The following is a 57671-nucleotide window of genomic DNA, read 5'->3' as shown; positions in this document are numbered from 1 at the left end:
AAGCCAACGGATAAAGCAGTGGTATCCTTCTTGCCATTTCCGTCCGGATCCTGATTAGTAAAAGCTTCCATTACCGTTTCAAGCTCATCGATCGTCTGAGGAGCCTTCAAGTTTAATTTTTTCAGCCAATCTTCACGGATATACATGACTGGATCATTATTGTAGGCATTCTCTAAAATCGGAATTCCCATTCGTTTTCCATCACGCATATACGGGTTCCAAACCGTAGGGTCCTGCGCCATCGCTTCTTTGTAGGTATCGGAAGCATATTTATCGAACAGTTCTCCTGCATCCGTAAACTGTCCACTCGAAATTAAATCAGCAATCAGCGTTGGATCGCCCCTGAATGAAATAATATCCGGCATTTCCTGCCCCGAGGTAAGCATCAGCCTAAGCTTCGTTTGGTAGGCATTGTTTTGATCGCTGACCGTCCATAAGTACTTAATATCAATACCCAAAGTGTCTTTCGCCCACTTTGTATGAACGTTATTATCAATATTTTCGCCATTTTTGAATTTTAAATTGGTTGTAATAGGGAAGACCGTCGTAATGGAAACAGGCTCCACATATTTTCCATTCTCGAACTTCGCTGAATAAAAGGAATCATTATCGGCCTTTTCTTCTGTTTGATCTTCTTTATTGCTGCCGCAGGCTGCAAGCGATGCCATCAGCATTGCTCCTGTCATAACTATAACAGCCGGCTTTTTCCATTTAGTTAGCATATCTTTATTTCCCCCAATTGAATTTATTTGGTTTGCTTTGACCCTTCCAACCAAATCATATATAGATCCTACTGTGCAGCAACACCCCTCTCATGAAGCAAATCCATTATTCCTTCACGGCACCAAGTACAATTCCTTTGACGAAAAATCTTTGAAGGAACGGATACACAAGGAGAATGGGTGCCATGCCGATAAAGATTTGAGCAGCCTTTACGGTTCTTTGTGAAATGTTTTCCAAATCCTCAGGTCGCACCGTCACTTTGCTGAAGTCTTGCTGTACGATAATGGTCTGCAGGAAAGTCGCAAGTGGATAGTTTTTATGATCCGTCATGAAAATTAGACCATCAAACCAGGAATTCCAATGACCAACCATTGAGAATAACGATAGTGTAGCAATTGCAGGCATCGATACTGGCAAATAAATACTGAATAGTGTTCTCAGATGGCCAGCTCCATCGATGAATGCAGCTTCCTCCAAATCCTTAGGCACCCCGCGAAAGAAATTAAGCAGGAGTATCATATTCCATACTGATACAGCTCCAGGAATGATAAGCACCCAAAGCGTATTCATCATGTTTAGCTTTTGAATAAGAATGTAGAAGGGAATCAAGCCACCGCTGAATAACATCGTGAAGACAAAAAACCACGTATATATACTTCTGCGTTTGAAATGTTGAGCTTCTTTAGATAGTGGATACGCCGCGAGCGTAACGAGTACCATACTGATCAGCGTGCCTAATGCAGTACGCTGAACAGCTACCCATAGAGAGCGAATAAAATTCTCATTCTCCAATGTCTTGCTATAGGCTTCAACCGTGAACTGAACGGGCAGCAATCCGACCAAATTAGCGTTCGCAGCCGCTTTCCCACTGAATGAAACAGCTAAAATGTGAATTAATGGAATAATACAAGCAATGGATAATATCGCTAGAAACGTATAGTTGATCACTGTGAATAATTTGTAGGCGTTTGATTTATGATACATTCTGTCGGTTCATCCTTTCTAGAAAATACGGTAATTGGCCAGTTTGTAAGCCAAGCGGTAAGCTGCGACGATAAGCACGAAGCCTACGACCGATTTGAAAAGCCCTATTGCTGTGGAGAATCCGAACTTGCCGTCTATGATACCGATACGATAGACAAACGTATCAATAATATCCCCTTTGTCGAAAACCAGTGCATTATACAGATTGAATATTTGGTCAAAGCCCGCATTCAATATATTGCCTAAAGAGAGTGTTCCAACCACGATTGTAATTGGGATAAGTGCTGGGATGGTAATGAACAAGGTTTGATGCCATCTGTTCGCTCCATCTACTTCCGCCGCCTCGTACAATGACGGATTAATTCCTGCAAGTGAAGCAAGGAATACGATCGTTCCAAATCCAAACTCCTTCCAGACATCGCTTACAACAACGATAAATCGGAACCAATTGCCGTCGCCGAGGAAGAATATCGGTTTTAAACCGAACACCGCGCCTAGAAACTGATTGACGAGTCCTTCACTGGACAGCATGTCCAGCAAGATGCCCCCTAAGATGACCCAAGAAAGGAAATGCGGCAAGTAAACCAGCGTCTGTACCGTCCGTTTGAAAGCCGCCTTTCTCACTTCATTGAGCAAGAGAGCGAAGGTAAACGGAGCGATGAGTCCTGAAACCATCTTCATTCCGGCTATAATAACGGTATTCCAAATGACTTGTACGTACTCTGGCGTACTGAAAAGGTAACGAAAGTGCTCCAAGCCAATCCAATTGGATTGGGAAAATCCTAGCCAAGGCTTGAAATCTTGGAAAGCAATTACGAGTCCGAACATTGGAATGTAAGCAAAGATTAAAGTAAGGATAACCGCTGGCAGCAGCATCGCATCCAGCACCAATGCCCTTTGCCATTTGGAGCGGCGATCCGTGCGTTGAGACAGCTGTGGGGCGGTCTCTGCAAGGGCATCTGCTGGCGTTATTGATTTCTTCATTTGTGTGCTTCCCTTCTGTTTGAATGACATAAATCCTATCTGTCCTATCGTCTGTTCTCATTATAAGTGGCACCTAGAGACGCTACTATGATAAATCATAAGCATCGATAACAAATTGTTAATATCCGAGCTGACGCTATTTGAATACAAATAAAACGCCAAGCCCCCTTCTATAGAAGAGAGCTTGGCGTCATTAAATCCATTCATTATTTGCTTGTATTCAGGATCATGAGCATATTATATAAAGCTTGAACTGACTCTGCTCGAGTAGTATGCTCACTAGGAACAAAACGATAATCACCCTTGCCCTTCATCATTCCATGCGAAGAAACAATAGAAACAGCGTTCTTCGCCCATGCCGAGATGTTAGCCTTGTCTACGTATGATAGCTCGACGTTAGACTCCTCTGGTTTCGTTTTTGCTTGGTATGCATAAGCATTGGCAAGCATAACCGCCATTTCTTCACGGGTAATGTTTGCAAGGGGAGCAAACCGGTCCACTGACACACCCTTAACAATCCCTGCGTGAAAGGCAGCATTAACAGCCGACGAGAACCATGTTCCTTCCGCAGCGTCTATAAAACTGGAGGACCCTTGCTCTTTAAGTCCAAGCATGCGTACCAATAGAACGGTAAACTCCGCTCGCGTAATAGGTTTGTCTGGAGCAAAAAGAGCAGCGTTTCGGCCATTCACAATCTGTTTTGCAGACAGCACCTTCAACGGCTCGTATACCCAGTGGCTTGAATTAACGTCACTGAAGTTCTTATCATATTCAAGCAGCGCGTACTTACTGAAATGCGCAAGAGCAACAGAGAAATGATTCGTTTTTTCGTCATTCTTCCCGCCTACATATTCCCATTTATTGGTCTGCTCATTCAGCATGTAAATGCCTAAGAGCGACTTCTTCATATTGGCTTCCGCTGAATAGGAGAAAGATAAGGTGACAGCTCCATCAAATGTGCCCGCCTTCATCTCAAGACCATCAACCGTTATTAAAGACAGTTCGAAGGACCAGCTTTCTCCGCCAATAAACTTAGCAGATAACCCTTGCTCTCCTTTTAGCTGCTGACTGCCTGTAGCTTCTTTAGCAGGCTCCATACGAAGCGACAGCTCAGCTCCATTCCGCAATTCAGGCTTCAACTGATCAATGAGGGGCTGGAGCACTTTTGAATCAATCGTTAGTGTAGCAGACCCTTTGGCTAGCTCCAGCTCTCTGCCTTTTAATAGACCAGCTAATTGAAGGGGCAGCCGTACTTGATGCTTACCTTCTGGTACGTTGATGCTTACCTGATTAGGCGACCCGTTCTGAAAATTCTCCTCAGTAATGGTCATCACAGGATCAGCAGTGCTGCCAGATTGCCCAGAGCTTCCAGGCTTGTCACCGCCATTATTGATGCCACTGTTATTTTCTGACTCGGCAAAAGTCAAAATGCCGAATTGGGAAGTATTTCTCCATGAATCGTTTGTTGGATCGTTCCATTTGGCGGTGCTGTGCACTCCTTCCCCCTGATCGTCATTCACCTGAATGTCCAGACCTATTACACTATCTGTATTCGGACGAAGCTCAGGCAGCGCGATCTTTACTTCCATGCGGTAGCCTTTCTCTGTTCTTACAACTGCGCTCTCAAGACGAGAAGGAGAAGCACTTCCAGCAAAGGTAGCTGCATTATCAATATTTATCCGATATTGTGCATCATCATATTGATAAGTTGATGTTCGTTGATGATTTTCATCGATAAAAATTTCGATTGAATCCTGCAGCCATGGCTGCGGATCATCTGATTTAAGCAGCGGATCGGTTACGTCGACTAACAGCAGCAGACTGTTATCCGTCCACATAGAACGAGCTTGAGCCGTTGCTTTGCTGTTATTATTAGTTAGATCCACAACGAATGGCTTTRCCTTTTCCCACTCGCTTTCCATTTGTCCATCAATACGTGCAGTGCCTTTGATCGACTGTGCGCTTTTTGGCATACTTGCAAGCTGAATGACGCCATACTTGCTTGTGTCCAGATCTTGACTTAATGTGCTGTCATTCCAATAAACCGGCAGTATCTCGCTTGTCGATGCATCCTGAATACGAATATCGAATCCGATTTCTTCCGCTCCTGGCGCTAAGCCTTTCCAAGGAATAACGGCTTCTAGCCTATAACCAGCTGCTGTTTCTTTTATTTTATAACTGCTATCGCCATTTTCAGCGCCTGACCGATTAAAAGTAAGATGACGATCATCTGACTCGTAAACCGCTGACTTTCCATTATTCTCATCAATAAACAGCTCTATCTTGTCTGCTGCGTCACGGGTAGCATCTTTAACCTCTACTTGAACATAAAGATTGGCCATATCCCATAAGGTATAGAACGTTGCAGCCTCGCTGCCGCTGCGTTTAAGCCGTGTCTGTACAGCTTTTTTCCATACGGAATCTTTAGAATTCTGATCACCCGCCGTTGGCGTTGCCATGAGTGATACCGTACGGTTTGTAATAATAGGAAGTGTAAGCGGATCTACAATTCCCCAGTAGACTAGCTTAGCCTGGAGATTCGCATCGAATAGCATAGCCTGATTATTGTAGGATTTCTCGTCTTGCAGTCCCCAAATCGTTACAGAGGAAATCTTGTCCTTATAGGTTTTGTATAAGTCAAACAATTCCTTATATCTATGTGCTTGCTTTGCAGCTATGTCATCAGGCATAGGCGTACCCATGCTCACTCCGCTATCAACATCCAGCTCGGTCACCTGAATATCTAGCCCTAGCGAAGAGAACAGCTTGATTGTCTTTTCAACTTCCTCAATTGGCGGCGTAACCAACCCATAGTGAGACTGCAAGCCTACCCCGTCGATCAGACCTTTAGCTTTGAGGCGCTTTAGCAATTGATAGATATGTTCTCTTTTTTCCGGAACCTCTGTGAAGTAATCATTATAATACAGCTTGGCATCAGGGTCCGCAGCACGAGCAAACTCGAATGCCTTCTCGATGTAATCCGGGCCTATGAGATTATACCACGGTGAAATTCTAATACCGTCCGCATCTCCCCCATTGTCAGCAATAGCTTCGTTTACAACGTCCCATGCGTATATTTTACCTTTATAACGTGTCATTACCGTCTCTATATAAGACTGAAGGCGCTGCAGAAGCAAGTCACGGCTGGCAGGCTGTCCATTGCTGTCCGTAAACATCCACTCGGCCGCATCAATATGCCATAGAAGAGCATGTCCGCGCAGCCCCATTCCATTGTCCTGAGCATATTTCACGTAATAATCGGCTGCATCGAATGTATACTGATTCTCAGCTGGGGAAATAAACTTTGGTTTCATTTCATACGTTGCCGTTATGCTGTTAAAATGCTTTTTGAGAAGCTCCCCATAGGCTCCTTCCATTTGCCAGGTATAGACGGCAGCACCAATTGGAAAATCATCCTTAAAATAATCCTTTAAGGACACGATATCGTTTTGAATCGATAGCGCCGAAACAGGGACTACTGTTACTTCATCTACATAAAAAGATAGCGTATCTGGAGTAGTCTCCGTAATGTAAGGCGTTTCGATGAATAGTTTTAGCTCCGAAGGAGAATCGCTGTAATTAAGCTGTCCCTTAAGCTCATACCATTGCTGCCACTCCGATTTCTTAATCGTAATGGTATCTAGTGCATTCCAGCTCTCCGATCCGGACTTCTTATAGGCCGTCATTTGCAATTTAATGTCAGAGGCTGGCTCTTCCTTTAATCGAACATAGGCTTTTAATTCATATTCCTTGTTCTTTTGAAGATGATTTTTAAGTTCAAGTGCTGGCCCATGAAATGTACGGCTCCGCCCTTCTACCAACATACTGCTGCTGCCGCTATAGGCTTCAGCTGCGGAAACGGTCAGCGCCTCATGTCCGATTCGCGGCAACCAGCCCTGAAGCGTTCCATCTTCAAAATCGATAAACAGTCGATCATCGCCCACCGAGCCCTCTGATTCAGGCACAAGCTCTATGGAAACATCATCAAAATAAAAGGAGGTACCCGCTCCAGCTTCTGCATAGAGATTATACTCGCCATTTTCGCTTCCTGTCGTAAAATCATTTTTCAATAAGGTCCATTGCGATGCGGCATTCTTATCCGCCGTGCCGATTTGCACCCAGTTTTCTTTCTCGTCAGTTTTGCTCTGCATTGTAAACTTAATATCAGATGTTGTTGTACCAGGGGCTAGCTTGACCCAAGCACTAATGGAGTAGGTACGGTTAGGAGCCAACAATTTCGTTAGAGCATAATTGGGTCCCTCCCAAAACTCGGTTCTTTCAGAAACATACAGGCTGTGAGAGCCGCTATGATACTCATCTCCTGAGACCGTTAGCGACTCGTTTCCTTTAGGCGCCCAGCCCTGCGTTGTTCCATTCTCAAAATCTGAAGCGAGAATGGTTGTGCTGCTCTCGTTAGCAAACAACTGCTGAGAGGGAGGAAGAATGATAGTGATAAGCATGGCAAAAGCGATAAATAATGCGAACGGTTTAGTAAATTTCATATAAATCCTCCTTAATATGATGATCATAGCGCTGCAACTAGCTCTTTGTTCCTTTCTTTTGTTGTGCGATTATATAAACCAAAGGTTGCTACTACAACCGGATAGTTGAAGTATAGCTCTAAGGTAAGCGTTTCCATATAACAAATACATCACTCACATAACAAATTATTAGCTTTGTCCCTAATCGAGTAACCTTTTTTCAATATCAAAGTAAATAGAACAAAAAAAATGCGATAAGGAAATGCTGCTGAGCATCTCCTTACCGCATTTTTAATTTATTCATTAATTGCTATTTTCTCCAGCCCTCTCATAYAAGGCTGAAGTGCAGCTGGAATACGAATCGAGCCGTCTTCCTCCTGATGATTCTCGATGAGTGGAATGAGAATACGCGGGCTAGCCACTGCTGTGTTGTTGAGCGTATGGCAAAATTTTAACGAGCCGTCCTCTGCACGGTACCGTATATTCGAGCGGCGTGCTTGAAAATCATGCAGGTTCGACGACGAATGCGTCTCCCCGTAGGCCTGCCTGCTTGGCATCCATGTCTCAATATCGTATTGCTTATACGTTTTTTGCGACATATCGCCAGTACATACTGCCATGACTCTATAGGGCAGCTCAAGGCATTGAAGCAGTTCCTCGGCATTAGCCGTTATTTCCTGCAGCAGCGACTCCGACAACGCCGGATCAGCCTCGCACAAAATAACCTGCTCGACCTTGGCAAACTGATGTACACGGTATAGACCATGAACATCTCTGCCAGCCGAGCCGACCTCACTGCGGAAGCATACCGATGCAGCAGCCAGCTTGATTGGCTCTCCTACCTCTATAATTTCGTCCGCGTAATAGGTAACCATAGGTACCTCCGAGGTGCCTACCAGCCATTTATCCTCGCCTGCAATCCGGTAGGTCTGATCCTCACCAAGCGGGAAAAAGCCAGTATGCCTCATCGCTTCGGTGCGGACCATTAATGGTACTTCCAGCAGTGTGAAGCCTTTTCTCAGCAGCAAATCGACAGCCAGCTGCTGGACGGCACGATGGAGCAAAACGCCTGCCCCCTTCAAGTAATAATTGCGGCTGCCTGCTGCCTTCACACCTCGCTGCACATCAATCATTTGGTGCAGATCACCCAGCGCCATATGATCCTTTGGTTCAAAAGGAAAACTCGGGGCTTCGCCAACACGCTTTTGCTCTATATTGTCTGCGTCCGATCGTCCATCTGGCGTGTCTGGCGATACGATATTAGGTACCAACGCCATGAGCTCAGCTGCATGCTGCTCTACTATCGCAAGCTCTGCTTCCACTGTGCCCAGCTTCTCATTTGTTTCCTTGACCTTATGCTTCGTTTCTTCCACTTCAGCTTGAGCATTTCGCCTCACTAATGTGCCGATAAGATTCGAGAGCTTGTTGCGAATTTCCCGTAAAGCTTCCGATTCCTGCATGAGCTGACGTTTCTTCTCGTCCAAGAGCATCAGCTCTGCAATAGAAATCTGAATCCCCTTCTGATTCGCAACCATCTGTACCTGCTCTTGATTTTGCCTAACCCATTTCATGTCCAACATGCTAACCGCGCTCCTTTTCATTAGAAAAACACAAAAAACGCCCTCCATCCCAATGGGACGAGGAGCGTTTTTTACTCGCGGTGCCACCCAAATTGATTAAACAGACGCACTGTCTAATCCTCTTTGTTCCGCGATAACGGGCGGGCCCGGTAAACTTAGGGGGAAGGTGCTTCCCTCCCCTTGACGAGAACGCCTCCGAGTTGGATTCTCTTCACTGGCGTGATCCGATAATTAATTTTGTAGTAATATAACACATTATATACGGCCAACACAAGTGTCATTGTGGAAATAAAATTTCAATTTGTCTTTTTAGTGTGCCTCATATGCAACTTTGTCCACTTATTAACAGTCAGTAGGTTATATGAAGGGGAGGTGCATTTGTTGAGATATGGTCTTCTACTTACATTCTTACTTATCATGTTTGGGCTGGCAAGCTGCGAAAGCTCCGGAGCGAACAACGGCTTAACCACTCATACTGAGCAGATGGACAAAGATCACCTGACGGAATCGTTGTCGAAATCAAGCGATAAATTAATCATTGCCAAAAGAGTTGGCATGGAAAACCAATACGAAGATCATAAGGAAATAAACGAAAAGAAGTCTATTTCTACTGTGAGGAACATTTTAAACAAAGGCGAATGGGAAGAAGTTAAATTCCTAATGACAAGACCAGCCGATTATAAAGTTCATTTCCAACCTACCGATGGGTCAGAAGCAAAAGCGGTACTATATGAGGTTTGGTTTACGAACGACAACGCTGAGATTTATATAAGCGGCATTCATTCTTACAAAAAAACGTCGAAAGAGGATGCAGAAACGCTGGGTACTATTTTAAAATAACGGATTAATTAGAATGAAATGAGGCATAGCGTAATGAGTATAATCCGTTCCCTTCTCCTTTTAAACATATTTGCAGCTCGCAGATGCATTATTTTGGGGATTTATGATTGAGATTAGGACAACTCGTTTAAAATAACAAGGAAACATAACTGATGGGACGGATTATACAAGCCCTTCATGAAGGAGGCTTCTCATGCTGAATGAGATGACAACAATACCCCGTAAGAATAAAAGGCGAAAAGGTTTTGCGGCTTTCGCCGCTTTTGGCATAACGATGACTTTATTAGCTGGCTGCAGTCAAACAGGAACGAGTGAAATGGGTGCTCAGCCTAATCCAGATTCCGCTGCAATCGCTCCCGCTAATCAAACCGAAGAAACAAATGCTGCTTCAGAGAAGGATAACCCCTTCGCCGCTGCTGGCATTACGGATCCTAAAGCTTTTATCAAAATGTTTGAAGCGGTTAAGACAGCTGTTGCCGCGGGTGATAAAGAGGCCGTTGCAGACCTAGTGCTGCTGCCGCTTCGAGTAAACGGAAAAACATCGATGGAGATTACATCCAAAGCAGAGTTTATAGAGAAATATGATGCCATTATGACAGAACCCGTGAAGGATGCGCTTGCCGCGCAGAAGGTGGATGATTTGTTCGTTCGCGATCTAGGTGTGATGGTCGGAGACGGTGAGCTTTGGTTTGGCGCATCGGCCGAGGAGCCTCAAGCATACGGCATTATTGCCGTTAATCTAGAAGTTGGTAGCACTGAAGCGCCCCCCGTCAAGTAGACATTACAAAAAATAAAAACTGTTAAACGGCCTTAGTCCTAAACTCCATTGGACTGAGGCCGTTTAGTTTTGCCTGTAATCGTTCGTAATTATAAAAGTGAATGTAGGCTTCAATGTCCCGTTCAAGCTCATCAAAAATTCGGTATGTATGCAAATAAAATTTTTAGCACTTCAAGGTTTCCCAGAAGGATTCTATGGGACTGTTGTCAATGCGGCTCCCTACGAGGGACATGCTATGGGTTTTCTACCCGTCTTGCTGTACAGCTTGAATGGCAAGATAGATGTTTTCTTGACGTACTTGACTTAGCGTCGCCTTCTTTCGAGTTCCTCTAACTTTTTTAGAAATGCAATTTCTGCGCGCAGACGTTCATTTTCAGCCTGCATCTTCTTCATGGCAAGCTTTTGGCGGTCTGTGTCAGTTAACTCTTCTTCGGTCTTTTTACGCCCACGTCCATCCTGCAGCGCATCTTGCCCGCCGTCTTGGTATTTCTTCAGCTATTTATTATTTCACCTGTCTACTATTTGGGGGGCATATCGGCTAATGAGTAGGATTAATTAGCTTTAATTGTTCTTTACCAATGAATTATTACTTGTTTGTGGTATTATTTGTTAGTCAATACATATCTGAAAGAGTTTATACAAATAAATGATTAAGCACAAATATCCTATTGGGGAGACCTATGACTGATATAGCTAATGAATACAGAAACAAAGGATATGGAAAAATCATGATAGCAGAAGCTGAGCGGCTAGGGAAAGAACCTGGCTGTATATTTGCTCATACTTCCACATYCACGTATCAATCGCCTGAATTTTATAAGCGTATGGACTATGAGATTTTTGCCGTTAATGATGAATACCCAGAAGATATAAAACAGTTTTTCTTTAAGAAGAAATTATAGAATAAATATTTTTCGATTACACTAACGAGGTGAATATTTTATCTGTGAATTCTTATGCGGTTTGGAACTTGAGATGGGATTTAGAATCACAATGAATTCAATTAAATTAACAGGAAAAGGTTATGGAACTGAAGCTTTAAAAATTGTATTACGATTTGTTTTTGAAGAACTAAATTTAAATCGATTAGAGTTAGAAGTATTTAGTCATAATCTTCGTGGAATAAGAGCGTATGAAAAGGCAGGTTTTGTAAAAGAAGGAGTTTTACGTGAATCTTTATATTATGGCGGAACTTATTCTGATGAAATTATCATGGCAATAATTAAAAAAGATTACAAGAAAATGTAGTGTTTACTCCGGACCTGAACGGATACCAAAGTGAAATAGATTGCTTTAAGTAAGCCATTTATTTGAGGTTTGATCACTTTTAAATGAAATTTAAAAGTGTACTTTGATTTCACCGGTAGGCTGAATCAACTTTATCTGATGAAAATAATACTGTAATCCAATAAGAAAACTATTGAACTAACAGGACACTATAGCTTAACAATCACATAAATGAGGCTGCCGGTATGAAACGGCAGCCTCATTGAGCTATTGAGCAGGATTCATTTGCTTTATTTGTTCTTTACCAATGAATTATAACTTTTTGTGATATTATTTGTCAGTTAATACATGTCTGAGAAAGTTTATACTAATAAATGATTAAGCACAAATATCCTATTAGGGGAGACTTATGACTGATATAACTTTAGACAATATCAAGATTACAGTAGACTCAAATGCATTCTAACCTATTTCTTCGTCAGAGCTTTTAACTCCTCGATCGCCATCGTGATGTGTTCCTCTCCCAATGTCGTTTCTGCTCCGTAAAAAAACAATACATTGGCTACTTGATGGGAACGATAAGACGCCAAATCCGCCGCTGCCCAGCTATTAGCAAAATCCTCTAAGCCTTTTTTAGCCTCTTTGCTTGATGAATAAATATAAATACTAATACTTTGACTCGTATTATAGTTGAATTGCTTCGGTTTTATATCGTTATAGGCTCTAGAAAATACAGCACCCGGGTTTATATCGGTTTTTGGGGTTAATGGGATGCCATGTCTTTCAAATACACTCGTTATTTGATCCAATGTTATCGTTTCTTCGTTTCTTTCGTTCGAACCGCCGCCATAAGCACAGCCTGTAACGGCTAAACAAATCATACAAACGATCATAATCATTTTCCTCATAACATCGCCCCTTTGACTGCTATGACGTGTAAATAAGGAAATAAGTTACAGGAACTCATCCCAGCCAAGCCCTAATTCGGTAACGGTATCAATGCCTATTTGGATATCTTTTTTCGTAAAGGCCTTCGCCCCTAATCGATAATAAAAGTTGATTGCACTATTTTTCTCCAGCACCCATACCATTAATGTTTGATAATTATGTATTCTCAAATGATCGACCACAGCGGAAAATAGTGCTTTTCCGAACCCGAGCCCCTGGTACTCCTCCAGCAAGTATATGGAGTAAAGCTCTCCGTCGTAGTCGTATTGCTCACTCCTGCACTTCCCACCGTTTGCGAATCCTACTATCGTACCTTCATCATTTTCAATAACGTAAATCACTTCATCAGGGTTCGAGCGATTAAATACCCATAACCAATTTTTAATACGACTTTCGATGCTAAGCTTGGACAAATAATCATCCGAGATTATCCCTTTGTAGGTGGATTTCCAGCTCTCTACGTGGACATGAGCGATATCAGGTACATCGTCAATCGTTGCCAGTCTAATCCGCATATGATCCTCTTTTCTAATCACGCAAATGGAATGAATACACTTTATAAATCGGTCTGCCCATGCCTAACAACATAAATCATATTACTAGCCTCCTCATTTTATATATTTTACCATTGGATATTATTGGAATGAGTGATACTATGATTTTAGTTGATATGACTTCAATATCGCAAGAAGGATGCAATAATGGTTTTGTTAAGATAAGCATGTTATGTTCAGTTCATAATTAGAATGGGAGGAACCAAAATGTTAGTTGTCACTACAGAAAATATTCCTGGCTATCATATTGATAAAGTAATAGGCCACACATTTGGTGTCGTAGTAAGAAGCCGGGGCCTTGGAGGAAATATTACAGCCTCTGTGCGAAGCATATTCGGTGGAGAAATAAAAGAATACACTGAAATGATTGAAGATGCCCGTAAGGTCGCTATAGACCGTATGATTCAAAATGCACATGCCATGGGAGCAAATGCAATCGTGATGATGCGATTTGACTCTGGTGAAATCGGACAAACGATGTCTGAAATCGTCGCTTATGGCACTGCAGTTGTGGCTGAGAAAAATTAGCGATGCCTTATTTCATGAGCATTTACTTCGCCCTTCAATTATTGGTTATTATTATCGCTATAATCAGTACGTTTATATATCGCCGTAGGCGGCTAAAGCAACGCACGCCTCAGCCTCCAGCTGGTTTCCAGAAAACGAGTGAAATATTTATCGATCCAACAACGGGCGTTCAGCAGCAAGTATGGTTTAACCCTAGTACTGGAGAAAGATTTTATGAAAGAACGGATAACAATAAAAAATAAGCTAATTCACGGTGGCTAAAGCTGCCTTGAATTAGCTTATTTTTTAAAAGTTCAATTAGAGTCCTGCTAAGCTCATCACAGCATGACTACTCATAAGCCCGTATTTCAACAACTTCTGCATAAGGGCATCCATTTGTAGCTTCAATGACAACGCGGATCTTATTGGTACGGATAGGCTCCAGCTGATGCGTCCGTTTTCGTTTTCTATTATCCGTCTCACGCAGCAGTACCTTCCACTGCTCATCGACAAAAGCCTCAATTCGATAATCCTTCACCAGCTCAGGAATAACTTCAAATGGCGTTCTATGATGATGCAGGTTGATTAGATCCTCATTCACATCATCATTGAAGGTAACATGAATATTGGATATGGAAACAGAGGATTCCCACTCAAGAGAAAGCCACTCCGGCTTATTGCTATCCATTCGATTAGACACCCATGTATGAGGACCGCCATAAGGTCTTGTGTAGCCATCAATAGCAGATACCGCTTCGTATGCTGTAGTCTCAGGGAATGCCTTGAAGCAGAAAGGTGTTCTGTGCAGCCCTTTCATTTGCCAAGCCATGGTCTGCTGCGTATCCAAGAAACTGGAGAAATCAGCGGATGAATCGATCTTATTCTCGAAGCACAACACACCGTAAAGCGGCGTTTCAGACGTATACAATTGCAGCTCCGGGTTCGACTGAATGACAACGAATAAATTGATCGCTTCATCCGCCTTATAATCAAGTCCAAAATCAACCCACTGCTTCGTTCCCTGCGTTACTATCACGGTCTGCTTGGAGATAAGTCCCATTGGAATATAGTTTTCTTTTTTTCCGGTAGAATGAATTTCAATCGTCATTTCTGTATTCGCCAAAGCATCAACAAGCAAAGACAGCTTATTCAGCTCCGAAGTGACCGGGAACGTTATTCCAACCGGATTCAGTAAGGAATAAACCTTAGAAGCATCATCTATATGCACGTTTCTCATCGTACTCGAAGCAGCTGCTTTGGCGCTTCTCCCCAAATCGCCGGCATCCTCATTGCGAATACCAATAATGGAAGCATCTTGTTTAATGAGTGTTTGCTGCAGCTCTGCAAGATGAGACTGACCTAACTCTCTTGGTGTAATTCCCTTCATAGCAGAGAGGGCAGCTCCCGTCCCAGCCGCTTCTCCCATTACCGCACAGGTAGCCATTACTCTAGTCGTGCCAAAAGCAACATGTGTCGCACTAACATTTCTGCCGGCGAACAATAAATTATTAACGTTGCTGGAATACAGTGAACGGAACGGAATGTGGTACGTACCATCTGCATGGAAGTGTTTGGAGCCGCTCTCTTCCGCATACATTCCCTTTGGTGGATGCAAATCGATGGACCAGCCGCCGAACGCTACTCGATCCTCAAATGGCTCCTGCGCCACGATATCATTCTGATTGAGGATATAATCACCAACAAATCTCCTGTATTCCCGTTTGCCAGGAAGAGATCCTACCCATTCCAGAGTCATATTATCCGCTTCAAACTTTCCTGAGTTTTTAATATAATCCCAGATTCCATAAATAACGGACCACAGCTCATCCCGTATTCTCTCGTTCTCATGAACGGTATCCAGCTCTCCGCCCCATTCAATCCACCAGTAGTGGCAGCCCGAATCTCCGCTTCGCATTACCCGGCGTACCGGTATGGAGGTTTGGGAAATATCCTTGGCAAAGCTTGGCGGGATATATTTGACTGGCTGACCTGCATCCTTTGTATAAAATAAAATCGTGCTTCCGAGCGTGATGTCATCCGCAACTTCAGGAGCCCAATCCTCCTTAAATTCATGATGCGCTTCCCGTCCAATTCGAAACTTTGCTCCTGCTAGAAAACCGACCAGACCGTCTCCGGTGCAATCTAAAAACATTTTGCTCTCGAAGCGAATTTTGCGTTCAGATCCCATCATCCAGCCTGTCACGGAATGAATCTGACGATCCACCTCTGAGCCTGTTGCCTCAACCTCATGTACATCTGTGTTGAGGAACAGCTCAATGTTTTTCTCCGCTTTAACGGCCTCTAATACGATCAGATCCCAAAGATAAGGATTGCCATCAGGATTGCGATACTGATTTTCTACAAACAATTCACCCATAATACCCGTTTCTCTGGCATAACGATTCACGCCATGCCCTGTTGCGCCGCATACCCAAACGCGCACCTCGCTGCTGGAGTTGCCGCCTAAGACAGGTCGGTTCTGTACCAAGGATACGGTCTGTCCCAGCCTTGCCGCAGCAATGGCAGCGCAAACGCCGGCGAGCCCGCCGCCAATGACGGTTACTTCTGTTTTGATGATTTCAGATCTCATATCATAACGCTCCTTTTCTTTGTGAGTAATCAGCCCTTAACGGCAGAGCCGGATATGCCCTGGATAATATATTTTTGACCGATGATAAAGATGAGGATCATAGGGACAATCGCAGCGGTTGCCGCAGCCATCATGCCGTTGTAATCGACGTTATTTTCCAAAATAAAATTTTGCAAGCCAAGCGGGATCGTATATAAATTGGGGCTGGATAAAAATACGAGCGCGTTCTCAAAGTCATTCCAATGCCACGAGAAGTCGATAATCGTAAAGGTAGCTAGTGCCGGCTTCGCTAAAGGCAGAACAAGTTTAAAGAAAATGCGAAAATGGCCGGCACCGTCTATAAAAGCAGATTCCGTAATTTCCTTCGGAATGCTCATAAAAAATTGCCTTAGCATAAACACGCCAAAAATCGAGAACAAGCCCGGCAATATAAGCGCCCAATGCGTATTGTATATATGCATCCAGTTGAACATGATGAACTTCGGAACAAAAATAACCTGTGGCGGTATCATCATCATGGACAAGTAGACGAGAAACATGGCATTCCTGCCTCTAAACTCGATTCTTGCAAAACCGTAAGCAGCGAAAGCGGATAGAAACACTGCGCCGACTGTGCTAATAATGGAGATTTTAAGTGAATTCAAATAATAGGTGATGAAGTTATAGTCACCTGTCCAAATTCGTTCATGGCTTCTCCAATCAAGCTTAGAGGGCAGCCATCTTGTAAATACTTCACTTGGACTCTGCAGGGACGTGCTGACCATCCATAGAAACGGAAGTATCATGAACACGCCGCAAATGAGCATGAGTACAGTTAACGGCATCTTGGTTTTGACAGAGCTGACTAGATTGTTCATTGAAAACTCCCCTCTCTAATAGTGGACCCAGCGCTTCTGGCTAATCCATTGAATAACGGTTATCCCCATAATAATAGCGAATAAGAACCATGATATCGCTGAAGCATAGCCCATTTCATAATAGCTGAAGGCTGTTTTGTAAATGTATAGCGACAAGATCGTCGTGCTTCCGCTCGGACCGCCCTGTGTAATCGCTTGAATGATGGAGAAGGATTTCATCGTCATGATTAAGCCCGTAATGAGCAGCATAAAGGTAGTCGGACTAACAAGCGGCCATACAATTCGCCATGTGACAGTCCGGCTCTTCGCGCCGTCTATCTTCGCTGCTTCCAGCAGCTCAGGCGATACTTCTTGAAGCGCAGCAAGATAAATAATCATGTTGTAGCCTAACAAGAACCAGATCTGTATGATGTCAATCGCATACATCGCAGTCTCGGTATCAGCGAACCAGCCTGGCGGCGATACAATGCCAATCCAGCGAAGTATTTCATTGATGGGCCCTTGAGAGGGCTGAAACAAGAGCATCCAAACGAATGCAACAGCTACCCCGCTAGAAATATAGGGAAGAAAAAACATCCCCCGCAGAAGCCCTTTCATATATACATTCTTATTCAGAACGAGAGCGACGATAAAGGATAGTCCAAGCGATACTGGAACAGAAAGAAGGAATATCGCCGTATTCTTAATCGCATTATAAAACTGATCATCCTGGAACATTCGCTTTATATTGTCCATGCCCGTAAACGAGACATTTGGATTCGAAAATTGATAATCGGTAAAAATTAGTCCAAAGGAAAATAACGCAGGTACGACAAAAAACAATAATACGCCCAACATATTCGGAAGAATAAACACATAACCCAACCAGCTTTGCTTGCGCATCCAGCTCGTTTTACTCATAACAACCCGCCTTTCTTCGTTCACCCGTAAAAAAAAGTAAGAAGGACAAGGCTGCTCCTTCTTACTTTCTTTGCGCAGCTTATTTCTTGATGAATTCGTTGTGCCGCTCTGCCATATTTTTCAACGTCGTGTCGATATCTTGTTTATTGAGGAAATACTTCTCATATTCTTCTTTGCGCGCATCGATCACTTGCTGAGGCACGTTAAGCTGGAATGATTCGAATTTGCCGAATACCACTTTGTTAAGAGAATCCCGATCATAATTTTCTTCATACCCTTTTAGGAGCAAATCAATCGCTTCCGTGCTGTCTACACTTTTGGATGAAGGAATACGTCCGCCCGGAGCCATTGGCAGCATTCCGCCATCAGCGTACCATTTCACAAATTCCCAAGCCGCTTCTTGATTTTTGGATTTCGCGTTAACCGAAATCACGTCGCCCAATCCGCCTGGATATTTGAAGTTGGTTTGATCCTTGGAGATACGCGGAATTGGTGCAAAAGCAATTTTGAAATCATGCGGGAAATCGACTAGATTGTTCGCATTACGGAATATAAATTCACCAGCTGTCAGCATCGCTGTCTCGCCTTTTAGGAACATCGTATCCACCGGCATCTTGCTGGTCAGCTGCTCGCCATATTCCGGAGTTGATTTATCCTTGAACATCATGTTGTGCAAAATTTCAAACCCTTGTTTCCAATAAGCATTATCGAAGTTGGATGTGCCGTCTGCTTTCACGTAACCGTCTCCACCGATCGTGCCGTCGAATTGCGTAGTAAATGCAGCATCATGCTGGAGCAAGCCCCATACATTAGGTTGTTTCAATTTCAGTGCATATTCCTGTAAATCAGACCATGTCCAATCTAGCGGAGGAATTGGCAAACCTGCCGCATCAAGCATATCTTTGTTCAACCAGATGAACGCCATGTTTTTCTTTGTAGGCATGCCGTAATACTTATCATTAATCATCCATTGCTTAGCTTCAGGACCCATTTGCTCATCAATGTTGTAATCCGTCTTTGCGCTCATATCTACGGCTACACCTGCATCTATTCTCTTTTGAAGGCGAGAGAGGGTGTAGTTTATATAAATATCTGCATCTTGCCCAGCAAGCAAAGCAGTATCCAGCTTTAAGTTGCCCGCATCATCATTAACGAACCGAACATATTCCACTTGTACATTTGGATTCTCGGCATTCCATGCGTCAACAACTGCTTGAGGTCCCGCTTCAGGAGGCACGCCGCCCCATAGCGTAAGCTTAATCTTTTTGGTTGTTGTGGCGCCGCTGTTTGTTGGTGTCCCCGAAACATTATTTTTGTTGTTCCCACCGCATCCAGCGATCAGAACCACGACAAGAATAAGAGAAAGAGCACTGATCAACATTCTGTTTCTTTTCATTTCTTTGCCCCCTACAAACTTGTTTAATTGCTTAGTTAAATCTTATCACCGGGCATTTCGCGGGGTAAGGAACGATATTTGGCGATTCATGATACATTCTTTGGATCATTTATTTTGCTCTTTGCGATATTCACTTGGCGTCATGCCGCACCATCGTTTAAATATTTTAATAAAATAGTTGTCATTCTCGAATCCTACTTGCCTTGCAATCTCACTTATCGATTGGCTTGTTTCCTCAAGCAGCATCTTTGCTGCCTCGATTCGGCGGTTCTGTACATAGTGAATAAAGGTTTGGCTCGTTTTTTTCTTAAACAAATCACTCACATAGCTTGCATCCATAGAGATGAGCTCAGCTGCACGTTTTAATGTAATTTCCTCAGCGTAATGCTCCTCAATATGGCGAATAATTTTATTCATCTCTGGATGATCCGTAGGTTCAGACGTATTCTTCTTCGGAAACCACTTGGCTGCTTTTCTTAATTGCTCTCGCTGCTCTAGTTCAAGGGTTACCTTCTCAAGTGCCTGCTTCAACCCGCTCACATCCATTGAAAGCTTAAGTAAATAGCTGGACGCCCCGAACTCCAGCGACTGCCTTGCATACTCGAACTCGTTCATACAGGTAAGCATAACGAATCGGCAATCGAGCCCTTCTTTCCTGACAGATTTCAGCAGCTCTACTCCATCCATCATGGGCATATCAATATCGGAAATGACCACGTCCGGCTGCAATTCTCGAATCGCCCGCAGCGCTTCCTCGCCGTCATTAGCAGTGGCTATAATTTCAAAAGGAAGATTAGCTTTGCTCATCAGCTTGCTGAGACTCGCTCTTGCATGCTGTTCATCATCAACGATCAATACGGTCCACATCGCTGTCAGCCTCCTTTAAATAGGGTTTCGATAATAATAGTGGAAGATGCATCATAACCTTTGTTCCCTCTTCTGATGAGGCAAGGGACAAGCCTGTACTCTGATTTTTGAAAAGAAGCTCCAAGCTTTCTCGAATATTTTGAATACCGATGCTTTTCCGCTTACGGAACACCTTCTTCTCTTTGGCACGTTCTACCCCTACTCCATTGTCCGCCACTTCAAGATACAAAAGATCATGTCTCGCCTCTGCTTTGATTTCAATTCGGCCGTCACTCCGTCTCCCTCCAAACCCATGTATAATGGCGTTTTCTACCAAAGGCTGAAGACAGAATTTCGGAACCAGTGCAAAGTTTAGCTCGTCACTTAGTTCATAGCTGACTGTAATATGCCCACCGAAACGCGCGCTTTGTATGCGCATATAGGAATCGATAAGCGCAATCTCATCTTTCAGCAGGATAAGATCAACCTCTACATTCAATGTCGTCTCCAATATTTTTCCGAGCGAAACACAAATTTCATAAATATCATCCTCATCCTTCTCAAGCGCTATGCTTTTAATAACATTAAGCGTATTCAAGAGAAAATGCGGGTTCATTTGAGATAAGAGAACCTGAAAGCGGACGACTTGCCTCTGACGTTCCTCTAATTGAAGCCGTTCCATTAAACCATTTATATCGTCAATCATGGTATTAAAGCTTCGCGTGAGTGCAAGAATTTCACCTCGACCTTGTTCTGGCAGCTTTACTTTGAGGTTGGTCTTGACCGATATCTCCATCTTTCGCTGCAGCGTTTTTAGAGGAACGGTAATCGTTGAAGAAATAAAATAGGTCATCATGACAAACACAAGCGTAATCAACCCGAAAATGGCGAAAAAGCGTTTTTTCAACGTTTCCACTTCTTCAAACAGCAAGGACAAGGGTACTTTCTTCACAATAAACCCATTTAACTGGGCAATACGGCTGAACGTATACAATACCTTCTCATCTTGGCTAACAATAGAAGCGGATGCAGAGGGCTCTTTTACTTCGAGCATCGCTGATAAAATGGCAGGATCAATCGCTTCATCGGCATCGGACTGCACCATTGATTTTCCTGTATGATCCAATAAATAATAAATGCCTTCGCGCTGCCTATCTCTCATCACCTTGTTGAACCACTGCTCATAATCGATGCTGATACGGGCATAGGCGTACTCTTTGAGATTCTCATCGCGGAGCATCTGATAGAGACTAAGCATATTTTGATTGGGTTTAATAACCGGACTCACATAATTGGTATCGCTTGCATTCCAAATGGAGCTTTCCCCTTCATTGGAGGAAAGCATCTTTACCCATGCTTCATTCGTAATCGAGGAGTAATTCAGTGGTTCACGAGGAGCAAAGGAGGTATAGGCATAGCCTTGTTTATCTACCAGCGTATAATACACCGTTGCACCAGTCAGGAAGAAGCTGTTCTCAATGCTTGCGAACTTATTCTCCACCAGTTCCTTCCGAGTTAGCGGATCTTTCTGCTCCGGATTTTTCATAACCGAGCGGATGGTGTCATCCTGTTCTAATAGCAGACCTGTCTTCATTACAAGCCCGAGCACATCCAGGAAAGACTTCTCAATATCGAGTAGCTGATCCTCGTTTTTGGCAGAGGCTTCCTCCTGCAGAACTCTTTCCGTTTCACTGAAATTATAAATAACTAATAAAACGAATGGAGCTAGCACTAGCAGCAAAAAAGCCATTAATATTCTATTTTTAAACGTTTCTGGAGTTAAGCCTCTAATCCATTTGTTCACGCGATATGCCCCCCAAGTGCTCTCATCTGTTTAAAAATTGATTCGACATACCTCTCAAGATAACGCGAATAGTCCGTAGGAGCAAGCTTGAAAATAAAGCTGGTAACTCTCCTTCATCATGACATAACCGAATGGATTGACCTAACTTGCGGTGTTTGCGCCCAGTGAAAAAAAAGAGCCCTTATGGGCTCCCTCAAATGGCGTGTTGTCGCTTACCGTAAATAATCGTTATGAAAGAACCTTCGTGCTCCGCTTAATTCTGCGTTTATAGAAAATCCATGAAATGAATAGCGATTCCTCTGCTTTATGGCTTGCAACCTTATCTATGAAGTAAAAATCTTGGGGACCTACCTCTATTTTTGTAATGGGCAGCACCGGCGATTCACTAATCCACTCGTCAAAAGACACGACAGAATGACTAACCATTTTGAACGTATCCTGTGGTAAAATGTACACCATTCCGCTCGTCCAATATGCTTTATTTTTAGTCTCGCTAGTGATAGAGAAGAAATAATAGCTCTGAGTTGCCTTCACTTTTAAACAAGCATTTCGAAAGTTGCCTACCACTTTACTCCGATCAAAAACCGCATAAAACAACGGCCAAATGCCATCTTTTGTGCCAAATATGGCTTCTACATATTTACCGTTAAAAAGCGTCTGCTTTCTTAACTCGAATTGTTCAATATTTTTATGATTTGACCCGTGCATTATGACTGGTTTCGTCATTGCAATATACTGAATAAAACGGAATTTGGGAAATGTGCTGGCGTACATTATTTCAGATTTATTGCGGACAGCATCGGAATACAATCTTTCATATTCATTGACCTCGTCCTCTGTGAACTTAAATACAGGGGAGCGATAAAATAGAAGTCCCAGCAACACTGATACTACCTTGGTTATCATACAATTCCCTCTATTCGGACAGAGCCATTATTTTTTCACGCTTCTTATGAAGGTATTGCCCACAACAAGCGTAACGGCGATAACAACAATAATAACTAGAGTATCCTCTGTATCGTGCACACGATGGGTTAAATCGAACAGATACCCTAATTCGAAAAACAGGATAACTAACCATATAGCAAAATAATGTTTTGTGCTCATCGTATCAGCCTCTTTTCTCAAAACGAGTTATTTAGTAAAATCATTGTCGCTTTGCCTCCAATTATTTTTCACAAACAAAAAAGCGATAATCAGCAAAAATAGGCCGCCTATATAAAACAGCACTGATTTTAAATTAATTGCTTTTCCTTCGTATTCGCTCCCATACGCTGCCTTAATGAAAGAGCCATCGTCCTGCTTTATCGCAATGGCCTCATTTATCGATATATCCTTGATTGCGTAATATTCCGTTCCTTTCGGATAAATGTTTGAGAAATTGCCAGAGTACGTTCCTTCTTCGTCTGAATAGGAAGTAACCTTACCGATTTTAGCGCCAATCTGTGCGGATTCCACCTGTGTATCTGAAACAATGTAAGACTTGCCGTCGTTTACAACGAAACGATACGCCCAATCCGCATGAGCAGTCCCTAACGTAATAAATGAACTTACCGCGAAAAAAATACTTATTAGAAACATAAACTTCCTCATTTGGTTTAGCCTCCCTATATTGTATCTTATTATGACGATAAAATAGAGAGAGAGTTGCATGAGAATCATAATAAACAAATAAGGGGCTGTCTCAGAAGTAGGATTACCTACGCTTGAAACAGACCCTGCTTGTTTTAAAAAAAGGAGTATAAGCACATTTTCCCTATCGCTTACGAACCTCATCACTCTTATTTAAATCATTCGTAAGGAATTAAAATTGTAACGAACTCCAGAATCGTTATTTTGAGAAAAATAGCTCGTAACACCATACAAAGCATGCTATAACGTCAATTAGGTTCGTTAAAATGAAAAAAACGTAGTTTTTTGCATAATAAGCATAGTACAGTTCGTTAGAGTAAAGATCGTGGGTTTTCGGTTGTGAATAACTGAGAGGCAGCTTCTTCCGCATAATTTAATATAAGTATACGTTGGCCATGCCCCTCTAATCGATTCACGACTTGTTTGGCCGTTTCGAAATTAAAGGTGACGCGCCCAGTAGTCTCAAAACCTTCCGGCATCGGAACGAAGCTGTGTACCTTCGCAACAACAAATACGGTATACGTATCGGTTTCCGTCCAGTACCAGCAGGCAACAGGTATTCTCTCCGGCATCAGCAGCAGTCCGGCTTCCTCCACCGTCTCCCGATCCAGCGCCTCGTCGATGCTCTCGCCCGGTTCAATTCTTCCGCCAACCGTCGTTAATGTTTGCTCATTGCGATCCCATACCATCACGATAGACCCATCCTCGAGCAAAGGGATACTATGAATGCCAGCGATTCTTTTATCCGTTGGAAGCTCATTCACTCTCTTCAACATAAAATCCTCTCCTTCTGCCTATTGCTGCTTATCTTCTAGAAGATGACAGACCTCTTCCAGCTTCAAACCGCGAGATCCTTTTACTAAAACAACATCATCTTTACTCAGGATTCGCATGCACTCTTCAGTTAAAGATATTTTTGATGTGAAGTGTTTGGCTTCTCCCTCAAAACCATTTTCGAGGAGCGTATCCGAAATTATTTTGCTTATATGACCAAAAGTAAACACCGAGTGAATTTTTGATAAATCCACACTCCGGGCTACTTCTTCATGAAACGCTGCCTCGGCATCTCCTAGTTCAAGCATGTCCCCTAATATTAATACTTTTTTATGGAATCCCTCTAAGTTTTGAATCGTTTCAATGGCCGCCTGCATAGAAATAGGACTGGCATTCCAAGCATCGTTAATAATTAAGAAACCCTTAGCCGACCAAATCCGCTCCATTCTCATTCCGGAAATCTCTAAGTTGCTCAGCCCTAATTGAATATGTTCTTCATCGATTTTAAAAAGGTTTGCAACAGCAATCGCAGCAATGGCATTGGCCACATTATGGCTACCAAGGAGCGGCAATCGGAATGGCATATGATATTGCTTTAATGTGAATAAGAGATCTGATTGCTTGTGCTCTATTTTCAAAGGAAAATAATCGTTGGATGGAGATTGACCGAATCGAATGGTTGCTCCTGTCCACGGAAAGCCTCTCTTCTCCAGTCCCTTAACGAGCAACGGCTCATCGCCATTAAACAGGAAAGTCCCTTCAGAATTTAGTCCCTCAAGTATTTCCAACTTAGCCAAAGCGATTTGTTCTCTAGAACCTAGATTCGACAAGTGAGAAACGCCAATCATTGTAATTATAGCAACATCAGGCTTTGCAATTTCAGACAGAAGTTTAATTTCACCTTTGTTGCTCATGCCCATTTCTAAAACAACGATTTCTGTATCATTTCTAACCTCTAATAAAGAGAGCGGAAGTCCGTACTCGCCATTGAGATTTCCTCTTGTTTTCTGAACGTTAAACGTTGTACTCAATAAGGTATTCACCATATCCTTAACTGTTGTTTTGCCATTACTACCTGTTACAGCAATTACCTTGCAGTTTAATTGGCTTCGATACGCCATGGCGATGCTTTGGAGTGCTTTTAACGTATCTTCTACTATAATAATCGGTAAGCCTTCAGGTGGCGGGATATGATCTGCTTGCCATAAAGAAGCAACTGCCCCCTTTTCAAAAGCCTGCTTCACGTACTTGTGTCCATCGTCGATCCGTACGATTGGAATATACAAATTTCCAGGATGAATCGTTCTTGTATCAATGGATACGCCATGGACCTTTTGATCCAAGAATCCATTTACACTATCTTGCAACGCATAACCATCAGACATATTTGTAATTTCTTCAAGGGAACGTATGATCATTAATATCCTCCCTTTATCAGGTTATACACATGTATAGATACCCATACTTTACCTTAAATTAAAATACTTCGCTCGAATTTCCCTTCCGTTCCTAAATATATGCCCTGTGCTATATAAATGAACAAAAACGCTTGCGGCTATGACCCGGCAATCGCATTTCGAACAGCTAATATATATTTTGACTGATCCAGCGGATTTACGCCTCGTCTTATCCGTTCGGCCTTTACATCAGGCGGACATTCGCGATATCCGGCGAAGAAGGTTGCAAGCGCACCTCTGCCCTTGGTAAGCGATCCAAATCTCGCAGGAAACTCAAGGGACGTGGCAACAGGAATGATGCCTTCGATTTCCATTCGTTCCTGCCTGACAATGGGCGTATCAAACTCACCACGCATTAGAATGAGCTCGTTCATTAGCTTGCCGCCCGTCTCTTCCGGGGCAGAGAGGCGGAAGGACAGCATCGGCTCCAGCAGCTTTACTCCAATTCGCGACAAACCATCCATAATGCCCATCGGGGTTGCGACTGCAAAATCTAGCGGATGCGTATGCCACACATGATGCTCACCCTCAATAAGAGTAACCTTTATATCCGTTACTTCCCAGCCAAATAACCCCTGCTGAAGCGCTTCGGGCACGCTTCTTGCCACCTCGTTCTGATAGCGGTCAAGCAGCCGCTCTGATCGGACAACGGAGCTGAACGTTATCCCGCTCCCGCGCTCACCGGGCTCAATATGAAACCGCAGAATTGCCCAGCATGGCTTCGGCATCGTATAGGCAATGAAACCCTCGCCTGATTGAGCAGGCGTCTCTTTATAGATAACCGATGGCTGATCGAATTCAGCCTTTAAGCCGTACCGATTGTTCAGCACATGCGTCAGCACTTCAATCTGAATCGGCCCCATGACTTTCAGGTGCAGCTCGCGCTGCTCCTGCAGCCATTGCAAATCGAGCAGCGGATCTTCATCCGCCAGCTCATGCAGCGCCGCAACGACAGCCGGATATTCGGCTTCGTTGCTCCAGCGCACCTGTACCGTCAGCAGCGGAACAGCCATCCGCGTCTCACCGGGTACAAACTCAGCGCTGCCTATAATGTCGCCAATGCGCGCCTGAGTCCAGCCGCAGACCGCTGCAATATCGCCTGCCGCGAGCAGCCCTACATCCTCGGCCTTTTGCCCATCGATTTTGCGTATCTGCGTAATTTTCTCTTCAATCTGCTGCGTCTCATTGCGGACGGAATCACGATTGCGAATCACCCCGCTGTACAGGCGGACATAGGCGATTCTACCCATTGCTGCATCGCGCTCAATACGGAAGACGACGCCAGACACTGGACCGTCCGAGATGATTTGAGGCGGCGGCAGCAGCGTAATCATCGCTTGCATGAGAGGCTCGATGCCTATCCCACGATTCGATGCGCCAAATAAAATTGGAAACAATTCACCGCGCTGCGTAAGCGCAGGCAGCAGTTGATTCAGTTCTGCTTTGGGCAGTGTACCGCTGTCCAAATATTGAAGAAGCAACGATTCATCTTGCTCTGCCACGGCTTCCTCCAGCAGTTGCAAATAACGCTGCGCTTCCTCCGTCTCACTCCCTGCTATTCCCGAAACGAGCAGGCTAACTGCACCGCTGAAACTATCCTCGATACCAAGCGGAGCCTGAACTGGCGCTGCTTGATTGGATAACAAACGCTTAATTTGCTGGATCGTTCCTATTGGATCTGCACCAATTCGATCCAGCTTGTTCACGTAAATAAGCGTTGGAATGTTTCGTTCGCGCAGCGCATGCCATATGACTTCTGTCTGTGCCTGCACACCCTCAACTGCCGACAGAATAAGCACCGCTCCATCCATGACGCGCAGTGAACGTTCGACCTCAGAGAGAAAATCGACGTGCCCCGGAGTATCGACCAGGTTGATCGTTACCCCTTGCCAAGTAAAACGGGTTGCTGCTGCACGTACCGATATGCCTCTTGAGCGTTCCACTTCTAGAAAATCCGTCTGTGACGTGCCTGCATCCACACTGCCAAGCGAACGAATGCGACCGCTATGGAATAAAATTTGCTCTGTTGTGGTCGTCTTCCCCGCATCAACGTGAGCAAATATTCCGATGTTCCTTATATGTGTTGAAGCATTTGGCTCCATATTGCATATCCCCTTACTCTCACTAGCTGTTCCTTTCCTTATCCTACCGCTGAAAGCGTTTTACAGCAACAAAAAACGACCCACCGGGCAAATGCCCGATGAGCCGTTAATAAATATGCTTCTTAATCCATTAGCCTTGATGAATCGCTTCAATATCGATTGAAATCTTCACTTCGTCGCCAATGAGCACGCCGCCCGTTTCAAGAGCAGCATTATACGTTAAGCCGTAGTCGCTGCGTTTCAGGCTGCCCGTCGCGCTAAAGCCTACTTTATCGTTGCCCCAAGGGTCTTTGCCTGCGCCTTCGAAGCTGACTGCAAATTTCTCGGAACGTGTCACGCCATGAAGGCTCACATCGCCAACAACGGAATATTCGCCGTCGTCTGTTTTTGTGATTGCCGTTGCAGTAAATACAAGCTTCGGAAACTGCTCGATATCAAAAAAATCATTGTTGCGCAAATGTGCGTCACGATCCTTGTTGCGTGTGTCCACGCTATCAAGATCAATCGTAAGCTGGATATCAGCTGAAGTCAGGTCATGCGCATCAGCGGAAATATTGGCTTCAAACGCATGAAAAGTACCTTTTACTTTTGCGATCATCATATGCTTTACCGAGAAATCGATGCTGCTGTGCGTGGAATCAACCGTCCATTGTGATTTTGCCATTTTAAAATTCCTCCAATAAAAATATTAACTTACTTTTTAAAACTTACTAACTTATATTATGTATATCTATATCTTATTGCGTAATCCTATTTATGTCAATTATATTTACAAAAAAAAAAGACACCAGTGAAGTGGTTAAACTTCTCTGATGTCCATAATTCCTTATGATTTGAGCGAGCAGCATTGCCTTAGCTCATCTTAACCCTGCAAAACTGCGGATTTCTCCTTATTATCACGCTTAACGAGCCCATATTTCTCCCATTTTCTACTCTTCCATCGGAAAAACATAATAACGGCTCGCAGCCATTCATCTGCTGCAATCGCCAGCCAAATACCAGCGAGGCCCAGATCAAGCTGGAATACGAAGAAGTAGCCAAGCGGCAAGCTCATTGCGACCATAGAACCCATTCCGATATATAGAGGGTACTTTGCATCGCCTGATGCACGCAGTGAGTTGATAAGCACGATATTAATCGTACGGCCAGTCTCCAGCACGATGCTCAGCAGGAGCACATTTATGCCCAGCCGAACAATTTCCTCATCGTCCGTAAACATTCGCATGAGCGGCTCGCGGAACAAAATAACGAGCAACACGGCAAGCAAGGTTACCGCACTTGCCCAGCGCACGCTTTTCCATACTTGACGGTAGGCAATCGTTTGCTCGCCTGCACCAACCATCCTGCCTACGATGATCGCAGTACCCATGCCAATTGCAAAAGCAAACAGATACGTAAACATCGAAATGTTATTCGCATAGTTTTTCGCCGCCAAGGAGGCCGCGCCAAGATACGTAGCATAATACAAAAATACGATTTGGCATGCCTGATACATCACCTGCTCCAATGCAGACGGAATGCCGATTCTCAGTATTTTGAGGATATACTCCTTGGACAATGCAATATAATACTTGATTTCAATCCGTACTGACATAATCCGGTACAGCATCCAGAAGAAGACGATGAGCGCTAAACCACGGCTAATGACCGATGACAGCGCCGCACCTTGAACTCCCATCTCCGGAAATCCGAATTTCCCGAAAATAAGCAAATAGTTTCCGATAATATGAACGATATTCATGCCAAGCGATACGAACATCGCTTCCTTTGTAAAACCGTGTACACGAATAATGGCAGATATCGAGTTGATGATAGCTTGAAGGAAAATCATGCCGCCTACAATGGCTAAATAGCTTTTCGCATGTTCAAGTATTTCACCTTGCAAATTTAACGTTTGCAGCAAATGCCCGCCGAACAACACGAACATAAGGCTTATAAATATCCCGACTACTAGATTGAGCGAGATCGCTAGCGCTGATATTTTGGCAGCTTCTACATACTTTCGAGAACCGATATATTGCGCAACGACTATGGATGCCCCGTTGCCGATTACCTCTAATAGTAAGATCGCTATATGCAAATATTGATTTGATGCACCAACGCCGGATACAGCATTATCCGATATTGCACTCAGCATCAGCGTATCTGCAATACCCATCAGCATAAACAAAAAGATTTCTAAAAAAATAGGCCACGTCAGAAAAAATAAGCTTAAGCCCTTCTGATCCTTTTGCCCTGTTCCATTACCAGCCTCTGCTGTTGTCATGCTGTCACCTTCTTCTAATCTAAAAAGTAAAACACAAGGTATCGTAGCATATAAAATAGCTTATTGCACGTTAGAATCGTACCTTTACATAAATAATTTTTTTGTATTTCTTCTACTAAAACAATCTTCCTATGATGCCTAGTCGTTGCCTTTTTAGAAGCAGAAGATTCACAGTTAGAAAGAAAAATCACCTATTAAGCATGTTATAATAGGTGTCTAATTTTATTCAGCGATATAGTAACAAATAAGGAGTGTACCTCATGAATTCAATATTGTTTATTGCAGCGTGGGCTATAGTTGGCATTTCTATTGGCGGTCTAATCGTGGTTTTTAAAAATAGATCTAAGAAATAAGTATAATCCAGCCTTCTTTACAATAAAAAAAGACTGTGCTTGGGTCGCCATAGCAACCTAAGAACAGTCTTTCTCTTTATAATATAAAATGATAGATATCATTATTGCTCTTCAGACTCTTCCTCAGCTGCTTCTTCTTCAGCTGACTCTTCTTCTGCTTCCTCAGAGGATTCTTCCTCCGTAGCTGCAGCAGCTTCTTCCACTTCTTCTTCCAGTTCAGCCTCAACAGCTTCTACTACTTCTTCAGCTGGAGCCTCTTCCGAAATCAGTTCAGCGSTTTCTTCCACGCCTTCTTGAACTACTTCTTCTTCTTGGCTCATGTTTATTCACCTCCTACTTCTTATTACCTTAATTGTAGCGCTTTCATAGAACTAAACAAGAGGTGTAAAATGTCGTTTCATAGGAACTATTTCCGCATTTTGTATTGTTCGATTCCATTTGCGTTTCTTCGACTTTTTCCCCGCCAGAGGTCTAGTACTTCGTTCCGACTTACGGCGGTGTTGCATAACAGATGAACTAGATAAGATGTATAACGACTAGTAAAATCGCTTCTATAGTATAAGTGTATATGGTGCTATCATTACTTTCAGGGGGCTCATTCCATGCATTCTTTATTCATTTATTTTGAACTCGGCACGTTAATGCTCTTTGTCATTTTTTCATTAATAGTTGCTGCCAAAGCATCAAAACTGACTTATAGCCAAACCGAGCAGCAGCTTAATTACAAAACACGCAAGCTGTTATTTTGGTCTGTTTGCTTAAGCTTCCTTACGGTAGGAATTGCTGCAGCAGATTTAATACTGGCTTCGATGACGCATCCTCAGTTTTGGACACATCGGCTGCTCATTCACACGCCGTTTGCTATCATTCCAGTGCTGCTCATTTGGCTTGGTTCATACCCAAAAATGCGCAGGCTCATACGGCGAACGAACGCTCGGACTGAAAAGGCTAATGATGTAGCACGGCGCCGCCAAGCATCCGATCCCGTACTTATTGTTCCCTTTCAGCTAACACCGCTTTGCTCATTTGCCATGCTTTATTTTGCTTTTATTCCGCCACATTCATTCCGCTGGTCTTTCGTGACAATGACGACCACCTTCTTTTTGTTTATGGCTTGCATCGTCTGGATGCTTCAAACTCACCGCAACCAGCTTGCAGCGGAGGCACCACCCGTTTACCGCCCTTGGCTGCGCAAATTGCGCCATACTGGCGTTCTACTCGTTGTTTTAGCCATACTGGGTATTCCCTTTATGATGGCCTTTGAGGGCAATCGCCTGTCTGAGCGGCTAAGCATTATCCCCGACGGAATAGATGAAGCTTTTTCTCTGCATCCCTCGGAGCGCCAAATTGTCATCCAGCACTGACAACCCCTATGCAGAGGAGGAGTGAGTACTAGACTTTAGTCCAGCTAACCATTTTACCTGCAGCAGGAGGACAGTTAATTTCAATGTATGCTATGCTGAATTCAGCCAAGCAAAAACGCCTTCAGCATCCTCTGGATACTGAAGCAGCTTTGACAGAGAAATATAAGAAAAGTAGGAGCAATTAATATACTTTCTTATATTTTAATAAAACGTTGATTGGGGTGCAATAAAACAATGAAGCTAAAAACCATTAGCGGGTTTGTCCTCCTGCTGCTCGGAGCTGTATTATTTCTAAACCAAGGCGAAGAATTTGGCCCAGGCAAAATATTTGCCTACTTCTGGCCATCGTTATTCGTCATACCCGTTGGGCTTTTCTTTCACTGGCTGTACTTCTCCATGATTGGCAGACGTGGATCAGGCCTATTAATTCCGGGAGGCATTTTGTTCACTGCAGGTGTCGTTTGTCAGATCGCTATGTTATTCAACAATTGGGGGTACATGTGGCCGGGCTTTATTCTCGCCGTTGCCATTGGCTTGTTCGAATTTTATTGGTTCGGCAATCGGAACAAATGGCTGCTTATTCCCATTAACATTTTGACTGTGTTGTCTATTCTCTTCTTCGCCGTCTTCTCCATCGGCTCCCTCTACAGCAAGTTTTTACTCAGCCAGCCGATCATTGCGATCATCCTTATTCTCTGCGGCGCTGTTATCCTGCTGACGAAGAAGAAAGACATCTAACATCTCCCTCCTTTGGTATGGTATAATCACATGCATCGCGAACCTAAGCACATGCTTACGAGGTGGTTTGCTTCGCAAACCTAAGATTGTGCTTACGAAGTGGTTTGCTTCGCAAACCTAGGATTATGCTTACGAAGTGGTTTGCTTCGCAAACCTAAGATTATGCTTACGAAGTGGTTTGCTTCGCAAACCTTTAGGAGGAAATAAAAGATGTTGTCTTTTGAACAAAAGCTTGCAATAATTGAAGGCTTTCCTGAATTAGAACGGAAGGATGTTTCTCTTGGCCGCACTAACTTCCATTACGAAGAAAGCGCACATGAGAAAAAGTCGGTCGTGCACCATCTGCATCCGAACGGAAACGGTTATGTTTTCGCTGGCTTAGTTAAGGGTGTAGCAACCGATGACAAAGGCCTAGTCAATATTCGCGATTTCAACGAGGAAGAGCTTCGCTCGCTTATTGAGAAATCGATCCATTCTCTATCCATCGCACCGCCAGAGAAACCGGAATCGAAGAAAAAGAAAAAACAAAAAGCACCGCAAGAAGAGCGCTGGATCGGACCGGACAATGCTGTGCTAACATTGCTGTTCGAAGAAGATCTTTGGTATCTATATGCCGACTTGAATCTGGAATCCGCTTTCGAGACCTACGAGGAAGCTGAGCAGTACTTAGAAGAAGAGCAATTCTCACGCGCCTAGCGGACACAGGGCAACGAATGTTTGTTCATAGGTACCAAAATCCGTATTGCTTCATAAAAGGAGAAACGATTGCTGTTTCTCCTTTTTTCTGTGCGCCAAAACAGGATTTTTGTCATTCCGTGTCTAATTGTAAGTAGGAGCATCTTAGACCGTGGGAGGAATTATTTTTGTCAATTAAAGCTAAGCTATCCTTCTCCATATCCATAATAGTAGCTGTCATACTGACACTAAGCACCTTGCTCTATTACTACACAACAAAAACTGAAGCTGAGTCTAATCTAGAAGTTCAGTTTACTAATATTGCAAAGCAACTAAGCAGTACGGTCGAAGCGTCAGAGAACGCCCGCCAGTACATGGAGGACACGCTTGGCGAAAAGCTGCGCATTGCCTCTCTAGCGGCAAAGTCACAGCTGGATCCTGAAATTAAAAATGTAACAAATGAGCAGCTCGTAAAGCTTAGCGCTCAGCTTGGCGTCGATCATATTACATTATGGCAGCGCTTTGGAAACGATGTTGTTGCGAAACGTTCCTCAGATCCCAATGAAATTAATATGAGCTCAAAAACCTGGGATTACTGGCATGTTGCCTTTTTACAGCTATTCGACAAACATGAAGTAAACATTGTGCAAGGTCAGAAGCTCAAAAACTTCTGGTCAGGCCCGTTTAATTTCTCAACGTCGGATCCGTCCGAAATTCGCAAATGGGGCTATTACTATGACGGCTCAACAAACTATATCATCAATCCATACGTCAACGCTCAGGTGCTGCTGGATTTCGACTATACCATTGGGACAGATGCAATCGTTAACAAGATCATTGCCGATCAATCCGATATTCTAGAAGTTACCGGATTCGACCTTGAGTTTTACGGCAAGGACAAAATTATTAAATACAAACAAGGCATTCCCGTTTACAACCTCGACGTTCGAGCCATCCCGTTTGGCGACTATAACTATCAGGATCAATCAAACGATTTTTTAAATATTCAACAAGTCAATAAAACCGGTAAGAGCCTTACTGTCAAAAGAAACATCAACGGCGTTCCGGTTATCAAAAACTTTATCCCGATTAAGACGAACAAAAACTATGTGTTTAGCGTTGTTTTTGATCAGAAAGCGATCCAAAAGCCCGTTAATCAGCTGCTGGTTATGCAATTCGTCATTTCACTTGGACTCGTGCTTATTACGATGATTGCGAGCTATTTCATAGCCGGCTTCATGCTGCGCGGCCTCAATCAAGTTATACGTAAAGTAAACGCGATTGCTGCAGGAGATTTTGGGGAAGTCATTACGATTCGCAGCGAGGATGAATTAGGCTTGCTTGCCTCTCGTGTCGATACGATGGGCAATAATCTAAATCATTATACAACGCAGCTTAAAGCTGCTGCGGAAGAGCTGCAAAGCACGAAGCAGTATTTGGAATCCTTCGTCAATCATACATCGGACGCCATTCATGTCACTGATCTGGAAGGCCATGTCATACAGGTCAATATCGCTTTTGAAAAGATGTACGGCTGGAGCCAAGAAGAAGCGCTTGGCATCACGCTTGATAACGTTCCGCGAGGCTACTTAAGCTCACACCAAGAGCTTGAGTCCACTGTCCTGCGAGGCGGCTCTGTAACGGATTATGAAACTGTGCGTTACAGTAAATCCGGCAATCTCATCGATCTCAGCATTACGATATCTCCTATTCGCGACGAGCTGGGCACCATTATTGCGATTGCCACTATATCTCGGAATATTACTTCACGCAAACAAACAGAAGAGATTATTAGGCGCTCTGAGAAGCTATCGGTCGTTGGTCAAATTGCTGCGGGCGTGGCGCATGAGGTTCGCAATCCGCTTACGACACTTCGTGGCTTTGTACAGCTGCACAAGCAGACCGGCTCGTTATCGCCAGCCCATCTTGAGATTATGCTTGGCGAGCTCGATCAGATTAATATGATCGTGAGCGAGTTTCTCGTATTCGCTAAGCCGCAGGCCACGATCTATCAGCCTGTGAATATCATCCGCCTCGTTGGCGATATTATGATGCTGCTCGATTCAGAGGCAAAGATGAGCAATGTGCAGCTAGCCCTGCTCGCGGAAGCCGAACTTCCTGAGGTGATTGGCGAGGCTAATCAGCTGAAGCAGGTTTTCGTAAATATTATGAAAAACGGCATTGAATCGATGACCAGCGGCGGCGTACTCTCCGTGAAGGTGGCGTGTGATGCAAATCGAGTAATCATCCTGCAATTTATCGATCAAGGCTGTGGAATTGCCGAGAGTGATTTGCTTCGCCTAGGAGAGCCTTTCTTTACGAATAAAACGAGCGGAAATGGTCTCGGCCTTATGGTAAGCCAACAGATTATCGCTGCGCATAAGGGCACCATTGTGTTCCACAGCGAGCTCGGCTCGGGCACCTGCGTTGAAATATCATTGCCAACGGACAGCTAGGATAACGACCTTGCTGTCCGGTTTTATATTATTTTGTAGAAAATTAAGCTACTATGGTAAAATGTGTCCGTAGCCTATTACCCATCCATAGTTTTTTTTAATAAGTACGTATTATCATTCCGCTACATTGGGAGTCGCTTATGTCATGACTATGAATTCCCCTATGTCACAGTATATTATTATTGTCATTATTTCAGGCGTTCTTAGCGTGCTGCTTGCCATATATGCTTATTACAACAAGAATAAATTTTCGGGCATGAGCGTGTTTATGTGGATGACCGTTCTATCAGCCGTATACACCTTTGCTTTCGCATTTGAGCTTGCCAGCGATTCGCTTCAAGAAATCCGTTTCTGGTTAAACATTGAATATATAGGCATGCCCTTTATCGCTCCTTGCAGCCTCCTGCTCATCATGCACTATGTTGGGCTAAATAAATTCAATACGTTCAAAAAATCATGGGTCTTATTCGTTATTCCTGCCATAACGCTGCTCATGGTTACTACCAACGAATACCATAATCTCTTTTATAAAAACTTATATTTGCGGCCTCATGTTGCCACAACAGTGGTGGATGTAGTGCCTGGCATCTGGTATTACGTACATGGCGGATACACTTTCGGATCTATGCTCGCCAGCTTGTTTATATTGGCGCGTCATTGGCAGAAGACAAAATCCATTTATCGCAAGCAGATGCTTACACTGGCAGTAGGCATCACACTGCCTATGCTAGGTGCGCTTATGTATGTGCTCGGTCAAACTCCGCTTGGGATGGACCCTGTTCCGATTCTTATGTGTGTGACATCCATATTGTATGTCACATCCATATTCTCGACTGCGCTGCTGACCGTTGCGCCTATCGCGCGGGAACATATCTTTGAGAGCATGCGCGACGGCGTTCTCGTTCTTAATTTAGAAAATCAAATCATGGACTTTAATGGCGCAGCCACAACGATTATTCCTGCGCTTACTCCTTTAGCGATTGGCCAGAAGCTGGATCACATTTGGAAGCGCGGAGCCGAATCAGGCGCCTTTTCCTTCGGAATGGACGAAACCGGAGAATACGAGCAGGAGTTCAAATGGATTCGAGGCGGGGAAACGTTCTACTACCGGATAAGAGCCTCCAACCTATTAAAGCCAAATGGCCAGCTTGCTGGCAGAACCATCGTGATGATCGATGTGACGGAATACACGCTGCTTCAGAATAAGCTGCGCCATCTCGCGGAAATTGATGGGCTTACTTCTATTTATAATCGAACCTTCTTTATGGAAAAAAGCAGACAGCTTCTTTCCTCTGCCCATCAAACGAAGCAGCCGCTTTCGTTTATTTTGTTTGATATCGATTATTTCAAACAAATCAACGACCGTTATGGGCATAGCTTAGGCGATTTTGCATTACAGCATGTCGTAATGATTTGCCAGCAAACGCTCCCGGCTGATGCCTTATTCGGACGTTATGGCGGAGAAGAGTTCGCTATAAGCTTGCCGAATACGTCACTTGTACAAGCTGGTCAAATCGCTGAGCAGCTCCGTGCAGCCATTGCCGGAAATCCGCTCTACAGCGCGTCCAGGGCGATATCAATCACCGCTAGCTTCGGGGTGGCAGAGGCAAAATCAGCCGATGTTCCGCTTGAAGCGCTGCTGAGTGAAGCAGACGTGGCACTCTACCTCTCTAAACATAGCGGAAGAAACGCAGTGCATTTGTCCAATCAGGAACGTGTACATGCAAATGAACAATAATAACCATACTAGCATGAAAGAGATAGGTGGGATGACCTCATGTTTAAGCTTGCTGCCTTGCGCGAAAAGTTGCGTTTTCGGCCAAGTCCTCCGCAAGTAATGACCTTCGGGTTTATATTTATTATATTGATTGGCGCCGAGCTCTTATCGCAGCCCATATCCTATACAAATGATATTTCGCTTTCTTATCTGGATGCTTTGTTTATGTCGACCAGCGCGATATGCGTAACAGGGCTTACTGTATTAAATCCCGGCACTCATTTCTCCACTTTCGGACAGGTTGTCATCATCGCATTAGCCCAAATCGGCGGATTAGGTTTTATGACGATGGCAACCTTATTTGCTTTGCTGTTTCGCAAACGCATTTCGTTTCGAGAGCGGCTCGTTTTGCAAGAATCTATGAACTATGGCTCAACAGAAGGCATTGTACGCATGATTCGTAAAGTTCTACTCTATGCTCTAGTCATCGAGTTAACCGGGGCGGTATTGCTTAGCAGCTATTTTATGCTGGAAATGCCGGTCGGGAAGTCGATTTATTTTGGCATCTTCCATAGTATTTCTTTTTTCAACAATGCTGGCTTTGATTTGTTTTCCCAATTTCCCGAACGAGCAAGCAGTCTTATCCATTACGTGGAGGACCCGTTCGTTAATATCGTATCGATGCTGTTGATCTTTTTTGGCGGAATCGGGTTTATCGTCATATCAGAGCTTGTGAACTATCCAAAAAACAGAAAGCTCAGCTTGCATAGCAAGGTCGTTTTGTCTGTTACCGGCCTTCTTACCGCAGTTGGCGCGATTGTTATTTTTGCATTGGAGTTTTCCAATTCCAGCACACTTCAGCCATTATCCGCAGCCGGAAAAATGCTTGGCGCCTTGTTCCAATCGGTTACAGCTCGTTCGGCTGGGTTAAGTACGGTTGATCCCAGCATGCTGCGAGAGGTTACACAGTTTTTCATCATCCTGCTTATGTTTATCGGTGCTGGCCCCGGCTCAACGGGCGGCGGTATTCGTGTAACGACCTTTGCTATTCTCATTGGCGCAATCGTAGCGATGATGAGAGGCAAAGAAGATGTCGTGATGTTCCGTTATCGCATATCAAAAAACCAAATTCATCAAGCGATTATGTTCACCATGATTGCTTTCTCGATTATTTGCGGGGCGACAATGCTCCTCTCCATTACGGAGACAGGGTCTTTTCTTGCCATATTGTTTGAAGCGACCTCTGCCTACTGTACGGTTGGCATGTCCGCAGGGTTAACGAGCCACTTGAGTGAAATAGGAAAAATTATTATTATTTTGCTTATGTTTGTCGGACGGCTAGGGCCTGTCACGTTGGCTTTCGCGCTTAACACCCGTTCCAAAAAAGAGCTCTACCGCTTTCCTGAAGGCAAAATCACCATTGGTTAGCTTATATTTGCATCGATAATCTGGTGAATGATACGATAGCTAAAGGCTAGTCGTTCCGGAAGGCTACTAAAGGAGTTAACTTCATAATGATTTTAAATTCACATACCGATTCAATACTGGAATCTCGTGAGGAATGGCGCAATAGCAGTAAACGAGTGCTGATCGTGACTGCGGTTGATGCCGAGCGCGATGCGATTCTTCGTGGGCTAGATGGATTAAACCGTGTCGACGTCATAACAGCTGGAGTAGGCGCAGCGTCGGCGGCAGCACGCACAGCGGCGTACTTAACGGCTGCAGCTGAATCCTACGACTTGGTTATAAGCGCTGGCATTGGCGGCGGTTTTGTCGGAAAAGCAGAGATAGGCTCATTAGTCGTTGCCGACCTCATTGTTGCTGCTGACCTAGGTGCCGAGACGCAGGATGGTTTCCTTAGCTTGGACGAGCTGGGGTTCGGATCAGCACGTATTGCTGTAAGCACGACTTGGAATGATCGTTTGTATGCTGCTATTCAATCAGCGGGCTTAAAGGTTTGCAGCGGCGCTATTCTTACCGTTACAACAGCAACAGGTACAGCTGAGACCACTGCTGCGCTAAACAAGCGAATCAGCGGTGCGTCTGCGGAAGGAATGGAAGGCCATGGAGTAGCAGTAGCTGCGTCCGCACTTGGTATTCCAGTTACTGAAATTCGCGCGATATCCAATGCGGTTGGACCGCGGGATCGCTCCGCGTGGCGCATTGGAGAAGCATTAGCCTCATTAGAAGCAGCTAGCAAAGCCATACGGGAGGTTTTTTAAAATGAATATCGCTTATTCACCCTGTCCAAATGATACTTTCGTTTTCCATGCTTGGGCGCACGGGCTTATTCCGGGTGCACCTGAGCTGGACGTCACCTATGCCGATATCGATATTACGAACAATTGGGCTGCAAAAGGCAAAGGGCCCGAAGTGATGAAAATATCTTACGCTGCACTCCCTTGGGTATTGGAAGATTATAAGCTTCTACCTTGTGGAGGCGCACTGGGCAGAGGCTGCGGACCGCTCGTATTAACTGCTGGGGAAATAAAAAGTGCTGCTGATCTAGCAGGCAAACGAGTAGCTGTACCAAGTGAGCGCTCAACCGCTTATCTCTTATTCCGATTATGGGCGGCTCAGCATATTCCGAACGGGGATCTTGAAATTATCGTTATGCCCTTCCACGAAATTATGCCTGCCGTTCGCGATGGTCAAATCGATGCGGGACTCGTTATTCATGAAGCCCGCTTCACTTATCCCACATATGGACTCAGCATGCTGACTGATCTAGGCAGCTGGTGGGAATCAGACACAGGCTTGCCTATTCCGCTTGGGGCCATCATCGCTAAGCGCTCATTGGACACAGATGCCATTACCAATTGGGTTCGCGAATCCGTTGAATATGCATGGGCTAATCCCGAGGAATCTCGCCCCTATATTATGATGCATGCGCAGGAGCTCTCACCAGACGTTGCGCAGGCGCACATCGATTTATACGTCAATGAGTTTACTGGAAATCTTGGTGAAGACGGGTATGCCGCGATAACTGCACTGCTTGGCCGTGCTGCTGAAGAAGGGCTCGTCCCAGGCTTCGACTTGTCGCTGCTGCGCTAGCGCAAAGCTATTTAGAAACGAAGGCTTTGCAGCAGACCCGCTCCTATCTACACTGCATTTTCTTGCAATGTAGAAACTCATCTGCAGCCTGCTTGTGAGCTGCGCTTTTTGCGGCAAAATGATCAACAATGCCCCCAATTCCGACGAATTGGGGGTTTTCTATTATGATGGCTTCAACAGAGCAAAAGCGCTGCCTTACTTTTCACTAGCCTTGTTTTCGCACGCGAGTCGATCTGTTTAGTCCGCACTAAAAAAAGAGGCTGCATCTAAAGTAGAAAAATCTACGATAGGAGCATCCTCTTCTTTTACAGCTACACTCTGACCTTACTTGCTGGAATCCTTTTCTATAACCGTAAGCGGGCCAAACGGGTCCGCAGAAGAATCTTCATCTGCTTCCACAAAGCGCTTAAGCGCAAACAGTTTATTTTCCCAATAACGCTCATAATAGGCCAGCCATCGCTTCAGCTCAAGGAGAGGCTCAGGATCGAGCCGGTAACGCGTTTCCCGCCCAACCTTCCTATCCTTCACAAGCCCAGCATCCGCCAAAACACGCAAATGCTTCGAAACCGCCGTACGGCTCATCGTGAAATGACCGCTTATAACGGTAACCGGCAGCTCCTCATCCCCAAGCAAATGCAGCAGCTTGCGACGCGTTGGGTYAGCAATAGCCTGAAACACATCATGCTTTGGTGCGGGTTCAGCCATATTAGGCCTCTACATAAGCGCTAAGTTTCTGAACAAGACCAACCCAGCCGCCTGACATGCGATCACGAACCTCTGCATGCGACTGTCCGAATTCCGTAACTTTGTTGGCATCCCAGCCAGAGTGAACAAGGGTGAATTCCGTTTTACCTTGCAAATCAGACAATTCAAAGCTGAGCGACCAATCCTTGCCCCACTCAAAGGTTAGGCGCGTCGGCGGTTCAAGCACCGTTACTTTGCAAGGGGAATTTCCGAAAGGACCCGCTTCCAAATGAAATTCATAACCGAGCTCCGCTTGAAAATTGTTCGGCATAAACCATGCGGCAATACCCTCGGATGTTGCAACARCGTCCCATACTTTTTGAATCGGCGCGTTAAGTATCAGCGTTTGTCTAATATCAGGCAGCGTACCTTGTGTATTATTGTTTTCCAACTCATGACCTCCGTTTAATGTATCTTGGCATTTTATAGACAACAATATGAAACCTTTTGGTTTCGTAACGAGATTATATAACACCTTTTGGTTGCACGTCAAATAGGTAAACCAAGCCAATCGCTAGTTTACCCATTTAACTCTTCCCTTATTTCATATCGTAGTATAGAACCTGGCTCAATTCATGGAGCGAGCCAAACGACTGCTTATTTTAAACTAAACACGCATGTCGAACGTCCGATCCGAATTTGCCACTTGCCCTATCGAAGCTTTTGGCGCCACTGCGCTGACAGCTTCCTCTGAAGGAGCAGCCCTTCCTCTCTATGCTCGCTTTACCTTTGAAAGCCAAGCATACAGAAAAATAATGAACACCATATGAACGAGCGGCAGTACTGAGCAGTGAACCAACCTTATATTGTGAGTCCTTTGTCTCTCTGTTTGTCTCTGTCTCTGTCTCTATCTCTGTCTTTTCCCTTGGCTCTAGCTTTGACTATGCCTATTCCTATGCCTTCGTCATCGCTTCCGCCCATTTGCCGCCTACCAGCTTCCCGTTAGAGAAAGCCGCGGTGCGAGCCGGAGCATAAGCCAGCGCATGCTTCGCATTAAGCGCAGCTACTAGCATAAAGCTGGCAGGATCGCCTTCCTTGGGCGCAAGTGTCCCCGCTGAAATAAGCGGATAAGTTTGCAGCAGCTCGTCATCAAGTATCCAACCGAATTTTTCTGCCAGCTTCGCACCTCTTGCGAGCAAATCCCCATTGCCGAAAGGACTCCAAGCATCGAGAATATTATCCGAGCCGACGTGTACGCGAACCCCTTCTGCTACTAGCTGATCTACGCGAGGCATTGGTCTATCGAGTGGAACGCTCGTAATGATCGCTACGTCATTTGCTTTCAGCTGCTGAGCGAGCTCTTTGGATTCTGCTTCGCTCACTTGCCCTAAGCAATACGCATGACTGACTGCTGTTTTCCCGGCTTTACCCGCTTGTGCTGTCAGTTCAGCAAAGCGGCTTATCGTATATAGACCTAAGTGGCCGGGATCATGCAAGTGAAGGTCAACGCCCGCATTAAACTCCGCACTAAGCTCAAACATAGCTTCAAGACTCCGATCGACTTTGCGATCAAGCCCCGCCGGATCAACACCGCCGACATATTCGGCTCCAGCACGCATAGCTTCCTTCATCACCTGCAAGGAATCCGATCGAAGAAGTCCTTGCTGCGGGAAAGCTACGATCTCCATTTCCATAATTCCACGGTACTCTTCCCGCACCGTTAGCACATCCTCCAAATGCGAAATGCCGAGCTCTGGATCAACATCTATATGCGTCCGAATTTTGGTGGTGCCATGGCTGAGGACCAAATCGATCAGACGACGCGCACGCTCGGCTGCCGTAGTCGGCAGTGAAGCCAGCATGGACTTCTCAAACGCCAATTGTCCGGGCAATGTGAGAAAAGGCTGCAGCGGCTTCCACGGCTCACCCAAAAAATGTTTGTCCAAATGGATATGCATATCGGTCGTCGCCGGCAAATACTGCATTCCCTCAGCATCCCTTACGCTACCCGTGTTCACGCCAGCAGAATCATTATTGCTTGGCGTTATTTTTGAAATCGTACCCTTCTGCAAGTCTAGTGTCATATCAAATAAACGATCATTAATAAGAACTCGATTTAGTTGTGTGATGTTCAACTTTTCCACCCTCTACCATTTTATTGGATTAATATACGCCTAATTAGGCTGCTATCATACGAGCATCTTGTATTTATACGGTCATTCTATATCAACGCTTAGGCTTGCAAAAAACCTTGCAAGCTGCTCGTGACACAGGTCTCTGCCACCTTAACACCACGTTTCCATACCGTTCTGTGCTCTGGCTTACCGAGTAGAATGTCCCGTTCGGACGGCTCTGCAAATAACACCATATCAGCTTCTGAGCCCAGCTGCAGTCCATAGCTCTTGATCCCAAGCGCTCTTGCGGCTCCCTCTGTCAGCATCTTAATCAATTGGCGAGCATCGCCTTCACCGCCCATATATGCGGTTATTGCAAGCAGCCATGCGATCTCCAGCGGATCGGCTTTGCCAAACGGAGTAAACGGGTTGCGTATATTGTTAACGCCGACAACAACGTTCACCCCCTTCTCAAGCAGCATACCTATCGGCGTTAGTCCGCGTCGCTGCTTCTCCTGATCACCTCTGCCGCCAATAAACAGGTCGGTGGCCGGCAGTGTCATGATATGAAGATCGGCTTCCTTAATCAGATCAGCAACAACTTCCGCTTGCCTGCGTTCCAGCGAACCGAGCGAGGTTACATGCCCTGCAGAGACAAGGCCTTGCATCCCTGCTGCATTCGTTCTGTCAGCAATTTGAACAATTGCAAGCTGTTCGGGGTTATCCGAGAAATCAGCGTGAAAATCGATCGGCTTGCCGTATTTCTCCGCAAGTTCGAATACATACTGCAGGTGCGCTTCAAGGTCATCATCCTGATACGTAATGCCGCCTACCACATCGCCTCCGGAACGCATGGCCTCATCCATGAGTTCCGCCGTACCTGAACTTTTGAATATGCCCTCTTGAGGAAACACTACAATTTGTATATCAAGGGCGTGCTTCACCTTCTCCTTCAGCTCAAGCACAGCCTCAAAGGCTGTCAAACCAAGCATAGAATCAACCTCCACATGGCAGCGCATATGCGTGACTCCGCTGCGAATCGCTTCACGAATAACAGCAAGCGAACGCGACTTCATATCTATCGGGGTGAAGTCATGCTTCATATCCGCGGTCATGCGAATCGCCTCAGATAAAGAGTCTGCTTCCTGAGCCATTCGCGAGAGCAGATAAGATTTCTCCAAATGAATATGCGGCTCTACAAAACCCGGCAGCAGCATCCCGCCAGCAGCGAGCTCTATGAGCTGTGCTTCAGGTACAAATTCGCTCCCGCTTGGCGCTAGGTACTCGATCTTTCCCTGCCGCCATCCAATATCCATGAGCCTTGTTTCATTCTGTAAACGAACTTGTGTGAGAAGTAAATCCAGCAATGTCCTCACCTCCGATTATCATCTGAACGATGAGACAAGCCTTACGGAGAGGCTCACCCATCATTTGTTGTTTGGCATGTAAACCCTTGAAAAGAGCATACCTGCTTGCCTACGAACTGTCATTGTACGTTCAATACAAATCTTATTTATATTTTTGGATGAAACGTCCAACATATTCTTTACAGCATTCTTGAATACTGCTAGCTTTTATATCAGGAACTAAACCGGAGAGGGATGAATAAGAATGCTGCTCGAACAATTGCTGTTACACCCAATATTTTCTGGATCAACGGTCATTGCAGGCCACAGCGGCTTATCCCGTGTCGTTGAAACCGTTAATATTATGGATGCCCCCGACATCATTCATTTCTTAAAGCCTGGCGAGCTGCTGCTTACAAACGGCTACTTTATGAAGGAAAATCCTGAAGCTCTACTCGATCTTATATTGAAGATGAATCAATTGAAATGCTCTGGCCTGGCAGTAAAGACGAGACGTTTTGCCCTCGACATTCCCCAAGAGATCAAGGATGTGGCCGATCGTATCCCGTTTCCGATTATCGAAATCTCTTCGGTTGAGCATTCGCTCGGAGAAATTTTGCAGCGCTCGACCAGCGTTATTTTAGATAATAAAAATGATGAGCTGCAGCATTCGCTGACCGTCCACAAACAATTTGCTTCAATGATCATGAAAGGAAACGGTATTCCAGAAATTGTAACTACCCTTACGCAGCTGCTTCACTCGCCTGTTGTGCTGCTTAACAGCAAGCTGCAGGTTACGTCTCACTCGCATCACTTCAAGCTGCCTAAGTTTCTGCCTCTCGTATCAGCAGTCGAAACCGTTCTAAGCAGCCAGCCCTCTCTTCAAACTGCAGCACACCACTGCTTGCTTGATCCCGCTTTACACGAATACCGCCATGTAGCGATCTATCCGATATTCACCTATAGGCATGAGGGTTATTTGATTACCTTTCAGCCAAAACAAGCTCCATCAAACCAACATGACTTAACGCTAGAGCAGGCCTCGAACGTCATAGGCATGGAGATGTCGAAGCTGCAGGCGGTAAAGGAGCGTTCACGTCGGTACAAAAATGAATTTTTCTCCGATTTAATTGATGGTTTTATCGGTTCTGAGCAAGAGGCTTTGCATCGCGGCAAAAAATACGGTCTCAAGCAAAAAGGGAAATATCTGCTTTTAGCTGCAAAGAAGGATGAGCAGACAAATCCTAGAGAGAGCCAAACAACTAATGCTGCGGCTCTGTTCGACGAGCGCCTGATCTCTGAGCGGGACGTGCAATATGAGCTGATTAAGCGCCATTTTTCCTTGCTGGGTGAAGTGTTCGTCATGTTTACCAAAAATGATTTGTTCGGGATGCTCTTGTTCATTCAAGAGTCCAAGTGGGAGGAGGGTGCATTCCTCAAGCATTTATCCGCTATGACGTCTTTGCTGTTTGAGCAATCCCAGCTTAGCATCTCGCTTGGCGTCGGAAATCCGGTCACTAACGTACTTGATATCGGGCTGTCGTATAATGAGGCAGTCAAAGCGCTGCAAATCGGTTACCAAATGAAAAAAACGAGGTTTGTTCAGTCCTATCAATCCAAGGATATCAGCTATCTCTTCCGTATGATTCCCGATGATGAGCTGAAGCAGTTTTACGAGGAAGCGTTTCAGTGCTTCTCTTCTATTGACGAAACCGAGCAAAAGGAGCTGATGCGGACGCTGAATGTGTATTACGATACACAATGCCAGCTCGTCGAAACGGCTAAACGGCTTTTTGTGCACCGTAATACGGTTATTTATCGATTGGACAAATGCGAGAAGCTGATGGGCATTAAGCTCAAAGACGCCACTGAAAGCCTTCGCTTCCGTATCGCCTTCGCTATCGAGCCGTTATTACGAAGAGATCCTAGCCGTTAGAAAGTTAGAAATAAAAAAAGGGACGATCCCTGGCCGCATCGCGCCCTAGAGAAAGTCCCTTCTAAACTACAGCTATTCTAAATTCGCATGATTGCCATACATCGCTTGTCCGCTTAACGCCTGCTTGTCCATCAATCGCAAAATAATAGCGTCACATACAATCAGCAGCATTTGCTCAAATAATGAGCCCATCGGCTGAATCGTAGCCGCTTCATTCGCTGCCTGATCCTTCGGAGCGCCAGGCAGCTTGACGACGATGTCAGCCAAATTGCCGATCGTCGATGCCGGCGAGAGGGTTAATGCGCCTACCGCAGCTTCCAAGCTTCGCGCTTTCTCCGCCATCGGCACCAGCGATTTTGTCTCGCCAGAGCCGGAGCCAATTAGAAGCAAATCACCTTTGCTCAAGCTGCGCGTAACCGTCTCACCAACGACATATACATCCAAGCCGAGATGCATCAGCCTCATCGCGAACGCCCGCATCATCAGTCCCGAGCGGCCAGCTCCTGCCACGAATACGCGTCTTGCCGAGCCAACAGCTTCAGAGAGCAGCTCCAATTGATCCTCTGACAGCTGACCCGAGGCTTGATTCAGCTCCTGCATGATAGCAGCTAGATTATTCTCTTTTGGCATCCTTCGAATTAACCTTGCTTAATCAATTGCTGCATTTCGGCAGCCGCTGCTTTAATATCGGCTTGTCCTGTAATGCCGCCGCCTACGATAACAAGATCAGGGCCAGCAGCGATAACTTCCGGCAAGGTGTTCAGCTTAATGCCGCCTGCCACAGCTACCTTCGCATTTTTGACCACTGCTTTAATAGTGCGCAAGTCCTCGAAGGAGTTTTGGCCAGCCGCTTGCAGATCGTAGCCCGTATGAACACAAATATAATCAACGCCGAGTGCATCGACTTCAGCCGCACGCTCCGCCAAGTTTTTAACGGCAATCATATCAACCAATATTTGTTTTCCTTGTTTCTTCGCTTCATCGACGGCACCCTTGATGCTCGCATCCTCTGCAACACCAAGAATCGTTACGATATCCGCGCCAGCTTCAGAAGCTTTCATCACTTCGTAGCCGCCTGCGTCCATGATTTTCAAATCCGCAAGTACGGTCAGGTTAGGAAAAGCTTCCTTAAGCGCTTTGACCGCATGCAAGCCTTCATTGATTACGATTGGCGTACCAATTTCCACGACATCTACAAAAGATTCAACCTGCTTCACAACTTCAATAGCCCCTTGAATATCAACAAGATCCAGTGCTAATTGCAATTTCATCTATATTCACTCCTCATAGGTTCTGTTTATTTCACTCACAAGGCCTATTCTAGAGAGTTGCGGATGAAAAAAAAAGTACGCACTTTTATGTAACGTAGTACCCATTTGGGAACTATGAGCAGCCATTTCTGTCATTTTTCGTGCAGCTCAGCCGTTCTTTCTTGATGCTGCTCGCCCCATTTCGACATGACGTTCAGCAGCTCCTTCACCGTTAAGCCGTACTCTGTTAAAGAGTACTCTACCTTAGGCGGCACCTGAACATACACCTTGCGATCAATGATCGCGTCTTCCTCTAATTCTCGCAGCTGCTGCGTAAGCATTTTTTGGGTAATGGCCGGCATCTCCCGCTTCAGCTCGCCGAATCGATGCGTTCCTGCAGTCAAATGACAAAGAATAACTGGCTTCCATTTCCCGCCTATGACTTTCAAGGTCAACTCTACTGTTTCTTTAAAATGCTGATCACCCAATGTGAGCGGCTCCTTTCGTCAAAACATTATACAAATCTACATATGCAATCACTACGCTGCCTGTCTAATTCACCAGAAAATCGCATGATAACTGGCATTATGAGAAAGCGCCATCATCATTCTGTCCTATTTTCAAATATAAAGTTGGTACTTGCAATCCTTAGAATATAGCTCAATAATAAGACACAACGTAGTAAATTCCTCATTATGAGGATATCATATCTATGCCGCTTCATACGAATCAAGCAATCTACAATGAATAGAGGAGAGATAACCATGGAATTAAAAAATAAATCAGCAATCATTACCGGCGCAGGAAAAGGCATCGGCAAAGCGATTGCTGTTGCTTTAGCTGCAGAAGGCGTCAACCTTGGCATCATTGCTCGTACAAGCGCCGACTTGGAAACGTTGAAAGACTCGCTTACAAGCACTTATGGAATTAAGGTCTATATTGCAACCGCCGATATCGCTGTTAAATCGGATGTCGATCAAGCGATTGCATCGCTCAAAGAGAGCTTAGGCTCCATCGATATTCTAATTAACAATGCAGGAATCGGTACATTCGGCACTTTACTTGAAATGGATCACGAGCAGTGGGAGCGCATCATCCAAACGAATGTGCTCGGAACCTACTATGTGACCCGCGCTGCACTTCCAACTATGCTGGAGCAAAGCGGCGGAAGCATCATCAATATCGCTTCTACGGCTGGCGAACGCGGTTTTGCAACCGGCTCCGCTTACTGTGCTTCCAAGTTTGCTGTCATGGGCATGACTGAGGCGCTTATGCAAGAAGTCCGCAAATCCAATATTCGTGTAACTGCCCTAACGCCAAGCACAGTCAACACAGAGCTTGCTTCAAACGCTGGCCTGAAAATTGGTGACGAGGATCGCATGATGCAAGCTGAGGATATGGCTGCGCTGGTTCTTGCAACGTTGAAGCTGCCTGACCGCGTATTTATTAAAGCCGCAGGGATCTGGACTACAAACCCGCAATAATAGACTTAAGAATAATGCCCCACGCCCTTGCTGGCGCTGGGGTTTTACGTATACTATCCGTGCAGCAGCATCCCGCTGTGCGCCACATGGGAGGTAAATTCAACGATGTCTATACACAATATTCCCTTTTCGATATTAGATCTTGCACCAATCGTAACCGGCAGCTCGCCCGCTCATTCATTCCGCAACACACTTGAGCTAGCCCAGCACGCTGACAAATGGGGCTACAATCGGTTCTGGCTCGCCGAGCATCATAATATGCCCGGCATCGCAAGCTCAGCCACTTCAGTTGTTATCGGCTACGTAGCTGCTGGAACAGAAAAAATCCGTGTGGGCTCTGGCGGCATTATGCTTCCGAATCACGCACCGCTCGTCATTGCAGAACAGTTCGGTACGCTCGAATCCATGTATCCAGGCCGTATCGACCTTGGGCTTGGAAGAGCGCCAGGCTCTGATCAAGTGGCAGCCCGCGCGCTGCGCCGCGGACTTGGCAGCAATGGCGAGGATTTCCCAGAGCAGCTGAACGAGCTGCGCCATTACTTCCATCCGAGCGCTGAATCACGCGGCGTATTGCCAAGGGCTGTTCCCGGCGAGGGTCTAGATGTTCCGATCTGGCTGCTTGGCTCCAGCGGCTTTAGCGCACAGCTTGCTGGTCACCACGGCCTCCCGTTTGCTTTTGCCAGCCATTTTGCGCCGGATTTCCTGCTGCCTGCGTTGAAGCTGTATCGCGACAACTTCCGTCCATCGGAGGTGCTGGATAAGCCATATGCGATGGTTGGTCTGAACGTCATTGTCGCTGATTCGGATGAAGCAGCCAAATTCCTTGCCACCTCTCAGGAGCAAGCCTTCCTGAACCTCATAAGAGGACGCATGGGGCAGCTGAACCCGCCAGTTGACAGCATGGATGGCCTATGGAATGAGCAAGAGAAAATGATCGTTCAAAAGCAGCTCAGCTTCACCATTGCCGGCACCAAAGCAACGGTTAAGGACAAGCTGAACGCCTTAATTGAACAGACTGGCGCTGACGAGTTGATTGTCGTTAGCCAAATTTATAATCAAGCGGCACGCCTTCGCTCCTATGAGCTGCTCGCTGAAATTTTTAATGAACGCTCAGCAGCACAATAATCAAACCAAGAGCAGTATCCGAGGCGTACAACGCTTTGGATGCTGCTTTTTCTATGCTCGCCTGTACCCATGGAAACCAGTGACAATTCTTTGGTGTAGTTTTTGGACTATTCAGCAATACTAAGTAAATCATTGTTGAAGGTGGGAGAACATGGGGCCTATATTCGCTATTTACGCCAAAGATCTTCGCAGTATTTTACGGAACAGCGCAGCTGCCATCGTCATCGTCGGACTCGCTTTTTTGCCGTCTTTATATGCTTGGTTCAACATTGAAGCATCTTGGGATCCATACGGCCAGACCAGTTCACTTGCCATAGCCGTCGTGAACAACGATGAAGGCGCTGTACTGCATGGGACGCCCATCAAAGTTGGAGACGAAATTATAGCCTCCTTGAAGGAAAATAAAAAAATTGGCTGGGTGTTTGTAGAGGGCAACAAGGCCATTGAAGGCGTTAAGCATGGCGACTATTATGCCAGCATCACCATTCCGCCCGATTTTTCTGCCAAAATGGCTACGGTGCTGTCGAACAATCTTCAACAAGCAGAGCTCGATTACGCGGTAAATGAGAAGATCAATGCCGTATCGCCAAAAATCGCCCAGAAGGGTGCGAGCGGCATCATTGAGCAGGTTCGCGCAAGCTTCGTCAAAACCGCTAACGAAACGATTTTTCGTATATTCAATCAAATAGGCATTGAGCTCGAGGAGAACAAACCAGCGATTGAGCAGGTTCGCAGTACTGTATTCAAGCTGGAATCATTATTCCCTCAGATTAATGACGCCGTCGCGCTAGCGGTTACCGATATTGAAAAATCGAAAAAAATCGTTGCAACCGTTCAAACGGAGCTGCCAAAAGCTGCCCAGCTCGCCAAGGACGGCGAAGCTTTCGCCAAGCAGCTCGGTACTTTTTTTGACCAAAGCAAATCGGCGCTCGACACGGCTGGCCCGCTGATTAAGCAGGATTTGCAGCTGCTGCTGCAAACGGCCAATTCGGTGGAGGAGCTTGTCGGCATATTACAGGATACGAACATAGATCCTGAAGTGGTAAAAAAGAGCTTGGAGCTGGCAGAGCAGCGCCTGACAAGCTCCATCATCGTCATTGATGGGATGCTGAATTTGCTCGATCGCTTGAATGATTTGGCACCAAGCAAAGTAATCGTGTCGACCATTGATCGACTAAAACAGGTGAACACAAGGTTTCAGCAGCAGCTTACGATTGTTAAGCAAATCCGGTCGGCAGTAGAAAAGGGCGAGAAGCCAGCGCAAACGCTAATTGATCGTCTCGGCACCTTATCCAAGGAAACCTCTTCGTTCTTAACGGACGTGCTGGGCCGTTATGACAGTGAAATTTTGCCGCATATCAAACAAGCTGCGGACAAAGCGAAAAAATCTGCTGCAACCGCAGAGTCCATATTAGCGGAAGCAAACAAGGTCATTCCGAGTGCTGCATCCATCGTAAGCGACGCTGCTAAGGGACTAGAGCTTGGCGGCAAGGAAATGGCCAACATTCAAAAAAACTTACCCGCAGCAGAGCAAAAAATCAAAGGACTCGCACAGCGGATTCGTGACTTGGAGAAGGAAGGCAATTTAAATGAGCTTGTTGATTTGCTCAAAAATGACGCCGAACGCGAGGGTGCTTTTTTCGCTGAGCCGGTTATATTGAAGGAGAACCGCCTATATCCGATACCAAATTACGGTTCAGCCATGTCCCCATTTTTCACAACACTATCTCTTTGGGTTGGTGCCTTGCTGCTCGTTTCACTGCTTAGTGTGGACGTCCATTCCACAGCAGAAACCGCATACCGCAGCTATCACGTCTATTTTGGGCGATACCTGACCTTTCTTACCATTGCGATTGTACAGTCGCTGCTTGTTACGATTGGCGATATATGGCTGCTTAAGGCTTATGTCGCAGACAAAATATGGTTTGTGCTGTTTGGCGTTATTTTAAGCGCGGTGTTCATGCTGATTGTGTACACGCTTGTATCCGTATTTGGAAATGTCGGCAAGGCGATGGCTATCGTTCTGCTTGTGCTTCAGCTTGCTGGATCTGGAGGCACGTTCCCAATTCAAGTTACACCGCCGTTTTTTCAAGCGATTCACCCCTTCCTGCCCTTCACCTACGCGATCAGCATGATGCGCGAAGCGGTGGGCGGCATCTTATGGGATATTGTTGCCAGAGATTTAATTGCTCTTGCGCTCTTTGCTGGTGCTGCACTGCTGATTGGCCTAGCTCTGAAGAAATGGATTAACCGCTATTCTACCAAAATGCTGGAAAAAGCAAAGCAAAGCGGTTTAATTCATTAGCAAAACATTTGACTAGCCCCCTTTTTCTATGAATAATAAAATAAACAATAGAAAAACGATCTTGGGTTAGGAGGCAATTATATGTCCATGGTTCCACAAATATTAGAGTTTAATAAAAAATTTGTTGAGGAAAAACAATATGAAGCCTATTTGACTGACAAATTTCCCGATAAGAAGATTGCAGTTCTTACTTGTATGGACACTAGACTCGTAGAGCTTCTGCCAAAAGCATTAAATTTAAAAAATGGCGATGCCAAATTTATTAAAAATGCTGGCGCCATTCTGACTCAGCCGTTCGGAAGCGCGATGCGCAGTATCCTGATTGCCGTGTACGAGCTTGGCGCACGCGAGGTTCTCGTCATTGGCCATCATGGCTGCGGTATGACCAACCTCAATACAGAAGGCATGGTCAGCAAATTCCAAGATCACGGCATCGATCCGCTTGCCATTGAAACGCTAGAAAATTCAGGCATACGCATGGATAAATTTTTGCGGGGCTTCGCAAGTTCCGAAGAAGGCGTCATGCACAGCGTCAAATTGATCCGTAAGCATCCTCTCTTCCCAAAAGACATTCCTGTTCACGGCTTTATACTCGACCCCGAAACGGGCGCTCTGGAGCTTCTCGTACAGGATTATCAAGCAGAGTAATTGAACCATAAGCAAAGAATACAAAAAACGGTTGTCCTTTCAGCTGAATCAGCCCATAGGACAACCGTTTTTTATTTTATCGCAATATAGATGTCGACTTCCGCATTCGCAGGGTCAAATGTCCGGCCGTCATACAGCTCGTAATCGCCGCCATAAGTTCGCTCAATAGACGAATGCTCGAAAAACGCCCAAATTTCACCCCATGCTTGCGCTACAACTTCATAAACGGGACCCTTCTTCGTTTTAAAAACCATAAATTTAGCCACCGGAACCGTCGCTTGCTCTAGTCCATCCGGCAGCTTGGCTTGTGCATCTGCCCGCTCATGCCCAATAAGCACCGTATAGGCTCCACTAGCATCACTTTCATAATCCGTATACAGCGCATAGATAAGATGACCGTTATTCACCTGTGCTCGTTCTGAGATACCGCTGGTGAAATAAGAATCCCATAGACTGGACAAAAGTCCGTTTGCTCCCGCTTCCTGGGCATTCGTCGTGCGCGTTGTTACCCCTATAAGCGTAACTGCTGGTTTTACTGCAATGGTATCATTCATCTGCTGATTCCCCATTTCCTTGATTTGATCTTATTTTACCGCAGGAAACTGGACAGCTGTCTGTCTTAGTTCTTATAACGGTTAACAATATTTTGAGCTCGCATAATAATTTCCTCCACGAGAGCCTGAGGCTGCTCAACCTTAACCTGATCACCGTAGCTTAGCAGCATCCCATAAAACCAGTCATCTATCGTATGCTTGCCTTCCACACGCAAGCTTCCATCCGCTAATACAGTCACTTGATCCGGATGGAAAGCATCTCCTACACGGTGGCGCACCTGCGGCTGGAAAATAAGCGTTACGATGGTATCGGCATTTTTCGACCATTCTACATCCCATGCGTAACCGTCCAGCGAAGGAGTCTCGCGGCGTTCAAATCTCTCCAGCAAGAGATTCAGCTTCTGTATGCGTGATAAACGGAATACACGGAACTGCTCGCGAAGCGTGCAGTAAGCCTGCAAATACCATATGTTTCCTTTCAAAATAAGCGCATACGGCTCAATCACTCGCTCCGTTTCCGTGCCGTTCATGTTAATATAGCTAAGCTCCGCCTTCCGCGTCTCTTCAATCGCCTTCTTGAACAAGTTTACCTTGTCGCGCGCTGCTGGTCCCTGCCCCCAAGGATTCAAATCAAAAACCAAGCTATCTCCAAGGTGATCGTTCTGAAGCTTATCCGATTTGTGCAGCAATGCTCTTACCTTCTCATGCAAACCAGCATAGGTCGCATCATCCAATGCGGTACCTATGCCTTTGACGGCTGCTATAAGCGACGAGATTTCTGCTAATGTTAAATAGTGACGAGACAGCGTATATTGCTCCATAATCTCGAATCCGCCCGTTGTCCCTTGATGAGCCAATACCGGAATGCCGGACTGGCTTAACGTGTCCATGTCGCGGTAAATTGTTTTTGTCGATACTTCAAAACGATCCGCCAGCTCCTTGGCGCTTATTCGTCCCCGGTTAAGCAGCAGTACCGTCATCGCGAGTAAACGATCAATCTTCAAATCAGTTCCTACTTTCCAAGCTTTTGCATCTACATAAATCTAATTTCAGCAATCGGCCCACTCTGGACAAAACCTATATTTTGATAGACTTTGTTAGCAGCAGGGTTTTTATTATCCGCATACAGCATCGGCTCCCTGTTCTCTTCCTCCAAAATTTCGCAAATTCCCGCTACAACCGCACTTGCATAGCCGTTTCTCCGAAGGACAGACGGCGTATAAACCGCATTGATCCGTCCGTGCCGCGGAGATCGATGAGCGATGTTGGCCATCGCCACTGGCAGCTCATCAACAGACCAGAAATATAAATTGCCTCTCATGACCATTCCCTCTGCAGCGGGCATCTGACTGGCAGGTATAACCGACGCCCCATACGCGTCCTCAGAGAAGCCAGCCAAAAACTCAGCGACAAGCTCTACATGCTGGCGTGTTGCTTGAATCATTTTCCCTTTGACCTTCATGGGCTTAATCACCTTCGGGCATGAATAAGCAGTCATCAACATATAAGCATGATATTGCAGCTGGTTCGCCTCCGCATACATTTTCGCGAACGGTTCTGCCGTAGACGGAGCTCCGCATATACCCGGCAAATCCGTTCCTTCGTAATAAGCGATAAGCTCCTGCATAAGCATATCTCTGCGCTCTTCCGTCATATCCTCCGATAGCCACAACCAAGCGTTATGCCCAGGCGAACCTGCAAAGAGCAGCCGTCCGTCAGACGTCTTCAAGCTCGTTGCGCCTTCCAATGCCGTAATCAAATGAATCAGATTATATTGCAGTTCATCTCGCATAAATGGAAATTGATTTAAAACATGATCATCTGGATGCAGTTTTTCTAACATATGATCCCTCCTTTTCTCGCTGATAATTTTCAGTCCAACACCAATACCCATAATGAGTAGGGATGTAACAACGATGTCTATTAACTGATCCTTATTTTAACAAAAAAACCTTAATAGGTATAACGATATTGGTGCGTTTCTACACGCTCACTTCRGCTGCTAAAATCCAAAATCCTGATGCGATAAATCGGTATTAACTCCAATGGCAGCTTTGCTGCCTTCGCCGGCTGCGACAACCAGCTGTGCAGGTACAATAATAGAAGAATCGCCGGCTGCATATATGCCCCTTATGCTCGTTCTGCCGTAATCGTCCGTAACGAAGCCGCCTGCCTGTGTCATCGCACAGCCGAGCGCTTCTCCGAAGTGCGCTGCTTGGCCCCAAGATGGCGTAACAAAGCCGCCTGTGCGCTCAATCTCGGTGTTATTCGCAAATACGATACGATGAAGGCGGCCATTCTCGCCATGGAGAGCTTTAATTTTTTGCTGCGTCACTTGAATCCCTCTTTGGCCTAGTTGACCGATCTGCTGCGAGCTAAGGCTGTTCATTCCATTCGTACAAACGACTACATTACGACTCCAGTTAAACACCGTTTTCGCCAAATTGAAAATATTCGAGCCCTCCGAAATGACGACGAGCGGTTGATCACGCAGCTCCCAGCCATCGCAGTATGGGCAGCTGAACAGGCTTCTTCCATAAAAATCACGTATGCCGGGGATAGCAGGCAAAGACTCCTTCAGACCTGCTGCCAAAATAAGCGTGCGAGCGTGATAAATAACACCGTTGCTTGTCATCAGATGGAAGCCCATCTCGCTTTGCTGCACCTCCGTCACTTTGTCAGGCTTAATGGTAACCGAAGGATACTGGGCAATATCTGCATGGGCTAATCGACGAAGCTCGCGCGGCTCAATGCCATCTCGCGTGATGAAGCCATGCGACTCATGGGTTACCGCGTTTCTAGGCTTATTGTGATCAAATACAATAACAACTCTTCGCGATCTGCCCAGCACGAGCGCTGCATTTAAACCAGCAGGCCCGCCGCCGATGATGGCACAATCCAGCTTCATATCTATCGCTCCCTTATCAGTTGAACTATTAACAAGCCGATACGTTTAAACAAATTATCGCTTATCTTTATTCAATCTGGGCAGGAAGGATGCATCTTGATTATGTAATAAAGGGCGTGCTGCAGGCAGCTTCTAAAGATTAATATCTTCTCACTTATGTAATCTCCAATCGACAATTTTCTTCACGAATTGTATAATTCTGTTGTTCCTTCATTAACTAACGGTGGTGACTATTATTTTATATGCAATCTCTTTGTTAGTTTCCTTTGCTATCGTTTATTTCTTAATTCCTCCGTTTGCAAAGCTTGCTTTCCGTCTTGATTTTGTGGACAAGCCCCGCAAGGATGTTGAGCGAAAACTTCATAGGGAACCGATCCCTCTTACTGCTAGCTATGTTATTTTCATCGGATTCTTCTTTACTTATTTGCTCGTAACAAGAGATTTCTCCCTGCAAACTGGCGCCATATTTCTAGGCGGCGTACTGCTTCTCTTCATCGGCACGGTTGATGATTGGTACAAGACGAAAGGCAAAGACTTTCCGTCGCTTCCTAAATTTATCGTCCAAATATCAGCAGCGGTGCTCGTTTATGCTTCTGGCATCGCATTTACCGGCTTTTACAATCCGCTATCAGGCGAATATGTACTGCTTCCCGTTATTTTGCAGTTTACGCTTACGATTTTGTGGATCTTTGGCGTAACGACGGTCATTAACTTCTCCGATGGCATGGAC

At 45.2% G+C, this 57671-nt stretch carries 52 protein-coding genes and 2 pseudogenes (1 of these 54 running past the window's edge); 20 read left to right on the top strand and 34 right to left on the bottom strand.

Features of this window, described 5'->3' with window-relative positions:
• The 5 genes from AB4Z17_RS09040 to serS all read right to left on the bottom strand — a co-directional run.
• Nucleotides 1–722, bottom strand: partial view of an extracellular solute-binding protein gene (locus AB4Z17_RS09040; protein ID WP_441959359.1) — the 5' end (the start) only. The gene continues 976 nt to the left of window position 1, outside the view; 722 of the gene's 1698 nt are visible here — the first part of the coding sequence; it begins with the start codon at nt 720–722; its stop codon lies off the left edge, out of view.
• Nucleotides 723–828: 106 nt separating this feature from the next.
• The gene (locus AB4Z17_RS09035; protein WP_441959357.1) at nt 829–1707 is read right to left on the bottom strand and encodes a carbohydrate ABC transporter permease; all 879 of its coding nucleotides are present in this window, start codon (nt 1705–1707) and stop codon (nt 829–831) included.
• Nucleotides 1708–1725: 18 nt separating this feature from the next.
• Entirely contained in the window at nt 1726–2691 is a 966-nt protein-coding gene (locus AB4Z17_RS09030; RefSeq protein WP_430056687.1) for an ABC transporter permease, read from the bottom strand.
• 206 nt (nt 2692–2897) lie between these two features.
• Nucleotides 2898–7193, bottom strand: coding sequence for an endo-1,4-beta-xylanase (locus AB4Z17_RS09025; RefSeq protein WP_441959355.1), 4296 nt, complete (start codon nt 7191–7193; stop codon nt 2898–2900).
• A gap of 275 nt (nt 7194–7468) precedes the next feature.
• Nucleotides 7469–8752: a serine--tRNA ligase gene (gene serS / locus AB4Z17_RS09020; RefSeq protein ID WP_441959354.1), complete on the bottom strand. Its 1284-nt coding sequence runs from the start codon at nt 8750–8752 to the stop codon at nt 7469–7471.
• 381 nt (nt 8753–9133) lie between these two features.
• Here serS and AB4Z17_RS09015 point away from each other — a divergent pair, with 381 nt between their 5' ends.
• On the top strand, nt 9134–9592 hold the full coding sequence (locus AB4Z17_RS09015) for a hypothetical protein (RefSeq protein ID WP_441959352.1): 459 nt from the start codon (nt 9134–9136) through the stop codon (nt 9590–9592).
• Between the two features lie 193 nt (nt 9593–9785).
• Complete coding sequence (locus tag AB4Z17_RS09010; protein WP_441959350.1) at nt 9786–10370, top strand: hypothetical protein; 585 nt, start codon at nt 9786–9788, stop codon at nt 10368–10370.
• Nucleotides 10371–10392: 22 nt separating this feature from the next.
• On the opposite strand, the gene AB4Z17_RS09005 is transcribed toward AB4Z17_RS09010, so the two are convergent.
• On the bottom strand, nt 10393–10524 hold the full coding sequence (locus AB4Z17_RS09005) for an IS3 family transposase (protein ID WP_441959348.1): 132 nt from the start codon (nt 10522–10524) through the stop codon (nt 10393–10395).
• Between the two features lie 526 nt (nt 10525–11050).
• Here AB4Z17_RS09005 and AB4Z17_RS09000 point away from each other — a divergent pair.
• Nucleotides 11051–11272 (top strand): GNAT family N-acetyltransferase, encoded by a 222-nt coding sequence (locus AB4Z17_RS09000; protein ID WP_441959346.1) that lies wholly within the window; start codon nt 11051–11053, stop codon nt 11270–11272.
• A 76-nt stretch (nt 11273–11348) separates the two neighbouring features.
• A pseudogene (locus AB4Z17_RS08995) lies at nt 11349–11618 on the top strand (GNAT family N-acetyltransferase); the annotation flags it as partial.
• Between the two features lie 446 nt (nt 11619–12064).
• Here AB4Z17_RS08995 and AB4Z17_RS08990 read toward each other — a convergent pair.
• Together AB4Z17_RS08990 and AB4Z17_RS08985 are read right to left on the bottom strand one after the other, a co-directional pair.
• Entirely contained in the window at nt 12065–12505 is a 441-nt protein-coding gene (locus AB4Z17_RS08990) for a hypothetical protein (RefSeq protein WP_441959344.1), read from the bottom strand.
• Nucleotides 12506–12550: 45 nt separating this feature from the next.
• Entirely contained in the window at nt 12551–13081 is a 531-nt protein-coding gene (locus tag AB4Z17_RS08985) for a GNAT family N-acetyltransferase (RefSeq protein ID WP_441959342.1), read from the bottom strand.
• A 225-nt stretch (nt 13082–13306) separates the two neighbouring features.
• Between AB4Z17_RS08985 and AB4Z17_RS08980 the strand changes: the two genes are divergently transcribed.
• Entirely contained in the window at nt 13307–13627 is a 321-nt protein-coding gene (locus tag AB4Z17_RS08980; RefSeq protein WP_339205517.1) for a heavy metal-binding domain-containing protein, read from the top strand.
• A 14-nt stretch (nt 13628–13641) separates the two neighbouring features.
• Nucleotides 13642–13869 carry a hypothetical protein gene (locus AB4Z17_RS08975; RefSeq protein ID WP_441910041.1) on the top strand — a complete coding sequence of 76 codons (228 nt, stop codon included), beginning with the start codon at nt 13642–13644 and terminating at the stop codon, nt 13867–13869.
• A gap of 86 nt (nt 13870–13955) precedes the next feature.
• Here AB4Z17_RS08975 and AB4Z17_RS08970 read toward each other — a convergent pair whose 3' ends face one another.
• The 15 genes from AB4Z17_RS08970 to AB4Z17_RS08900 form a co-directional block, all read right to left on the bottom strand.
• Nucleotides 13956–16196: an FAD-dependent oxidoreductase gene (locus tag AB4Z17_RS08970; protein ID WP_441959340.1), complete on the bottom strand. Its 2241-nt coding sequence runs from the start codon at nt 16194–16196 to the stop codon at nt 13956–13958.
• Nucleotides 16197–16225: 29 nt separating this feature from the next.
• On the bottom strand, nt 16226–17053 hold the full coding sequence (locus AB4Z17_RS08965) for a carbohydrate ABC transporter permease (RefSeq protein ID WP_076266365.1): 828 nt from the start codon (nt 17051–17053) through the stop codon (nt 16226–16228).
• 15 nt (nt 17054–17068) lie between these two features.
• The gene (locus AB4Z17_RS08960) at nt 17069–17953 is read right to left on the bottom strand and encodes a carbohydrate ABC transporter permease (RefSeq protein ID WP_441910038.1); all 885 of its coding nucleotides are present in this window, start codon (nt 17951–17953) and stop codon (nt 17069–17071) included.
• 79 nt (nt 17954–18032) lie between these two features.
• Nucleotides 18033–19349, bottom strand: coding sequence for an ABC transporter substrate-binding protein (locus AB4Z17_RS08955; RefSeq protein WP_441910036.1), 1317 nt, complete (start codon nt 19347–19349; stop codon nt 18033–18035).
• Between the two features lie 105 nt (nt 19350–19454).
• Nucleotides 19455–20216 carry a response regulator transcription factor gene (locus AB4Z17_RS08950; RefSeq protein ID WP_441959338.1) on the bottom strand — a complete coding sequence of 254 codons (762 nt, stop codon included), beginning with the start codon at nt 20214–20216 and terminating at the stop codon, nt 19455–19457.
• On the bottom strand, nt 20194–21999 hold the full coding sequence (locus tag AB4Z17_RS08945) for a sensor histidine kinase (protein WP_441959336.1): 1806 nt from the start codon (nt 21997–21999) through the stop codon (nt 20194–20196). The genes AB4Z17_RS08950 and AB4Z17_RS08945 overlap by 23 nt, the downstream gene beginning before the upstream one ends.
• A gap of 228 nt (nt 22000–22227) precedes the next feature.
• Nucleotides 22228–22905: a hypothetical protein gene (locus AB4Z17_RS08940; RefSeq protein WP_441959334.1), complete on the bottom strand. Its 678-nt coding sequence runs from the start codon at nt 22903–22905 to the stop codon at nt 22228–22230.
• 27 nt (nt 22906–22932) lie between these two features.
• Nucleotides 22933–23106 (bottom strand): hypothetical protein, encoded by a 174-nt coding sequence (locus AB4Z17_RS08935; RefSeq protein ID WP_179089745.1) that lies wholly within the window; start codon nt 23104–23106, stop codon nt 22933–22935.
• Nucleotides 23107–23133: 27 nt separating this feature from the next.
• Nucleotides 23134–23592, bottom strand: a complete 459-nt coding sequence (locus AB4Z17_RS08930) for a hypothetical protein (protein ID WP_441959332.1) — start codon at nt 23590–23592, stop codon at nt 23134–23136.
• Nucleotides 23593–23942: 350 nt separating this feature from the next.
• Nucleotides 23943–24407 carry an NUDIX domain-containing protein gene (locus tag AB4Z17_RS08925; protein WP_441910029.1) on the bottom strand — a complete coding sequence of 155 codons (465 nt, stop codon included), beginning with the start codon at nt 24405–24407 and terminating at the stop codon, nt 23943–23945.
• Between the two features lie 18 nt (nt 24408–24425).
• Nucleotides 24426–25823: a UDP-N-acetylmuramoyl-tripeptide--D-alanyl-D-alanine ligase gene (locus AB4Z17_RS08920; protein WP_441959330.1), complete on the bottom strand. Its 1398-nt coding sequence runs from the start codon at nt 25821–25823 to the stop codon at nt 24426–24428.
• 137 nt (nt 25824–25960) lie between these two features.
• Nucleotides 25961–27964 (bottom strand): GTP-binding protein, encoded by a 2004-nt coding sequence (locus AB4Z17_RS08915; protein WP_441959328.1) that lies wholly within the window; start codon nt 27962–27964, stop codon nt 25961–25963.
• A gap of 130 nt (nt 27965–28094) precedes the next feature.
• On the bottom strand, nt 28095–28628 hold the full coding sequence (locus tag AB4Z17_RS08910; protein WP_076266374.1) for a YceI family protein: 534 nt from the start codon (nt 28626–28628) through the stop codon (nt 28095–28097).
• Between the two features lie 198 nt (nt 28629–28826).
• Nucleotides 28827–30230, bottom strand: a complete 1404-nt coding sequence (locus AB4Z17_RS08905) for an MATE family efflux transporter (RefSeq protein ID WP_339205531.1) — start codon at nt 30228–30230, stop codon at nt 28827–28829.
• Between the two features lie 454 nt (nt 30231–30684).
• The gene (locus AB4Z17_RS08900) at nt 30685–30903 is read right to left on the bottom strand and encodes a hypothetical protein (RefSeq protein WP_441959327.1); all 219 of its coding nucleotides are present in this window, start codon (nt 30901–30903) and stop codon (nt 30685–30687) included.
• A 282-nt stretch (nt 30904–31185) separates the two neighbouring features.
• Between AB4Z17_RS08900 and AB4Z17_RS08895 the strand changes: the two genes are divergently transcribed.
• The 8 genes from AB4Z17_RS08895 to AB4Z17_RS08860 all read left to right on the top strand — a co-directional run bounded on the left by AB4Z17_RS08895 (nt 31186) and on the right by AB4Z17_RS08860 (nt 40587).
• Nucleotides 31186–31947, top strand: a complete 762-nt coding sequence (locus tag AB4Z17_RS08895) for a hypothetical protein (RefSeq protein ID WP_441959325.1) — start codon at nt 31186–31188, stop codon at nt 31945–31947.
• A gap of 234 nt (nt 31948–32181) precedes the next feature.
• On the top strand, nt 32182–32685 hold the full coding sequence (locus AB4Z17_RS08890; RefSeq protein ID WP_339205534.1) for a hypothetical protein: 504 nt from the start codon (nt 32182–32184) through the stop codon (nt 32683–32685).
• A 210-nt stretch (nt 32686–32895) separates the two neighbouring features.
• A complete protein-coding gene (locus tag AB4Z17_RS08885; protein ID WP_076266379.1) occupies nt 32896–33381 on the top strand; it encodes a hypothetical protein in 486 nt (161 codons plus the stop codon).
• 167 nt (nt 33382–33548) lie between these two features.
• Complete coding sequence (locus AB4Z17_RS08880) at nt 33549–35816, top strand: PAS domain S-box protein (protein WP_441959323.1); 2268 nt, start codon at nt 33549–33551, stop codon at nt 35814–35816.
• Between the two features lie 145 nt (nt 35817–35961).
• On the top strand, nt 35962–37554 hold the full coding sequence (locus AB4Z17_RS08875; RefSeq protein ID WP_441910017.1) for a histidine kinase N-terminal 7TM domain-containing diguanylate cyclase: 1593 nt from the start codon (nt 35962–35964) through the stop codon (nt 37552–37554).
• Nucleotides 37555–37593: 39 nt separating this feature from the next.
• Entirely contained in the window at nt 37594–38961 is a 1368-nt protein-coding gene (locus tag AB4Z17_RS08870) for a TrkH family potassium uptake protein (RefSeq protein ID WP_441910015.1), read from the top strand.
• A gap of 86 nt (nt 38962–39047) precedes the next feature.
• Entirely contained in the window at nt 39048–39755 is a 708-nt protein-coding gene (locus AB4Z17_RS08865; protein WP_441959322.1) for a futalosine hydrolase, read from the top strand.
• Between the two features lies 1 nt (nt 39756).
• Nucleotides 39757–40587: a 1,4-dihydroxy-6-naphthoate synthase gene (locus AB4Z17_RS08860; protein ID WP_441959320.1), complete on the top strand. Its 831-nt coding sequence runs from the start codon at nt 39757–39759 to the stop codon at nt 40585–40587.
• Between the two features lie 324 nt (nt 40588–40911).
• Here AB4Z17_RS08860 and AB4Z17_RS08855 read toward each other — a convergent pair whose 3' ends face one another.
• The 4 genes from AB4Z17_RS08855 to AB4Z17_RS08840 form a co-directional block, all read right to left on the bottom strand.
• On the bottom strand, nt 40912–41292 hold the full coding sequence (locus AB4Z17_RS08855) for an ArsR/SmtB family transcription factor (RefSeq protein WP_441959318.1): 381 nt from the start codon (nt 41290–41292) through the stop codon (nt 40912–40914).
• A 1-nt stretch (nt 41293) separates the two neighbouring features.
• The gene (locus tag AB4Z17_RS08850; protein WP_441959317.1) at nt 41294–41722 is read right to left on the bottom strand and encodes an SRPBCC family protein; all 429 of its coding nucleotides are present in this window, start codon (nt 41720–41722) and stop codon (nt 41294–41296) included.
• Nucleotides 41723–42224: 502 nt separating this feature from the next.
• Nucleotides 42225–43406: an amidohydrolase family protein gene (locus tag AB4Z17_RS08845; RefSeq protein ID WP_441959316.1), complete on the bottom strand. Its 1182-nt coding sequence runs from the start codon at nt 43404–43406 to the stop codon at nt 42225–42227.
• A gap of 98 nt (nt 43407–43504) precedes the next feature.
• Nucleotides 43505–44752, bottom strand: coding sequence for an amidohydrolase family protein (locus AB4Z17_RS08840; protein ID WP_441959315.1), 1248 nt, complete (start codon nt 44750–44752; stop codon nt 43505–43507).
• A 244-nt stretch (nt 44753–44996) separates the two neighbouring features.
• Here AB4Z17_RS08840 and AB4Z17_RS08835 point away from each other — a divergent pair, with 244 nt between their 5' ends.
• Complete coding sequence (locus AB4Z17_RS08835; RefSeq protein ID WP_441959313.1) at nt 44997–46667, top strand: PucR family transcriptional regulator; 1671 nt, start codon at nt 44997–44999, stop codon at nt 46665–46667.
• 72 nt (nt 46668–46739) lie between these two features.
• On the opposite strand, the gene hxlB is transcribed toward AB4Z17_RS08835, so the two are convergent.
• The 3 genes from hxlB to AB4Z17_RS08820 form a co-directional block, all read right to left on the bottom strand.
• On the bottom strand, nt 46740–47297 hold the full coding sequence (hxlB, locus tag AB4Z17_RS08830; protein ID WP_441910003.1) for a 6-phospho-3-hexuloisomerase: 558 nt from the start codon (nt 47295–47297) through the stop codon (nt 46740–46742).
• Between the two features lie 8 nt (nt 47298–47305).
• The gene (hxlA, locus tag AB4Z17_RS08825) at nt 47306–47938 is read right to left on the bottom strand and encodes a 3-hexulose-6-phosphate synthase (protein WP_076266387.1); all 633 of its coding nucleotides are present in this window, start codon (nt 47936–47938) and stop codon (nt 47306–47308) included.
• A gap of 131 nt (nt 47939–48069) precedes the next feature.
• Nucleotides 48070–48405, bottom strand: a complete 336-nt coding sequence (locus tag AB4Z17_RS08820) for a winged helix-turn-helix transcriptional regulator (RefSeq protein WP_441910001.1) — start codon at nt 48403–48405, stop codon at nt 48070–48072.
• A 276-nt stretch (nt 48406–48681) separates the two neighbouring features.
• On the opposite strand from AB4Z17_RS08820, the gene AB4Z17_RS08815 reads away from it, so the two are divergent.
• From AB4Z17_RS08815 to AB4Z17_RS08800, 4 genes are all read left to right on the top strand, one after another.
• A complete protein-coding gene (locus tag AB4Z17_RS08815; protein ID WP_441909999.1) occupies nt 48682–49401 on the top strand; it encodes a 3-ketoacyl-ACP reductase in 720 nt (239 codons plus the stop codon).
• A gap of 105 nt (nt 49402–49506) precedes the next feature.
• Nucleotides 49507–50526, top strand: a complete 1020-nt coding sequence (locus AB4Z17_RS08810) for an LLM class flavin-dependent oxidoreductase (RefSeq protein WP_441959311.1) — start codon at nt 49507–49509, stop codon at nt 50524–50526.
• Between the two features lie 151 nt (nt 50527–50677).
• Nucleotides 50678–52831, top strand: a complete 2154-nt coding sequence (locus tag AB4Z17_RS08805) for a YhgE/Pip domain-containing protein (RefSeq protein ID WP_441959309.1) — start codon at nt 50678–50680, stop codon at nt 52829–52831.
• A gap of 81 nt (nt 52832–52912) precedes the next feature.
• Complete coding sequence (locus AB4Z17_RS08800; RefSeq protein ID WP_339205551.1) at nt 52913–53479, top strand: beta-class carbonic anhydrase; 567 nt, start codon at nt 52913–52915, stop codon at nt 53477–53479.
• A gap of 71 nt (nt 53480–53550) precedes the next feature.
• On the opposite strand, the gene AB4Z17_RS08795 is transcribed toward AB4Z17_RS08800, so the two are convergent.
• The 4 genes from AB4Z17_RS08795 to AB4Z17_RS08780 form a co-directional block, all read right to left on the bottom strand.
• On the bottom strand, nt 53551–54033 hold the full coding sequence (locus AB4Z17_RS08795; RefSeq protein WP_441909994.1) for a GyrI-like domain-containing protein: 483 nt from the start codon (nt 54031–54033) through the stop codon (nt 53551–53553).
• 65 nt (nt 54034–54098) lie between these two features.
• Complete coding sequence (locus AB4Z17_RS08790) at nt 54099–55037, bottom strand: helix-turn-helix transcriptional regulator (RefSeq protein ID WP_441909992.1); 939 nt, start codon at nt 55035–55037, stop codon at nt 54099–54101.
• A gap of 29 nt (nt 55038–55066) precedes the next feature.
• Nucleotides 55067–55876, bottom strand: coding sequence for a GNAT family N-acetyltransferase (locus AB4Z17_RS08785; protein ID WP_441909991.1), 810 nt, complete (start codon nt 55874–55876; stop codon nt 55067–55069).
• A gap of 159 nt (nt 55877–56035) precedes the next feature.
• Nucleotides 56036–56941 carry an NAD(P)/FAD-dependent oxidoreductase gene (locus AB4Z17_RS08780; RefSeq protein WP_441959307.1) on the bottom strand — a complete coding sequence of 302 codons (906 nt, stop codon included), beginning with the start codon at nt 56939–56941 and terminating at the stop codon, nt 56036–56038.
• 232 nt (nt 56942–57173) lie between these two features.
• On the opposite strand from AB4Z17_RS08780, the pseudogene AB4Z17_RS08775 reads away from it, so the two are divergent.
• Nucleotides 57174–57671: pseudogene (locus AB4Z17_RS08775) on the top strand (undecaprenyl/decaprenyl-phosphate alpha-N-acetylglucosaminyl 1-phosphate transferase); the annotation flags it as partial.

It is taken from the genome of Paenibacillus sp. TAF43_2 (assembly GCF_052113545.1).
In the GTDB taxonomy this organism is placed as follows: Bacteria; Bacillota; Bacilli; order Paenibacillales; family Paenibacillaceae; genus Pristimantibacillus.
The sequence above is the reverse complement of the archived record's forward strand: the minus strand, read 5'-3'. Positions and strand labels throughout refer to the sequence as shown.

Coding starts and splice junctions, on each gene's coding strand:
- AB4Z17_RS09035 (WP_441959357.1), bottom strand. CDS start 1,707: ATGTATCATAAATCAAACGCCTACAAATTATTCACAGTGATCAACTAT.
- AB4Z17_RS09030 (WP_430056687.1), bottom strand. CDS start 2,691: ATGAAGAAATCAATAACGCCAGCAGATGCCCTTGCAGAGACCGCCCCA.
- AB4Z17_RS09010 (WP_441959350.1), top strand. CDS start 9,786: ATGCTGAATGAGATGACAACAATACCCCGTAAGAATAAAAGGCGAAAA.
- AB4Z17_RS08990 (WP_441959344.1), bottom strand. CDS start 12,505: ATGAGGAAAATGATTATGATCGTTTGTATGATTTGTTTAGCCGTTACA.
- AB4Z17_RS08980 (WP_339205517.1), top strand. CDS start 13,307: ATGTTAGTTGTCACTACAGAAAATATTCCTGGCTATCATATTGATAAA.
- AB4Z17_RS08975 (WP_441910041.1), top strand. CDS start 13,642: ATGAGCATTTACTTCGCCCTTCAATTATTGGTTATTATTATCGCTATA.
- AB4Z17_RS08970 (WP_441959340.1), bottom strand. CDS start 16,196: ATGAGATCTGAAATCATCAAAACAGAAGTAACCGTCATTGGCGGCGGG.
- AB4Z17_RS08965 (WP_076266365.1), bottom strand. CDS start 17,053: ATGAACAATCTAGTCAGCTCTGTCAAAACCAAGATGCCGTTAACTGTA.
- AB4Z17_RS08960 (WP_441910038.1), bottom strand. CDS start 17,953: ATGAGTAAAACGAGCTGGATGCGCAAGCAAAGCTGGTTGGGTTATGTG.
- AB4Z17_RS08955 (WP_441910036.1), bottom strand. CDS start 19,349: ATGAAAAGAAACAGAATGTTGATCAGTGCTCTTTCTCTTATTCTTGTC.
- AB4Z17_RS08950 (WP_441959338.1), bottom strand. CDS start 20,216: ATGTGGACCGTATTGATCGTTGATGATGAACAGCATGCAAGAGCGAGT.
- AB4Z17_RS08940 (WP_441959334.1), bottom strand. CDS start 22,905: ATGATAACCAAGGTAGTATCAGTGTTGCTGGGACTTCTATTTTATCGC.
- AB4Z17_RS08935 (WP_179089745.1), bottom strand. CDS start 23,106: ATGAGCACAAAACATTATTTTGCTATATGGTTAGTTATCCTGTTTTTC.
- AB4Z17_RS08930 (WP_441959332.1), bottom strand. CDS start 23,592: ATGAGGAAGTTTATGTTTCTAATAAGTATTTTTTTCGCGGTAAGTTCA.
- AB4Z17_RS08925 (WP_441910029.1), bottom strand. CDS start 24,407: ATGTTGAAGAGAGTGAATGAGCTTCCAACGGATAAAAGAATCGCTGGC.
- AB4Z17_RS08920 (WP_441959330.1), bottom strand. CDS start 25,823: ATGATCATACGTTCCCTTGAAGAAATTACAAATATGTCTGATGGTTAT.
- AB4Z17_RS08915 (WP_441959328.1), bottom strand. CDS start 27,964: ATGGAGCCAAATGCTTCAACACATATAAGGAACATCGGAATATTTGCT.
- AB4Z17_RS08910 (WP_076266374.1), bottom strand. CDS start 28,628: ATGGCAAAATCACAATGGACGGTTGATTCCACGCACAGCAGCATCGAT.
- AB4Z17_RS08905 (WP_339205531.1), bottom strand. CDS start 30,230: ATGACAACAGCAGAGGCTGGTAATGGAACAGGGCAAAAGGATCAGAAG.
- AB4Z17_RS08895 (WP_441959325.1), top strand. CDS start 31,186: ATGCATTCTTTATTCATTTATTTTGAACTCGGCACGTTAATGCTCTTT.
- AB4Z17_RS08890 (WP_339205534.1), top strand. CDS start 32,182: ATGAAGCTAAAAACCATTAGCGGGTTTGTCCTCCTGCTGCTCGGAGCT.
- AB4Z17_RS08885 (WP_076266379.1), top strand. CDS start 32,896: ATGTTGTCTTTTGAACAAAAGCTTGCAATAATTGAAGGCTTTCCTGAA.
- AB4Z17_RS08875 (WP_441910017.1), top strand. CDS start 35,962: ATGACTATGAATTCCCCTATGTCACAGTATATTATTATTGTCATTATT.
- AB4Z17_RS08870 (WP_441910015.1), top strand. CDS start 37,594: ATGTTTAAGCTTGCTGCCTTGCGCGAAAAGTTGCGTTTTCGGCCAAGT.
- AB4Z17_RS08865 (WP_441959322.1), top strand. CDS start 39,048: ATGATTTTAAATTCACATACCGATTCAATACTGGAATCTCGTGAGGAA.
- AB4Z17_RS08860 (WP_441959320.1), top strand. CDS start 39,757: ATGAATATCGCTTATTCACCCTGTCCAAATGATACTTTCGTTTTCCAT.
- AB4Z17_RS08835 (WP_441959313.1), top strand. CDS start 44,997: ATGCTGCTCGAACAATTGCTGTTACACCCAATATTTTCTGGATCAACG.
- hxlB (WP_441910003.1), bottom strand. CDS start 47,297: ATGCCAAAAGAGAATAATCTAGCTGCTATCATGCAGGAGCTGAATCAA.
- hxlA (WP_076266387.1), bottom strand. CDS start 47,938: ATGAAATTGCAATTAGCACTGGATCTTGTTGATATTCAAGGGGCTATT.
- AB4Z17_RS08815 (WP_441909999.1), top strand. CDS start 48,682: ATGGAATTAAAAAATAAATCAGCAATCATTACCGGCGCAGGAAAAGGC.
- AB4Z17_RS08810 (WP_441959311.1), top strand. CDS start 49,507: ATGTCTATACACAATATTCCCTTTTCGATATTAGATCTTGCACCAATC.
- AB4Z17_RS08805 (WP_441959309.1), top strand. CDS start 50,678: ATGGGGCCTATATTCGCTATTTACGCCAAAGATCTTCGCAGTATTTTA.
- AB4Z17_RS08800 (WP_339205551.1), top strand. CDS start 52,913: ATGTCCATGGTTCCACAAATATTAGAGTTTAATAAAAAATTTGTTGAG.
- AB4Z17_RS08795 (WP_441909994.1), bottom strand. CDS start 54,033: ATGAATGATACCATTGCAGTAAAACCAGCAGTTACGCTTATAGGGGTA.
- AB4Z17_RS08785 (WP_441909991.1), bottom strand. CDS start 55,876: ATGTTAGAAAAACTGCATCCAGATGATCATGTTTTAAATCAATTTCCA.
- AB4Z17_RS08780 (WP_441959307.1), bottom strand. CDS start 56,941: ATGAAGCTGGATTGTGCCATCATCGGCGGCGGGCCTGCTGGTTTAAAT.